Raw genomic sequence first — 50,525 nt, 5'->3', positions numbered from 1 at the left:
TTAAAAACCACTTGATACATGTATCAAGTGGTTTTTAATATGTAGATATAAATTTGATTGAATAAATATAAAAGGATATTAGTAATGTAATCAATTTTGTTTATTTGTTACATTAGTGAATATCCTTATGCTCTTTAATGTCTTGATCAACTTCTTTTGCCAAGTTTTCAAGCGCTCGTTTAGGAGCGGTTCTTTCACCTGTTTCTGGGTCTATAAATTCAACGCGGTCCAAGGTGCTTGTAATTTGACCACGAATGAAGCTTAAGTAGATTTCGTATAGTTCTTTTTTTTCTGCTAACTCTTCTGGCGTTAATTCTTGACCAGATTTTTTCTTTGCAGCTAGTTCATTTATTCGTTTTAAGGTATCGTTAATATTACTCATATGCGCCTCCTGTATTCTATATTAGAATAGTATGTTTTATTATAACATAGAACTTAATGAATACGTATGGTAAGATATAAGTTGTACGCGTCTGTACTTTCACAGGTGAGAAAGGAGAACTGTATGCGTGTAACAAAAGCGATAAAGGCAGCGCAGTTGAAATTGTTACAAGAGCATTATTTTGATGCAAAACCTGCCCTTGAGTATACAAATGAATTTGAATTATTAGTTGCTGTAGTTTTGTCAGCACAATGTACGGATGAACGAGTTAATATTGTTACTAAACGATTATTTCCTGAACTTAATCATCCTGCAAAGATGCTTGAAATTGGAGTTGCTAAGTTAGAGACTCTTATTAAAGATTGTGGCCTTTATAAGTCCAAGGCAAAAAACTTAATTGCTACTTGTCAAATTTTAGTTGACCGATATCATGGAGAGGTGCCTCGTGAGTTTGATCAACTCGTTGAATTGCCTGGTGTGGGGCGTAAAACAGCAAATGTTGTGGTATCCGTTTTATTTGGTACACCAGCCATTGCGGTAGATACACATGTATTTCGCGTGTCTAACCGATTAAAATTAGGTATTGCTAAGACGCCAGAAGAGATGGAACAAAAGTTACAAAAGGCAATTCCAAAAAAGGACTGGGCTGCCGCACACCACTGGTTAATCTATCATGGCCGTAGATTGTGTAAGGCTCGTAAGCCTTTGTGTAATGAATGTTTTTTAAATCATCTATGTCCTTCAGCCGGAAAGGTTTAATATGAAAGTAAATAACGAAGAATTTATTGCCCTTTGTGCTAATCATGGTATTGAGGGAATTGATATTGTAAATGAGTTAATGCGTTTTAAAGTGCTAGATCAATTGATTTCTAGTAATGCTAGCTCCCGTGAGTGGGGTGTAACGGCAGATGATTTATATGCGTTAGCAGAAAAATCCACAGTAGAATCCTTTGGTCCTGTACCATATGATTTGAATACATTCCAAGCTCTTTATGGACCATCCTTTAGAGTGGAATTGTTTGATTTTATTAGTGACACAGGTATTTTAGAAGGTCTAGATGTAGGCACTATTTGGGAAATTCCTGTTCGTGAAAGTATCGAAGCTCATAGTAAAACGGGAGAATTGGTTCTGTATGCTTATGTAGAAGAATATGCAGGCATGGTTGAAGAGATTCTTCAATCTTATGAAGATAAAAAAGTCGTTCTGTATACGGCATCTCCCGTGTGTTATAGCATTTTGACACGTTTATATCCGATGGCTCAAATCATTAATCAATGGCCTCATCGTAGCTATTTTGACCATATCTTTACAGGCACAGTTGGTATGTTCCAATCCTCTGAAGATATTGTAGAAGAGGTCGCTAACGGATTACATAACTTGGTTCCAGAAGGGACTGCTCAATTATTCTTACCTGCTACAATGGCACAAAATCAATTGGGCTTAAATAATATGGCGTTGCAATTTTTCTTGAACCAAAAACGAGTAGAAGTTATACGGGAATGGACTCCATTAGGGGCTTATGAAATCGTATATGGTAAATACGATGTAAAAAAAATGCGTGTTGGTCTTCGTGAACGTGTAGGGGATGAGTGGAAAACAATTAATTATATTCCATTACCTCATGGCGTATTTGCGCAATTGCCAGTATTTACGGTATTAAATTATGGCTTGTCCTTGCGTTCTATTTTGTTGCCCGGCAGTCAAACGGACGTAGCCTTAGGTCAAGATGGTATTTATTGCATTGATAGCCGTGTATCTGAATTAGGTCGCACTGCTCTTATTGAAAGTGGAGCTTATTTTCTTACTTTTAAACGTCATACTGATCATATTGATGTAGATATTACGACAGAAGCGCCTGTAGATGATATGTACTGGATGTTCCCAGATGCTGAATTAGCATATATGTGGTATGCCTATTTCTGCAGCACTACGGGTCAAACATTGATTCAAGAAATCTCCATGCTCGTTCAAACAGATGAATCCTTTGGCTATATGCTTAGTAGCGTACGTCGTCGCGTATTAGATGTAAAGGATGAGACCCAATTAATTGAATCTGTACAGGCTGCTGACGAGGCATATATTAAGGCTGTTACGGAGGCTACAACGAGTTGGAAAGAGACCGTAGATTCATTAGGTGCACAAGTTATGCCACCTACAGCTTCTATTGATATTGAAGATTATAGTGACTATAAAAAAGAATTGTAAATCATATAATTTTGGTTTAAAATATATTGTATCCTAAAAAATATAAACTACTAAATATAGTAGATACGAAACATAGCATATGAATATGTAAGAAAGGAGGATCTATGGCAGTTATTAATTTTGAAATCTTCAAGGTTATTGGTACTTTATCTGAAGATAAAGATGGTTGGAAAAAACAATTAACATGTACTAGTTGGGGAAAATACAATCCTAAGTTTGATCTTCGTGCTTGGGATAGTGAATATACAAGCATGAAAAAAGGTATTACCCTTTCTTTAGAGGAGCTTATTGCATTGCGTGACATCCTCAACGAAAGCGACTTGGAAGCTATTTTAGCTGAGGCTATTGAAGAAAAGCAAGCATCCAAGGAATAGTATTGGTTACTTGCATTTGTGCAGGTGTCATGCTATAATCTATAAGAATAATATTGATTGCTGGAAAGAGGTGTATAGAATGAAACAAGGTATTCATCCAGACTATAAAGAAGCTACAGTAACTTGCGGTTGTGGCAACACATTCAAAACTGGCTCTGTAAAAGAAGACCTTCGTGTAGACGTTTGCTCCAAATGCCATCCGTTCTTCACTGGTCAACAACGTGCGGCTCAAGCTCGTGGTCGTATTGAACAATTTAACAAACGTTACGGCAAATAATTTGTATTGTAATGTAACATGTATTGGCAGGGCTGTTGGCTCTGCCTATATTTGTTTATGAGAGGAGATCTTGTGAACAGAGAACGTATAAAAAAGTTTGTCGGAGGACAGGCTGTGATCGAAGGTGTCATGATGAGAGGCCCTGGCTATACGGCAACTGCCGTACGTGAGCCTGCGGGAACTATTGTAGTTCAAAAAGAGGCTACAAAGTCCATTGCTGACACATATCCAATATTGAAAAAACCATTTCTTCGTGGCTGTGTAGCTCTCTATGAATCTCTAGTGATAGGCATGAAGGCTTTATCCTTCTCTGCTAAGGCTGCTGGCGATGAAGAGGAAGAAATGTCTAATAGTGAAATCGCCATTACCATGGTCATTTCTACACTGTTTGCGATAGCTGTGTTTTTGGCATTGCCTACATTTATCGTAAAATTCATTCCTGGTGTACAGGATAATCATATAGTATTAAATCTCATTGAAGGTGTCATTCGTTTAGTACTTTTCTTACTTTATATTTGGGGGATTGGTCTTACGAAGGATATTCAACGAGTTTTCCAATATCATGGGGCAGAGCATAAAACGATTCATACTTATGAATTAGATTTGCCTTTAACTGTAGAAAACGTTCGCCAACAAAGTCGCTTGCATGCGCGATGTGGTACAAATTTCTTACTTATTGTTATGGTAGTTAGTATCTTTGTATTTGCTTTCTTGGGTTGGCCCAATTTGTTGGAACGTATCGTGAGCCGCGTACTCCTTATGCCTGTAGTAGCTGGTATTGCGTACGAGGTAATTCGTCTTGCTGGACGTAGCGATCATTCTTTTGTGAAAGCTCTTATTAAACCAGGTCTTGCGTTACAATATATGACAACGCGTGAACCAGAAGATGATCAAATTGAAGTTGCTATACGAGCTTTAGAAGAGGTCCGTCCGCCTGAGAGTGACGCATATGAAGAGGAATAAACATGTTAGTTGATAAATTACAAGTTATTGAAGATAAATTTATGGATCTTGAGCAGCGTATTAGTGACCCAGAGGTCATTGCTCGCCAAGATGAATGGCGTAAATTGACCCGTCAACATGCTCAATTATCTGAAACCGTTGAAACGTTCCGTACCTACAAAAAAGTTTTATCTGGTATTGATGAAGCTATGGAAGTTATTGAAGATAAATCCATGGACGAAGAATTCCGAGAAATGGCTCAAGAGGAATTGAAAGACTTAAAACCTCAAAAAGAGGAATTGGAAGAAAAGTTGCAAGTTCTATTATTGCCTAAGGATCCTAATGATGATAAAAATATTATCATCGAAATTCGCGGGGGCGCTGGCGGTGATGAAGCTGCATTATTTGCAGGCGACTTGTTCCGCATGTACACAAAATATGCGGAAAGCCAAGGCTGGCGTTGTGAGATTATCGATGCTAATGAACCAGAGCTTGGTGGCTTTAAAGAGGTTATTTTCTCTGTGGATGGTGAAAATGTATACTCTAAGATGAAATTTGAATCTGGTGTACATCGTGTACAACGTGTACCGGCTACAGAAACACAAGGCCGTGTACATACATCTACCGTTACAGTAGCCGTATTGCCAGAGATGGAAGATGTTGATATTGAAGTTAATGAAAAAGATTTAAAAATTGATACATATCGTGCGAGTGGTGCCGGTGGTCAGCATATCAATAAAACTGAGTCTGCTGTTCGTATTACACACTTACCATCTGGTATCGTTGTAGCGTGTCAAGATCAACGATCTCAATTACAAAACCGTGAAAAAGCTATGCGTGTATTGCGTGCTAAGTTACAGGATCAAGCTGAACAAGAGGCCATTTCTAGTATGGCTGCAGATCGTAAGAGTCAAGTCGGCACAGGTGATCGCAGTGAACGTATTCGCACCTATAATTACCCACAAGGACGCGTCACAGATCATCGTATTAATTTAACATTATATAAATTAGATGCTATTTTAAATGGCGATCTTGATGAAATTATTCAAGCCTTAAATGCTGCAGATCAAGCGGCAAAAATGCAGGAGGCCAATACAAATGCATAAGGAGATTTGGACAATCGGTCGTATTCTCCAGTGGACAGAGCAGTACTTTCAAAGCAAGGAGATGGATACACCTCGACTTGATGGGGAAGTACTGCTTTCTCATGTTTTAGGTAAAGATCGGATTTATCTATATACCCATTATGACCAACCGCTTATTCAAGATGAACTCGATGCCTTTAGACCTCTCGTTCAACAACGAGCTAAGGGACATTGTGTAGCGGCTATCATTGGGGAAAAGGACTTTATGGGGTTGACCTTTAAGGTGAATGATAAGGTATTGATTCCACGACCTGATACGGAAACCTTGATTGAGCATGTACTAGGTACTTATCCAAAAGATAGTAATGTGCGTATTCTTGATGTATGCACAGGCCCTGGTACGATATTGTTAAGTTTACTACACTATTTGCCGAATGCGTGTGGTGTAGGTCTTGAAATATCTACCGATGCTTTGTTAGTGGCTGAGGAGAACGGTGAAAGATTCAACTTAAATGATCGTGTTCAATTTTTAGAGTCCGATATGTTTTCTGCCTTGGCTGGTAACGCTGAAAAGTTTGACCTCATCGTATCGAATCCACCATATATTCGTACGGGAGATGCTAAATTATTGTCTCAAGACGTGTTAAATGAGCCGCATATTGCCTTGTTTGGTGGTGAAGATGGTTTAGAATTCTATCGTATTTTAGCTAAAGAATGTAGAAATTATTTAAACGCTAATGGCCGTGTGGTGTTTGAAGTAGGCTTTGACCAAGCAGAAGAGGTAGGTGCTTTATTGCAAGAAACAGGTCAATATTCGAATATTCAATTTATAGCTGACCTCGGTGGTCATAACCGCGTAGTGACAGCTGTATATGAGGGCTAATATGGATACTAAAATCATTACAAATCCATCAGAACAAGATATAGATACTTTAGCCCGTGCTTTGCGCAATGGTGAATTGGTATCTATACCAACCGAAACTGTATACGGTTTAGGTGCTAATGGTCTAGATCCAGAGGCGATGGATAAAATCTATGCTGCCAAAGGACGGCCTTCTGATAATCCACTTATTTTGCATGTTCCTAATAGTGAAAGCATAAAACCTTTAGTAACAGAAATTTCTGCTACGGCGCAAGCCTTAATGGATGCATTCTGGCCAGGGCCTTTGACGATTACATTGCCTAAATCTGATTTGGTGCCAGATCGTGCTACAGGTGGCTTACCTCGTGTGGCGTTGCGTTGCCCTGATCATAAGGTATGCCGCGCATTATTAGAACGTGCCGGTGTACCTGTAGCGGCTCCTAGTGCCAATATATCTGGACGTCCAAGTCCTACAACAGCACAAGATGTTTACCATGATATGAAGGGCCGTATTTCCTATATTTTAGATGCTGGTCCATGTACGATTGGTGTAGAGTCAACTGTAGTAGAAGTCCATGATGATAAGGTCATTATATTGAGACCTGGTGGAATTACAAAAGCTCAACTTGAAGGTGTTGTGTCTACAGTTGAGTATGATACTGCTCTAGTTAATGCTACCACTAAGCCAAAGGCTCCCGGGATGAAATATACGCATTATGCACCTGATGCACCTATGACAGTTGTTGTAGGTAATCCAGAGGACATAGCATCTATGTTTAAGGCGCTTTCAGAAGGCATAGAAGGTCCCATAGGGTGTTTGGTAAGTCATGAAACGTATAACTTGATTAAAGAGGATGGACGATTTATGTGCCATTGTTTTGGCCATCATGGAGATGCGTTAGCATTGGGGCACGACTTTTATAAAAGTCTATTACATTTTAATGAAAATCATGTTACGCTAATCCTAGCAGAAGGTGTTGATGATGATGGTTTCGGTGTTGCCATTATGAATCGAATGGAAAAAGCATCGAGTCATCATATCATTTATAAGTAAATTTACTAGCATAAAGATGTCCACTGATAATAGAAAAATGTCTTTACATATTGGATAAATTTGCTATAATGTATAAAGTAATCACAAAACGTGATTAAGTAAGGATGTTATTATGAATATTTTATTTGTGTGTACCGGTAATACATGCCGTAGTCCTATGGCTGAAGGTATTACACGGGCCCTTGCAGCGGAGCAACATAAGGACGTTACAACTGTATCAGCTGGTTTATTTGCTGCCTATGGAGCAAAACCAACTGAACAAGCTGTTGTGGCGGTTCAATCCATTGCAGATATTTCTGATCATGAATCGAGACCATTGACAATGGAACTTGTGAATGCTGCAGATCTAATTATTGGTATGACAAAGGATCACAAATCTGTCCTACTTCGCCAATTCCCCTTTGAGGAAGGTAAAATTAAAACAATTTCCGAGTGGGGTGGTCTAGATGGTGATGTTACGGACCCATATGGATCTGACCAAACCGTATATAATCAATGTGCGGAACAAATTTATCACTTAGTAGAGGCTGGTCTTACATCAGTGCCTCAGAAGGCGTAGGAGATGAAATTATGAAAGTTGCAATCGGTTGTGATCATGGCGGATTAAATCTGAAGGAATCTGTTAAAGAAGTATTGAGTGCATTGGGACATGAAGTAGAGGATTTTGGTTGTTATTCAGCTGAGTCTTGCGACTATCCTGATATTGCAGTACCTGTAGCAAATGCAGTTGTATCTGGTCAAGCTGATCGCGGTATTTTGATTTGTGGTACTGGTATCGGTATTGGTATTGCAGCAAATAAGATAGCGGGTATTCGCGCTGCTCTTTGTCATGATACATTTTCCGCTCACGCATGTCGTGAACATAATGATGCGAATATCCTTACTATGGGTGAACGCGTTATTGGACCAGGCCTTGCAAACGATATTGTAACCATTTTTATGGAAACAGAATTTGAAGGTGGACGTCACGCACGCCGTGTAGAGAAAATAAAAGCATTAGAGAAATAATACATCATTACTTTATAGATAGTTGTTCTATATGAGGAGGATACTCATGAGTTTCTTAGAAAAACAAGACCCTAATATTCAAGCTGTTATCAACCAAGAGTTAGCACGCCAACGCGATAAATTAGAAATGATTGCTTCCGAAAACTTTGTTTCTCAAGCTGTAATGGAAGCTCAAGGTAGCGTATTGACTAACAAATATGCAGAAGGGTATCCTGGCAAACGCTATTATGGCGGTTGTGAAAATGTTGATGTTATTGAAACATTGGCTATCGAACGTGCAAAACGCCTGTTCGGTGCAGAACATGCTAATGTACAACCTCACTCTGGTTCTCAAGCAAACTTTGGCGTGTATTTCGCATTATTACAACCAGGTGATACTATTGTGGGTATGAACTTGTCCCACGGCGGTCATTTGACTCATGGTTCTCCAGTTAACGTATCTGGTACATATTTCAATGTAGTACCTTATGGTGTAGATGCTGAAACACAACAAATCGACTACGATGAGTTCCGTAAAATTGTATTAGAAGCAAAACCTAAGTTGATTATCGCTGGTGGTAGTGCTTATAGTCGTCAAATCGACTTTAAGAAAATGGCTGAAGTGGCACACGAAGTAGATGCTATTTTCATGGTAGATATGGCTCACTTTGCTGGACTTGTAGCAGCTGGTTTACATCCAAACCCTGTGGAATATGCAGATATCGTTACTACAACAACTCATAAAACATTGCGTGGCCCTCGTGGTGGTATGATTCTTTGCAAAGAAAAGTATGCTAAAGCAATCGATAAAGCCATCTTCCCTGGCATCCAAGGTGGTCCTTTGATGCATGTTATCGCTGCTAAAGCTGTAGCATTTGGTGAAGCTTTACAACCTGAGTTCAAAGTATATGCACAACAAGTTATCGATAATGCAAAAGCGTTGGCTGCAGCATTACAAGAAAAGGGCTTAACAATTGTTTCTGGCGGTACAGATACTCATGTTATGCTTGTAGATGTTCGTAATACTGGTTTAACTGGTAAAGAAGCTGAACACTTACTCGATGAAGTAGGTATTACATGTAATAAAAATACAATTCCATTTGATCCAGCCAGCCCATTTGTAACAAGTGGTATTCGCCTTGGTACGCCAGCTCTTACAACACGTGGTTTGCAAGTGAAAGATATGGAAGAAATTGCCGATATTATTGCAGTGGTTCTTAAAAATCCTGAGGATAAATCGGTCCATGAAGAAGCTAGTAAACGTGTTGCTGCACTTTGTGAAGCGTATCCATTGTACTAATCGATTGTATTAATATTAAATATATATTTATAGTCCTATAAGTTTATAGGTAGTGTAAAAGGGGTGTGCCATTGGCACATCCCTTTCAATATTTTTATGGCATGATTTTCTAATCTGTGATAGAGTAAATATGATAGTTAATCGCTAGAATGGGATATGTATATTGTTTTATAGGAGGACAGTCATGAAAGTTAATGTTATGACACATCCATTGATTCAACACAAAGTTACATTGATGCGTGACGTACAAACCGGCTCTAAAGATTTCAGAGAACTACTTGATGAAATTACTATGTTGATGGGGTATGAAATTACACGCAACTTACCACTTGAGGATGTGGAGGTAGAAACACCACTAACTAAAATGACTGGCAAACGAATTGCAGGTAAAAAATTGGGTATTATTCCAATTCTTCGCGCCGGTCTAGGTATGGTAAATGGTATGCTTAGTTTAATTCCAACTGCAAAAGTTGGTCATATTGGTTTGTACCGTGATCCTGAAACTTTGAAACCAGTAGAATACTACTGTAAACTACCATCTGACGTAGGGGAACGCGACTTCATCGTAACTGATCCAATGCTTGCTACTGGTGGTAGTGCCGCCGCAGCGATTACATTGCTAAAAGAAAAAGGTGCTAAACATATTAAATTAATGTGCTTAGTGGCTGCTCCTGAAGGGGTAGAAGCAGTAAATAAAGAACATCCTGATGTTCCTATTTATGTAGCGGCCCTCGACGAAAAACTTAATGATCATGGTTACATCTTACCTGGCTTAGGGGATGCTGGTGACCGTATCTTCGGTACAAAATAAAATACAATAAAACGACATATTAGAATATAATAAGGGGACATGACGACATATTATTAGATTTGAAATAATAACAAATTATCTAAGGCGTATGTCGTTTTCTCTTATTTAGGGTTGAATAAAAATTACATAAGGTATACAATACAAGTGTAAAAGTATTTTTTTATTTTAGGTGGGACGGATTTTGTTCACATGGGACGAAAAACGATTCATGTAATCCCAACGGGTAAAGGAGGGACCCGATGAACGAATTTCTAATGATATGTGAACGTATTGTTCCTGAAATTGTTAGCGTATTGAAGGAGCGATACAAAATACTAAACCACCTTGTTTATGAAGAGCCTATAGGCCGTAGAACATTAGCTACAGCAACGGATCTTCCAGAGCGAACCGTACGAAGTCATATTGAGTTAATGCGTGCTAATGGTCTTGTAGACATTTATAAACCAGGGATTTTTCTCACTGATGAGGGACATGCAATTGTTCCGAAGTTACGAAATTTTTTAAATGAGCTAGATCGTATTAACGAGCTAGAACATCGATTGACTGAAGCACTTCATATCGATAGAGTTGTTATTACACCTACAGAAGGAACCTTGATGGTTAAAAAGTTAGGCTTTACAGCGGCAAAGTTATTGCAAGACCTATTGAAACCTAATGCAGTAGTAGCCATCAGTGGCGGTAGCACCATGGCAGCAATAGCTGAAGAAATGCCTATCTTACCTTTCAATCCTACTGTGGTACCAGCCCGTGGTGGCGTTGGTGAAGTAGTGGAATACCAAGCTAATGTAATTGCTTCGGTGCTTGCTGAACGACTAAGTGGTTCCTATAAGATGCTCCATTTACCTGATGGACTTTCACAAGACTCATTACATATGCTCATGACTTGTGAACCACAAATTAAAGAAATTGGAGACCTCATTAGTAGGACTGACGTACTATTATTTGGTATTGGTACTGCAATGCGCATGGCGGATCAGCGCCATATTGCCGATGATGTGCGTAAGCAGTTGGTAGATAATCATGCGGTAGGTGAAGCACTTGGCCAATATTGTGACATTGAGGGTAAGTTAATTTATTCTACTAATAATATTGGTTTATCACTTCCCGATGTAGTAAAGGTTCCCAATGTTATTGCTGTAGCTGGCGGACAAGAAAAAGCGAGCGCTATTATAGGTGTGATGCGAGCTTGCCAGAAAGGTATACTTATTATTGATGAGCAAGCAGCCGAAGGTATGCGTCAATTGTTACAAATTTCTGCCTTATAGGCGAATTAGTAGTTATAAATTTTAGTTTGAATTTGGTTAGAATTTTTGTTATTAGGAGGATCTAACAATGGCAGTAAAAGTTGGTATTAACGGTTTTGGTCGTATCGGTAAATGTGTAGTTCGCGCAGCGATTAATAATCCTGATGTGGATGTAGTGGCAATTAATGCAACTGGTGATAATGAAGGTACTGCATTATTGTTAAAATACGATTCCGTACACGGTACAATTCCTAATGAAGTAACATTTGATGAAGAAAATATCTACGTTGATGGTAAAAAAATCCGTGTATTCCATGACCGCGACGCTTCTAAATTACCTTGGTCTGAAGAAGGCGTAGAAATTGTTATGGAATGTACTGGTAAATACCGTGATGCAGAGGAAGCAAAGGTTCATTTGAATCAACCTACTGTAAAAAAAGTATTAATCTCTGCACCTGGTAAAAACGAAGACTTAACTATGGTTATGGGCGTTAACCAAGATATGTATGATCCTGCAAAACATCACATTATCTCTAATGCATCTTGTACAACAAATTGCTTGGCTCCATTTGCTAAAGTATTATATGATGAATTCGGTATCAAACGCGGTATGATGACTACAATTCATTCCTACACAAATGACCAAAAAATTCTTGATGCACGTCATAAAGATCCTCGCCGTGCTCGTGCTGCAGCAATGTCCATCATTCCTACAACAACTGGGGCAGCGAAAGCTGTTGCTAAAGTATTGCCTCAATTAAAAGGTAAATTAGATGGTTTTGCATTGCGCGTTCCTACTCCAGACGTATCTGCTACAGATCTTGTTTGCGAACTTGAAAAACCGGCTACTAAAGAAGAAATCAACGAAGCATTTCGCAAAGCAGCAGCTGGTGAATTAAAAGGTATTCTTGGTGTATCTGATGTACCATTGGTATCCTGTGATTTCAGCTCTGATTCTCGTAGCTCCATTGTTGATGCTGATTTGACAATGGTTATGGATGGCAACATGGTAAAAGTTGTTTCTTGGTATGACAACGAATGGGGTTACTCCGAACGTCTTATTGACATGGCCGCATTTGTAGCAAGCAAAGGCTTATAATCAGGAGGCTTTGATGAAACAAACAATTGAAGGTTTACAAGTAGCTAATAAAACAGTATTTGTTCGTGTTGATTTTAATGTTCCTATGAAAGACGGTGTCATCACTGATGACACTCGTATTCGTAGTGCATTACCTACTATCAATTACTTAATCGAAAAAGGGGCAAAGGTTATCCTTGCTTCTCACTTTGGTCGTCCTAAGGGAGAACGCAAACCAGAAATGTCTTTGGCACCATGTGCTAAGCATTTATCTGACCTTATCAACAAGCCTGTAGCATTCGTAGATGACTGTATTGGTCCTAAAGTTGAAGAAGCTGTAAAAGCATTACAATCTGGTGATGTATTGATGCTTGAAAATTTGCGTTACCACAATGAAGAAACTAAAAATGACCCTGAGTTTGCTAAGCAATTGGCATCTCTTGCAGATGTTGCTATCAATGATGCGTTTGGTGTATCTCACCGTAATGCGGCATCTGTAGTCGGTATTGCTGATTATATCCCTATGGCAGCAGGTTTCTTGCTCAAAAAAGAAATTGACGCATTAAGTGCAGCTATAGTACATCCAAAAACACCTATGGCAGCTATTATTGGTGGCGCGAAAGTTACAGATAAAATCTCCGTTATTTCTAACTTATTGCCTAAAGTTGATGTAATGATCATCGGCGGTGGTATGGCTAATGCGTTCATTAAAGCGCAAGGTTGCAATATTGGTAGCTCCTTATTTGAAGAAGGTCAAGAAGTTATCGCTACAGACCTTGTTATGGAAGCTCGTGTAGCAGGTGCTAAATTACTAACACCTATTGATGCTGTAGTAGCAGATGCTTTCAGCAACGATGCTAATACTAAAATCGTTGATGTTGATCAAATCGAAGATGGCTGGATGATATTAGATATTGGGCCTAAAACCCGCGAACTTTATGTAGAAGCATTGGCGCCAATGAAGACTATTATTTGGAATGGTCCTATGGGCGTATTTGAAATGGAAAACTTTGCAGCTGGTACAAATGCAGTAGCGAAAGCTGTAGCTGAATCTGATGCGATGACTATCGTTGGTGGTGGCGACTCTGTAGCAGCCATTGAAAAAAGTGGTTTAGCAGATAAAATTAGCCACATCTCCACAGGTGGCGGTGCATCTTTAGAATTCTTAGAAGGCAAAATCCTACCGGGTATTGCTGCATTGTCCGAGGCATAATATGAGAAAACCCATTATTGCAGGGAATTGGAAAATGAATGGCACCATTGCATCTGGATCAATTCTGATCGAAGCGTTTAACAGCGTGTTACAAGATATGGAATTGTCCTGTGATGTAGTTGTATGTCCGCCTTTTACAGCTATCGAACGTGCTGTAGTATTGACGAAAAATACAGCTATTGAAGTAGGTGCACAAACTATGGATTATCATGATGCTGGTGCGTTTACTGGTGAGATTTCACCACTTATGCTTACAGAAGTAGGCGTTAATTATGTAATCATCGGTCACTCTGAGCGCCGTGAATATTATGGCGAAACAGATGAGACCGTTAATGCAAAAATTAAAAGTGCATTTCATCATAATTTGAATCCTATTGTCTGTGTTGGTGAAAGTTTAGAACATCGTGAAACGGGTCATACACTTGATTGGATTACGTCTCAACTAAAAGGGGCTTTGGCTGATATTCCGAAAGAACAAGTCAGTCAATTAATCATTGCGTACGAACCAATTTGGGCTATCGGTACGGGCAAGACAGCAACGGCTGATCAAGCTGAAGAGGTATGCAAAGAAATCCGCAATTACATTCGATCTTTATATGATAATGAAACTGCCGATGCAGTACGCATCCAGTATGGTGGTAGCGTTAAATCAGAAAATGCACTAGAAATCCTTGGAGAGCCTAATATTGACGGTGCTCTCGTAGGTGGTGCATCACTTGTGGTCGATGAATTTATTGATATTATTAAAGCTGCAAACCAAGTAAGCGCTTAATATGAGGTTACAAATGGCTAAATTAGAGGCTCCCGTAATGCTAGTCATCCTAGATGGCTTTGGCTTGGGGGATAAATCAGACACAACCAATGCTGTAGTACAGGCGAAGCCGCTCTGTTTTAATCGATTATGGGATACGTATCCACATACAACATTAGAAGCATCAGGGCTTGCGGTAGGCCTTCCAGAAGGTCAAATGGGAAATTCTGAAGTTGGCCATTTAAATCTTGGCTCTGGTCGCATAGTGTATCAAGATTTGACTCGTATTACTAAAGATGTCGAGTCCGGTGAGTTTTATAATCACCCTGTTATGAAGGAACTATACGAAGTAGCTAAGAAGCAAAGCTTACATCTTATAGGCCTAGTTTCAGATGGCAATGTGCATTGCTCCTTAGATCATATTAAGGCAGTCATCAAGGGGGCTCATGATAATGGAATCGAGCATGTGTATGTCCATGCTTTGCTCGATGGTCGTGATGTAGCTCCACAATGTGCACAAGGCTATTTAAAGGACTTAGAAACGTATATGGCTGATCTCAATTGTGGTAAAATTGCTACAGTTAGTGGTCGCTATTATGCAATGGACCGCGATAATCGTTGGGACCGCGTTGAATTGGCATATAATGCCATCGTACATGGTCAAGGTGAAATAGCTACATCTGCATGTGAAGCGGTGCAACAGTCTTATGATAAAGATGCGGCAGATGAGTTTGTACTTCCTACGGTGATTGATGCTGCAGGGACTATCAAAGATGGAGATGCGGTTATATTCTGTAACTTCCGCCCAGACCGTGGTCGTGAACTTACAAAGGCACTAGTGTTACCTGATTTTGATGGTTTTAAACGGAAGCCACTATCTATATATATGGCAACTATGACAAAATACGAGGATGGTTTGCCCGTACATATTGTGTATGAAAAGGATACATTATCTGAAACATTAGGTGAAGTTCTAAGTGCAGGCGGTTATCGCCAATTGCGCATCGCAGAAACAGAAAAGTATGCTCATGTTACATATTTCTTCAATGGCGGTGAAGAGGAACCCTTTGAAGGGGAGGATCGCATTCTCGTAAAATCCCCTCAAGTGGCGACCTATGATTTACAGCCAGAAATGAGCGCTTATGAAGTGACCGATAAGGTTGTACAAGCGATACAAGATGAAACATATGACATGATCATCTTGAACTTTGCAAATCCAGATATGGTTGGTCATACTGGTAGCTTTGAAGCTGCCGTTAAAGCGGTTCAAGCAGTAGATACTTGTTTAGGTCGTATCGTGGAGGCTATTCGCAGCAAGAAAGGTCATCTGTTAGTTACAGCAGATCATGGTAATGCAGAGCTTATGGTTAACCATGAAACAGGTAAGGTACATACGGCACATACAACGAACTTGGTTCCTTTAATTTTAATGAGCGACAGTTTAAAAACAGCTACATTAGAAGCTGGTAAATTATGTGACATTGCTCCTACATTATTAGATTTAGCTGGGATACAACAACCAAAAGCTATGACAGGTCACAGCTTGGTACATAAAGCATAATATGGAGCTTTCACTATATTAGTAGTTAATTAGAGTTATAAGCCTATAAGGTTTAGCTCAATATATATAATGGCTGTCAGATGGCAGTTATTCCATTAGATTATATGAGGTGAAAAAATGGCAGTAATTGAACAAGTCATTGCAAGAGAGATTTTAGATTCCCGCGGTAATCCAACAGTTGAAGTTGAAGTATGTTTAGAAGATGGTACTATTGCGACAGCAGCAGTTCCATCTGGTGCTTCCACAGGTATGTTTGAAGCCGTAGAATTACGGGATGGAGATAAATCTCGTTACTCCGGTAAAGGTGTTTTAAAAGCTATCGATAATGTAAATGCTAAAATTGGTCCTGCACTTATCGGTTATGACGCTACAGAACAAGTGGCAATCGATAACTTGATGTTGCAACTTGACGGTACAGACAATAAATCTAACCTTGGTGCAAATGCAATTCTTGGCGTATCCATGGCAGTAGCTCGTGCGGCGGCTGAATCTTTGGACTTGCCATTATTTGTATATCTTGGTGGCTTCAATGCTAAAGAGTTGCCAGTTCCTATGATGAATATCTTGAATGGTGGCGCACATGCAGATAACAACGTAGATATTCAAGAATTCATGATCATGCCTGTAGGCGCTAAATCTTTTGCAGAAGCTCTTCGTAGCTGTGCAGAAGTATACCATACTTTGAAATCCGTACTTCACAATAAAGGTCTTAGTACTGCAGTAGGTGATGAAGGTGGTTTCGCACCTAACTTGTCATCTAATGAAGAAGCATTAGAAGTAATTTGTGAAGCTATTAAAGCTGCTGGTTATGAACCAGGAAAAGATTTCAAATTGGCACTTGATTCTGCATCTTCTGAATTCTACGAAGATGGTAAATACGATCTAGCTGGCGAAGGCAAAGTTAAAACAGCTGCTGAAATGGTAGACTTTTACGAATACCTAGTAGGTAAATACCCAATTGTATCCATCGAAGATGGTCTTGCTGAAGAAGATTGGGAAGGCTGGAAATTGTTGACAGACCGCCTTGGTGACCGCGTACAACTTGTTGGTGATGATTTATTTGTGACTAACACAAAACGTTTGGCTCGTGGTATTGAGCTTGGTGTAGGTAATTCTATTCTTGTAAAAGTTAACCAAATCGGTACTCTCACTGAAGCTTTCGATGCTATGGAACTTGCTAAACGTGCTGGTTACACTTGCGTAGTATCTCACCGCTCTGGTGAAACTGAAGATACATTCATTGCTGATATTGCTGTAGCTGTAAATGCTGGTCAAATTAAGACTGGTGCACCGGCTCGTTCTGAACGTGTAGCAAAATATAATCAATTACTTCGCATTGAAGAAATGTTATACGAAACAGCTCAATATAAAGGTAATGACGTTTTTTATAATTTAAAATAAGATACGTTATATCTAATAGTCCAATAAGGGCGCCCTTTGGGGCGCCTTTTTTGTATGTCTAAAAATAGAAAAATTTTCGCTTCGTGGATTTTTAAAAATAAAAGAGGGATTTAGAGGCTGATGTCGAAACCTATAACGCCATACGCTAGTGTGAGGTAAAAACATACCGCAAGGTATTGGAGGTGACCATGTATGTAGACGTAACATTAGACGATATTATCTTGTATGCCTTAGAACACCATGTAAGCGATATCCACTTTGATCCCGTTGAAAGTGGTGCTCATGTTCGGTTGCGACAAGATGGACTGCTGCAACATTACATGACTGTATCATTTGAAGAAGCTGAACTCATTATCAACCGTATTAAGGTTTGTAGCTCTCTAGATATTAGCGAGAAGCGTTTACCACAAGATGGGCGTTGGTCTTGGAGTCATAAAAATAAGTCTGTAACGATGCGTGTATCTACATTGCCCAGCTTATACGGAGAAACCTTAGTATGTCGCCTTATGGGAAATGAAGGGAGTCATAAAGACTTAAAAGAATTAGGCATGCAGCCGGATATCTTTGAGCACATTGAACAATTATTAAAACGTCCTTATGGATTATTACTTATCTGTGGACCTACAGGCAGTGGTAAGACAGCTACTTTATATGCCATGCTTCGCATGTTAAATTTAGACGAAACTAAGCTTATCTGTCTTGAAGATCCTGTAGAAGCCGAAATCAAAGGGGCTATACAAATTGGTATTAATGAAAAGATTGGATTTACCTTTGCCAAAGGTCTTCGCTCTGTATTACGGCAAGATCCAGATACGATTATGATTGGTGAAATTAGGGATAAGGAGACCGCAGAGTTAGCCGTTAAGTCTGCTTTAACGGGGCATCGCGTATTATCTACTATACATACCAATACAGCTATAGGCGTTGTAACGCGACTCATGGATATGGGCGTAGAGCCGTACTTAATACGGGCTACTTTAATGGGGGCTATTGCACAACGGCTAGTACGAAAATTCGATGGTACATCATATCAGGGACGGACTGCTCTATTTGAATACTTAGAAATACCAGCTAATTCAGCTCATTGGGACGAATTAGAAACACATTTATTATTGTCATTAGAAGAGTCTGCTCGTAAGGCCGTATCTCAGCATGTTACATCTATAGAGGAGGTGCATCGTTGTGGACTCATGCTGTAAGAGTGAAAGTTTAGAAACTATTGTAGAAAATGCAATACAACTATCATCAACAGATATTCATCTACAATGTGGTCAGCCTATCTATTTGCGACATGGTGATGGATTAAGGGCTACTTCCTTTATGTGTACTACAGAATTAATCGAGGATATATTGCGTCGTTGCGGTATAGCATCCTATGAGTGGCAGTCTCTTGATGAAGCTTGTTCCTGTTGTGGTGTGCGTATCCGTGTTCATCTATATCGAGCTAATCAGACCATATGTGGTACATTGCGATTACTTTGTCATCAGCAACTTAAGTTAGATGATAATAGTGAAGGTCAGTTATTACAAAAGCTATGTGAAGCACATGATGGTCTATTGCTTGTTTGTGGCCCTACAGGCAGTGGTAAAAGTTTTACCTTAGCTTGTTGTATTGATTATATAAATCAGACTATGGAGCGTCACATTATTACCTTAGAAGACCCTATCGAATTTGAGTTTGTATCTAAAAAGTCTTTAATACATCAACGACAATTAGGTGCTGATATTAATACTATGTCAGATGGTATTCGAGATGCTTTACGAGAGGATCCGGATGTCATTATGGTAGGCGAACTTCGAGATCGTGAAACCCTTGAAGCGGCACTTCATGCGGCAGAGACTGGTCACCTTGTAATGGCGACTATGCATACACAGCGTGCAGTGATGGCGGTTCATCGCATGATTTCTCTATTTCCTGGGGAGCAGCAAGAAGAGATACGTAATCAAATATCTCAAGTGTTACGGGCCGTTATATGTCAGCGTTTACTTCGATGGAACAAAAAGTTCATTACTATTCGTGATATTTTGCTAAATACCCATGCAGTAGCAAATTTGATACGGACCCGTAAGGAACCACAAATCATATCTATTCAAGAAACGCAACTACCGATGAAAACATTAGAAATGGCTGTGCGAGATGTAAAGGCACAATATGGAGCCCAACAACAATTGCATACCTTGCTCGATCAACAATTATCGTAGGTGAATATATGGAGGCTTATGAATATGTCGTAAAAAATAATCAAAATGAAACAGAAAAAGGTTTGATGTGGGGGGATTCAGAACAAGAAATTGCAATACGGTTAAAACGAGATGGTTATAGAATTTATAGGATATCGTTGCAGGATGAAAGAAAGAAACATAAATGGAATCATACTATGGTGGTAGATGTGACTTATCAATTAGGTCTACTCATCGAATCTGGTGTTCCGTTACGGCGAGCCTTACAGTTGCTCTGCCAGGGGAAACGAGGACTACTCTATACAGCTTTATATGAATCCATAGAGCGTGGTCAGACTTTATCACAGGCTTTACGAAGTGAAGGATGTCCTCCTATTGCTTTGGCTTTACTAGAAAGTGGTGAAGCAGCGGGCACCTTGGGTGAGAGTTTACAATATATATCCCGTCACTATGATTGGGAGAGGCAGCTGAAACAAAAGGTTATGAGTGCTATTTCCTACCCTTTATTTCTTCTTTTAATGATGAATATATTTTTTCTAGTTACCATTTTGTTTATTATTCCTTCGTTTGAACAGGTATTTACCACTATGCATATTACATTACCTTTGATGACGCGAGCTCTTTTTGCATTAGGACAAGGGTTAAAATCGCATCCTCTAATGGTAATAGCTATACATTGTGTTGTAATAGGTTCCTTAGCATTTGCTTATAAACAGCATAGTATAAAGTGTAAAGTACATCGTTGGCTTTGGCTGTTGGCTCACCGATACCAATGGAGTACTTGTGTGTATTATACAAGTATTTTAAAAGTTTGGGCTCTCTTACTAGATTCTGGTATTTCTATCATTCAAACCATGAATATTACTCGCCCTTTGTGGGGGAATATATATGGTGTTGAATGTAGTAAACAAGTGGAAGCAAGATTATTATCAGGACACTCACTGGAAGAAAGTTTACGTAGTGGTCAGATAGGAAATGCTTTTATATGGCAAATGGTGTCCATTGGAGAAGAGAGTGGTGAATTAGTAAAAATGTTAAACCACTGTGGCTACTACTATGAATCTATACTTTCAAAATATATTGCTCGTTTAGAACGATTATTGGAACCAATTTTACTAACCATAATGGGAATCGGTGTAGCCGTATTAGTTGTATCTGTTATGTACCCCTTATTTACGTCCATTGCCAACTTAGGAGGGCAATAGACATTGTTATTACTTAACTATTAAAAGGAGAATATTATGAAGTCTGTTATGCATATGATTCATGGAGTGAATCATCGATTAGAAATGTGCGGGCAATGGGTCGTAGATCGACTACATATTTCTCGTGTTCGAGAAGGGTTTAAAAAATCGAGAAAAGGCGGATTTACTCTCGTTGAGTTAATGGTTGTAGTAGCGGTTATCGCTATATTAGCGGCTATTGCGATGCCACAATTCTTATCTGCAGCGGATAAAGCTCGAAACGCTAAAGAAACAGCAGATATTCAAATTATTAAAAATGCCACTCAATTGTATATGATTGATAAGAATGTCGACACACCTCCAACAGTAGAAAATCTATATAAGGAAGGATATCTTACTGAACATGTTAAGACTGCAAAAGGAAAAGAATACACTATTACTTATGAAGTTGTCAGTGGTGGGACTTCAAAATCTGTTGTTGTTAAAGCACCTAATGAGCCTTAATTAACTTGTATAGATTATGAATTATATACGTTAGTTATATGAAAGGACAAGGTATGAAAGGGACTAATTATGTAATAGGACTTTTTGTATATATAGCATCTATATTGTTACCTATTATAGTTTCATCAAAAGCAATATCTTATACTCACATTGCTTTGTATGCTGTGTTTTCACTCATCATCATAGCAGGTGCTACCATCGATATGCATTACTATATATTGCCTGATGAAGGGGCATTGGCTCTTGTAATAGGTGGCATGATATATAGCTATATAAATGATCAATCTATGTTAGTAACCTTATTAAGTGTTATCAGCGTAGGTACTATTACATATGGACTTCGTTTGATTAGCCGTAAAGGCTTTGGTATAGGCGATATTAAATGGTTTTCTGCTATTGCAATATGGCTCACTCCATGGGAAATTATATGTTTCTTTTACGTAACTTTTTGTGTTGGTTCTCTCTATCTCTTACTCACCGGTTATCGTAATCGATATATCCCATTTGGTCCCTTTCTATGCTTTGGCGGATGGTGTGCCTTACATGGTGGTTCCTATATGGAGGTGCTTTATCAATGGTTAAGGTGCAACTTATAAATCGTCAGAGTGGATCTTTATTGGCGGAATGGATTATTACTATTGGTTTAATCTTATTGCTCATCTCCATTGCCTTACCTATTGTGACAACACCTAGTCGTTATACTTTAAATGGTGCTACGCAAGAGGTGGCGTATATGCTCAAGAAAGTTCAATTGTGGTCTATGTTAGGGCATAAATCTAATGGTAAAGGGAGAATGCTTTTTATTTTAAATAAGGACAGTTACACCTTAGAGGAAGATGTTAATCATCATACTGTAAACATATCATTACCGCAAAATATTGAGAACGAACGGTCTATGACAATTATTTCTTTTTCAGCCTTAGGCTTACCTTATGATGGGACAGAAATTATTTTGAAAGATCGTGAAAGTGGTGAGAAAAATCGTATATGGATATCTGTACAAACGGGGCGAATTAGATGGGAAGAAGTGCACTGAAGGATTTATGTATGGTGACGCTTTAATATCAGCCGCTATAATCATGTTCATTTTACCGATTATATTATCTATATTTTGGATGGCTACTCTTACGGTATATAAGGCGTATTATTGGGATCATATATTGCAAGATACCATAACGTATTTAGAAGTGGCTAAAGCTTCTTATTATAAGAATGGAACAATAGAAGCCGGTGTATATAATTCTCAATTTACAATGAGTCCCAGTGAAAAAATTACCTATAAAACACATATAAAGCCTGTAGTGATAGAAGGTGTATCTTTACAACGATTAACAGTAGATGCCATCGACAATCAATCTGTTGTCTATTCTCTATCAGTTGATTTGGAGGGGATACATTGAAGGGCGAGGATATAGAAACGGTAATTGGGAAGAATAAAGAATACAAGCAGAATTCCATAACAGATAGAAATAAAAATAAGAATAAAAATAGAAATGATATGGGTTTTATTTTGTATTCTACGCTTATTAGTATGATGATTTCTATCATAGTCCTTACCTTATTGTTAGGTATCGTATTCTATGCAGTTATGTGGGATGCTAAATTACTTGATAGTGTAGCTATGATGGAGGATGGTCGATATACACGGCGTATGGTTGTGGCTCATATGATATGGAATCCTGTGAAGGTTACTGTAGAAGATCGTAATACAAGTTTATATATTCACGATACGAAGCGCACAACCTTAACTGTACAACGTCATGCATTATACAGAAAATTAACGGATGGTAGCTTGCAACCTGTCAGTGGTAGTCGAATTGTAGGAACTACAGATAAAAGAAATGTGGGCTATACCCAAGAATACCCTTTTAGTGTAGATACTAATGGGACCGTGTATTTACGTTGGTATATTAATAATCGTTTTGTTAATGATAGAAAATACACAAGTGGTTATGGAGGATTATCCATATATGAGGTCTCTATTGGACAGAGTGCTATTTATGATTGGTATACAAGTAAAGAGGAGACAGGTTATGAACGTAGGAGCCCATAACGCGGGCTTTATTACATATATAGCGATACTTACAATGTCCTTTTTATTATTATTAGCTTTTATGGGGCTGCGTATAGGACAAATATGTGAAAGTAATGTGGTAGACGAATTGCATTTGGAAGAGGCTCATTATGCGGCACAGAAAGGTGTTCATTGGTTTGTGGGCTATTGTAAATTAGGAAATGTATGGGACTTTCAAAATAAACTTGTTGTGATAGATGATGAAAATGTAGAGATTACTATTGAAGCAGACCAATCAACAGATAATCCGCGACATATTATGAGTTATGGAAAATTGAAAAATAGTGAAATCGTGAGTCGTGTACATATGTATGTGACCGTAGATAAAGAAAAACATATGCATGTTATAAAGGTAAAACCTTATTGAGGTGATTCTATGAAACGAAAAAAGAGAATACATTCTGGAGTATGTATAACTGACGAACATATTGTATGTGTTACCGCTCATATAGAAAATAAAACAATGGTCATTACTGATGCGTTAGAAATGAAGCGTACAGGACCTATTGATGAAGACGTTACAAAATTTATAGAAACGTATGATTTAGATGAAGGGGCCTATAGTATTGTTGCTAATATTGATACACAAATGCATGTAGCACCTTATGATCCTCATGATTTTGATATGAAGGAGTTTATAAAGTGGAATATAGAGGACTACTTTAGTTTTGAGGGGGATAGTTTCCAAATGGATGCTTGTCGCCGGGAATATCCACGACACAATTATCATATGTTTATGGTGGCTGTAGATCGGCATTCACTAGAGCTTTTGAAGCAAGGTATACGAGATACTTATGCACCTGTTGATGTTATTGATTTTTGGCCTATTCCTATTTGTTATTGCTTGATGCGGCGCAGCGGTACTGTAACAGGTGTTGTGGAAGAAGGCGCCATGCATTTATGGCTTTGGTGGAATGATATATGTATTCAAGAGTGTATTGTACCTATTACTAGTAGCGATGTAGCTGAAGCTATGGATAAGTTAGGAGTGAGATTACAAGACTTTGGTATAGATGAGATACAGGGAATTCGGATGTATGGGTTAGAATCTATAACAAATGAAGAACGGACAGATATGGAAGGTATAATTTCCATGTATGGAGAAACTGAATATATTCCATTATTATTCTTAGGTCGTGGCCGTAATCGTTGCAAGCAAGGGCAATTAGATTGGGACATGGCTATCGGTATGGCGGCAAGGGGGCTTAAATGGATTGGATTGGGCTGGTAAGGACAGATGTATTAATTTAATGCCTCGCTCGTTACGATGGCATAGTTTATGGCATACCTATCGATACCTTCTTTATGGGATAAGTCTTATATACATTATAGTAGGGCTTGTTACTATATATAGTTGTTGGTCAAGCTATCGTAGCTATGAAAATCGAAAGATAGACTTTGTGCGATTGCAAGCAAATGCTCAGTATCAAGAAATACATCAACAATATGGTGAATTAATGGAAATAAGAAATAAAATAATAAAGAATAAAATCCTTAAGAATCAAACAGATATATTACCCAATACAATGGTCGTATATATTCTTGATGCCGCTATGTCAGAACATATTAGTCTACAGCATCTTAGCATTAAGGATGGGCGTATCAGTATAGATGGTATAGGCACGAGTGACGAAATGTGTCGTAAATTTATTGCTATTCTCCAACAAAAATTACTAGGGATGGAGTGTCATGGAACAGTTAAAGCAGATAAAGGTGTTTATACATTCCATATGGACGGATCTAAAAGAGAGCACAACGTATCAGGTCGAGAGAATATTAACGGGCCTAGTGTTGTGGGGGATGCTCATTAGCCTTTCTATGTATGGGCTTATCTATTTCGAAGACAAAAATAATAGCTTAAAAAATCAACAAGAAAATTATAATATACAAATGAATGCTGAGTCAGATTATATAGTGTCTAATGAAGCAAAACTATTAGAATCTTTTACACGGAACAAGACATCTAATACGAGTTCTAATACAAATATTTTTGATTCCTTGCAAGGAGAACCATTAATGATTGTCAGTACTGATGAGCATGAAGGTATACTAGAATTAACAGTATTAGGTAGTACAGAGCGTATGATTAACTGGATAAATACTGTTGAAGAAAAGGATCCTTCACGCCGTATAGAAATAGAAGATATAGAACGTAAAGGTAATGTAGTTTATGTGCATTGTGCAATTAAATCGATTATAAAACCTTAATGAAAATCGGGTGTACTGTATAGAGACAGATTATAGATTTTATGTCTATAGTCTGTCTTTGTTTTTGGACCATTTTATAGTACAATGAAGGATATGTAATGATAAGGGGCACATAATAGATGATAATAAAACGGAATATTATGCTCATCGGTTCTATGGGAAGTGGCAAAAGTCACTTTGGACGGAACCTTGCAGAACGCAAGGGTTGGCAATTTGTAGATACCGATCGCGTATTAGAAAGTCGTTTTGGGTTGCCCATTGCTGAGATTTTTAAAAAGATAGGAGAAAAAGCATTCCGCCGCGCCGAAATGGATGTACTAAAAAAGGTTTGCTTATACCATGAAGCAGTGATTTCTGTGGGGGGGAATTTTCCTATTGAACATCGCACCTTAAAGGTATTAAAAAAATATTCCTATATTATTGGTATCCGAGCTGCACAATTCCGTATTGTCAGTCGCGTGAATCGCCGTGTTGGGAAACGGCCCACCATGGACTATAGTAATGTGAATGCCTTTGTACATGCTATGATACAATCGTGGAAGCCCGTGTATAAGCAGTGCGATTTTGTACTAGATACAACAAATGGCCGGACCTATGATTTTATACAGCGTATTGAGGATGAATTAGATGCCTCAGATGTGCAATTTAAAGCAAGACGTCAACCCAATGATACAAACGATGTAGATGCTAAAGAAGCATCTGAAGATATACAATTTAATAATCACCAAAGTAGGAAAAAAGAGATTTCTGAAGCAGTATCAAAAAGAGCAATGTCTAATAAAATTCGTTATGATAAAAGGTATAAACAAAAGACTTCTAATCAAACGAATAAAAAAGGTAAGGCACATAGTATATCCAAACAACGTACACCACAAGGGGGTAATGGATATGAGAAGAATCGCAATACTAACAAGCGGCGGAGACGCACCTGGAATGAACGCCGCCATAAGAGCGCTAACTAGAAAAGCTATACATGAAGGTTTTGAAGTATTTGGCATTGAACGTGGCTATTTAGGTATTATTGAGGAAAAGATATTTCCCTTATCGAATCGAGACGTTGGTGGCATCATAACACAAGGTGGTACGATGCTGAAAACAGCACGTTTTCCAGAATTTCAAAATGAAGAAATTCAACGCAAAGCTTATAATATTTTGAAAGCTTATGACATTGACCATCTAGTCGTTATCGGTGGTGATGGCTCCATGCGTGGTGCTACAAGTTTATCTAAACTTGGTATGTCTACTATGACCATTCCATGTACGATTGATAATGACATGGGTGGCACACAATATACGATAGGCTATGATACGGCTCTCAATACGGTAGTTGATGCGGTTGGGCGTATTCGTGATACATCAAACTCCCATGAACGTGTAGCTATTGTGGAGGTTATGGGGCGCAAAGCTGGACATATTGCATTAAAGGCAGGCCTAGCTTGTGGGGCAGAAATAGTTTTGGTTCCTGAAAATCCCATGCCTTTACATGCGGTTTGTCGTCATTTAAAGGAAACACAAATTCGGGGTAAAGAATATAGTGTTATCCTCGTTGCAGAAGGTGCCTATAACAGCGGTGAGGTGAAAGCTTTTATCAAGGAGCATACAGAATTTGATCCTAGCCTAACTGTGTTAGGCTACTTACAACGTGGCGGTGGTCCATCGGCATTTGATGCTATTTTAGCGGCTCGCATGAGTGAAGTCTGTATTAATTTATTGATGAGTGGTGTCGCTAACCGATTAGTAGGTTATATAGATGGTCATATCCGTGCACTATCTTATGAAGAGGCAGAACGTCTTGAATTTCCAATTGATGAGAAGGATTATAGATTATTGTCAATATTGAGTAGTTAATGGCCCGTAAGGGCCATTTTTTATATATCATAATTTATTCATTAATGAAATTATATTGCGTAAAAGCAATTGGTGCTGTATAATTTAAAAATACTATATGTGTTGATATAGAATAAATGTCTTTTTAATATATCTTCATCTTAAAAAAGGAGATCATAATGAAAGAATTCTTACAAAAGCATCGTAAACGCATAGTGACTGGTGCTGTTGTTCTTTGTGTTCTTGGTGGCGGCACATATTACTACATGGATAGTCTAAATGCAAATCAAGCACAAACGTTATATACTACTGGCAAGGTTGAAAAGGGTGATGTAAAAACTAGTATCAGTGCCACAGGTACTATTAATCCTGTAAATTATGTAGATGTTTCTACAAATGTTGCTGGTAAACTTGAAAAAGTTTTAGTTAAAGAGAATGATCAAGTTACGGCCGGTCAAGTTATCGCTTATATTGATACACGTCAATTACAAGCATCTGTTGATGATGCTCGTGCAGCGTTAGCCAAAGCAGAACTTGATATGAATCGTTATAAATCCTTGGCGGCTCAAGATGCTATTGCACAACAAACATATGATGATTCTGTAACATCTTATGAACGTGCTAAATCTACTTATGAACGTGCTGCCGCAGATTTAAGTGATGCTACTATTACAGCTCCAATGTCTGGGACTGTTGTTGGTACACCGCTAAAAGCCGGTCAAACTATTAGTACTGGTATTTCCACACAAATGATCATTGCTACCATTGCAGATTTAAAAAATTTAGAGATTTATCTTACTGTAGACGAAACCGATATTGGCAATATCAAACAAGGTGCTAAGGTAGAGTTTACTGTAGATTCTAAGCCAGGTGAAACTTTCACCGGTTACGTTTCTGAAATTGCAAAAGGTACAAAAGGTAATATGGGCACAACAAGTAGTAGCGTTGTGTACTATACTGTTAAGGTTCAAATTCCTGAAAATATTGCAGGTAATTTCTTACCAACTATGACGGCTCGTGCCACAATCTTTGGTGAAGATATTAAAAATACATTGGTAGTTCCTCTTACTGCTGTACGTACGGACAAACAAGGTGAGTATGTATATGTTATAAAAGATGGTCAACCAGTACGAACCGCTGTCTCTACAGGTGTAACTGGGGATACTAATGTTCAAATCTTAAAAGGTTTATCTGAAGGTGATGAAATTATCGTAAGCGGTGATGTGAATGCACCAAAAAATAATGTAGCTGGACCATTCTAAGGGTAGGTGCTTATGAACCAAACAGTAATTGACATACAAGGAATTACAAAAACCTATGTGAATGGCAAATTATCAGTACCTGTTCTGCATGGCATTGATTTAGTTGTCAATAAGGGTGAATTTGTATCCATTATGGGACCATCTGGCTCAGGTAAATCAACCTTTATGAATATTCTCGGATGTTTGGACCGACCTACAACTGGTTCTTATCGACTCAATGGAGACGAGGTTGCTACCTTATCTGATGATGAGCTTGCGTATGTACGTAACAAACAGATCGGTTTTGTATTTCAAAGCTTTAATTTGTTGACAAAATTGACAGCCCTAGAAAATGTAGCGCTTCCTATGATTTATGCCGGTGTAAATAAAAAGATGCGCATTGAACGGGCCACTCAATTATTACAGTCTGTCGGCTTGGGCGAGCGTATGGACCATTTGCCATCCGAGTTGTCTGGTGGGCAACGTCAACGTGTGGCGATTGCTCGTGCATTGGCAAATAATCCTGCTATTATCATGGCTGATGAACCGACAGGGAATCTTGACTCCAAGTCAACCGTTGACGTTATGAACATCTTTCGAGGCCTTCATAATGAAGGCCGTACGATTCTTCTAGTTACACATGAACCGGATATTGCTACGTACGCGAGTCGTAATGTAGTCTTGAAAGATGGGATAATCGTAGAGGATTCGATCAATTCTAATATGACTCCTATAAAGGAGGTGCCTAATGTATAAAGAAAGTTTTCTAATGGCATGGGCTTCCTTGGTTGCAAATAAATTACGATCCCTTTTGACCATGTTAGGTATCATTATCGGTGTAGCAGCTGTTATTGCCTTGGTATCTATCGGTAATGGGGTTAAGCAAGATATTGAGGATTCTATTTCTAGCCTAGGCTCCAATTTACTTGTAGTTATGCCAGGGGCGCCGCGGACGCCAGGTGTTAGACCTTCGCAGGGGTCCATGAAATCGTTGAAAATATCTGACTATGAAGCTATTGCCAAGTTAGAAGGTGTAAAAGCTGCCAGTCCTATGACAAATGGCTCTTATGTGGTGATTTATCAAAATAAAAACTGGACTACATCTGTTGCGGGGGTTAATGCTAACTTTCAGGACGTAAATAATTGGACTATGACATCTGGTCGTTTTTTCTCCGATAAAAATGTTCAGAACCGAGAACGTGTAGCGGTTGTAGGCCAAACGGTAGTAAAAAATTTGTTTGCCGATGAAGATCCTGTAGGCAAGGAAATTCGCGTTAAGAATATACCGTTTCGTGTAATTGGTGTTCTCAAAAGTAAAGGGAACGGAACCATGGGCAATGACCAAGATGATACGGTGTTAATTCCATATACTACATCGATGGAGCGCGTAGAGGGGATTGATTATCTTCGCATGGTCTATGTTGTGGCTAAGGATGATGAGGGCATTGACCGTTTGCAGGCAGATATAGAGAATTTGTTGCGTGTTCGTCATAATATAAAAGATACAAATTTGGATGATTTTAATATTCAAAATATGAAATCTATTATGGAAACAGTGGCTCAGACGACGGGAACATTTACGTTATTCCTAGGGGCTGTAGCTGCGATTTCACTCGTTGTAGGTGGTATTGGTATTATGAACATCATGCTTGTATCTGTAACGGAACGGACTCGAGAAATTGGCGTGCGTAAAGCTTTGGGGGCTACGTATAGCGTAATTGTTACACAATTCTTAATAGAAGCTGTTGTAATAAGTTTGATGGGGGGCTTTATTGGTATTGCTTTCGGTATAGGAGCCTCAAAAGTAATCGGAATGGTATCTGGAATGAGTACAATTGTATCTGTTCCAACAATCATAATGTCCTTTGCCTTTTCCATGGCTATTGGTTTGATTTTTGGTATATACCCAGCCCGTAAAGCGGCTAAGCTCAATCCAATCGATGCATTGCATTATGAATAGTTTTGAATTTATAAATGTGTTTTCTTAAGAACATACCATATAATTAGATAGAGTTATTCGCATATGGTGCGTTGCATGATACAATATGTATGATGTAACGCACCATTTTTATATGTTTGTATTGAATTTTGACATATAACTATAAAGATTTTCATACAGGTAATGTAATAGACTTAGTATTTAGATTAGTTAATCTATGGGTATGTATATAGAATGGAGAACCTTATGGCTACAACATTGTTAGAATATTTCAACGAATTACGAGATCAAAACCCATTTTCTTGGGTGAAAGATTCTGAGATTACAGCAGTGGAACCAGGTCATGCGGAAATGACATTGCAAACAAATGAAACAGATTACTGCAATTTTAGAGGGGATTTGCATGGTGCCGTATGTATTGGCTTAGCAGATAGTGTGATGGGGACTGCTTGTTTTACATTGGGAAAATCTGTTAGCACCATTGATCTTAATGGTAACTATGTGAAAGCTGTTAAAGGCGGTGCTGTATTGCGTGGTGTAGCCAATGTAGAGCACAATGGTAAAACTACTATGGTTGCTACCGCTCGTATTTATAATGAATTAGGTGAACTTGTTCACTTGGCACGGGGTACATTTTTTGTACTAGAAGAGAAGCCATTACCTGATTTACCATGGCGTTTTATTGAAGAAGACAACCCTGATTTGGTATAATATAAGTTAGACTTTTACAAATAGGAGGATGCTTGAATGGAACAAGAATTACAACGTATTAAGGCAGAAGCCCTTGATGCCATCAAAGACGCTGCTGATCAACAAGCGTTGCAAGATATACGTGTTAAATATTTAGGTAAAAAAGGCGAGGTAACGGCTTTACTAAAAGGTCTTGGTAAATTATCTCCAGAAGAACGTCCGAAGGCTGGCGCCCTCGTTAATGCTGTTCGTGAAGCGTTAGAGGCTGAAATTGATACAGTTAAAGCTCGTATGGAAACTGCAGAGTTAAATGCTCGTTTAGAAAAAGAGCGCATCGATATTACATTGCCTGGCCGTGCACAAAAAGCTGGTCATATCCATCCATTAACAAAGGTTAATGAAATGATTGAAGACTTCTTCATGAAAATGGGGTATACCGTTGAAGAAGGTCCAGAAGTAGAGCAAGATTACTATAACTTTGAATGCTTAAACTTGCCTAAAGATCATCCTGCACGTGATATGCAAGATTCCTTCTATATTACAGAAAACTTCTTATTGCGCACGCATACATCTCCAGTACAAGCTCGTACAATGCAACGTCATGAACCTAATAGCCCAATCCGTATGATTGCGCCTGGTAAGGTTTACCGTTGGGACTATGATGCGACTCATTCCCCTGTATTCCATCAAGTGGAAGGCCTCATCATCGATGAGCATATTACATTTGCTGACTTAAAAGGCACATTAGAGTCCTTCTTACGTCACATGTACGGTGATGAAACAAAGGTACGTTTCCGTACAAGCTTCTTCCCATTCACAGAACCATCTGCAGAGGTAGATATTTCCTGTGTAATGTGTGGTGGCGAAGGTTGCCGTGTATGTTCTCATACAGGTTGGCTTGAAATTTTGGGCTGCGGTATGGTTCATCCCGATGTATTGCGTATTAATGGGTACGATCCTGAAAAGGTTAAAGGCTTCGCCTTTGGCATGGGCGTAGAACGTATTGCTATGCTTTTATATGGCATTAACGATTTACGTCTATTCTTTGAAGATGATGTACGATTCTTGGAACAATTTTAGGAGGAACTCATGAAAGCAAGTTTACAGTGGATGAATGAATACGTGCCTGTGGATATGAATCGTCCTGCTCAAGAATTGGCCGATGAATTAACACAAGCTGGTATTCCTGTAGAAGATGTCATTGCTATGGATAATGGCATTAAGAAAATTTATACTGGTAAAATTGTTGAGATTACAAAACATCCAGATGCAGATAAATTACAAGTATGCCAAGTTGAATGCCTTACAGAAGAAGGTGAACCTGTTACAAAACAAATCGTAACGGCTGCTACAAATGTTGCAGTAGGTCAAATCGTGCCTGTAGCGTATCATAAATCTCGCTTAGCAGATGGTACAGAAATTAAAAAAGGTAAATTGCGTGGCGTTGTTTCTGAAGGCATGTTCTGTTCCGTTGCAGAATTTGGTATCTCTAGCGACTTAGTATTGCCAGAAGAAGCTCAAGGAATTTACATTTTCCCTGAAGGAACACCAATTGGTCTTGATGTAAAAGATGTTTTAGGCTTAAATGATACAGTATATGAATTTGAACTCACCGCTAACAGAGCTGATTGCTTCTCAATGGTTGGTTTGTCCCGTGAATTTGGAGTCATGACAAATCAAAAAGCTTTATTCCCTGTTATTATGGTTAACGAGAATGGAGAATCCATTGAAGGCAAAGCATCTGTATCTATCGAAGCTGATGACCTTTGTACGCGTTTTACAGCTCGCGTAGTAACTGATGTTAAGGTTGAGCCATCCCCATTGTGGATGCAAAACCGTTTACGTAATAGCGGCATTCGTCCTATTAATAATGTAGTAGACGTAACAAATTATGTTATGTTAGAACTTGGTCAACCTATGCATGCCTATGATTATGATCATGTAAAAGGTCATAAATTAGTGGCGAGACGTGCTAAAAATGGTGAAGTGCTTGTTACACTTGATGGTTCTGAACGCGAATTGAATGACTCCATGCTTATCATTGCTGATGCTGAACGTCCAGTAGGTGTAGCAGGTATCATGGGTGGCTTTGATAGTGAAGTGACAAACGAAACGACCACAGTTATGTTTGAAGCTGCTGTATTTAATGGTCCATCTATTCGACGCACTGCTAAAGCTCTTGGCATGCGCTCTGAAGCATCTGGCCGTTTTGAACGTGGTGTAAATCATAAATACACCGCCTATGCTATCGACAGAGCGGCGCAATTATTGCAACAAATTTGCCCTACTTGTAAAGTTGATGTAGGCGTTATCGATGTATATAAAAATCCTGTAGAACAACATACAGTTACTTTCACAGCAGCACAAATCAATGATTACTTGGGTACAAACATTGAAAAAGACGAAATGGTTCGTATTTTGACAGCCCTTGAGTTCGTTGTAACCGAAGACGGCGACAAGTTGTCTGCCCTTGTTCCAACATGGCGCGGTGATGTAACAGTGATGCCTGATATCGCTGAAGAAATAGCTCGTATTTACAACTACGATAATATTACTCCGACAATTCCTGTAGCCGTATTGTCCTCTGGTGGTATGACACCTAAGAAAGCTCTTATTAAAGAGGATACACATGCTTTGGCTAAATTGGGTATGACTCAAATCATTACATTTAGCTTCATGCATAAAGATGGTCTTTCCAATATGATGCTTCCTGAAGGGGATAGCCGTTATACAGCCATTCCAATCTTGAACCCTATTTCCGAAGAATTCCCTTATATGCGTACTACATTGGTGCCGGCTGTTATCGAAGCAGCAAAACGCAATATTGCACAACAAAATAAGGATCTTTGGTTATTTGAAACGGCTAATGTGTATGAACCAAAAGATTTACCTTTAACAGAAGTACCTCATGAACGCCCTATGGCTTGTGGTATTTTGATGGGGAAAGCAAACCAAGCTGGTTGGAATCAAGCAGAACGCACTACAGATTTCTATGATGTAAAGGGTATTGTAGATGCGTTGTTAGCTGAACTAGGCGTTACAAGCTATGAAGTTAATCGTGGCACTGAGCCATACTTTCACCCAGGTGTGAGTGCTCAATACGTAGTTGATGGTAAAATGATTGCTCAATATGGTGAATTACATCCACAAGTGAGCAAAAACTTTGACTTACCTGGCAAAGTATATATGTTTGAAATCGATTTGGAAGCCGTATTATCCTTAACGATTCCACCGTTCCGTTATACATCCTTCAGTAAATTCCCAGGCACTAGCCGTGACCTTGCCATCGTTGCACCTGTGTCCGTATCTAGTGGTGAAATTTTATCCATCATTAAAGAACATGGTGGAGAATATTTAGAAAGTGCGTCTATCTTTGATGTTTATGAAGGTGAACATATCGAAGCAGGTTACCGCAGTCTCGCATACAACTTACAATTCCGCTCTATGGAAGGTACGTTGAATGATGAGGATATTGACGGTAATATTCAAGCTATTATTGATGCATTAGCAGAAATTAACTGCAAATTACGTTAATTTTAAGCAGTATATTGAAAGGGTTTACCATATGGTAAACCCTTTTAGTACTATAGTTATGCCTTTAGTTAGGTAGAAAGGACTGTCCATGGAATTATTGGCTCCTGCCGGTACGATGGAAAACTTTATAGCCGCTTTAGAATCTGGAGCAGATGCCATTTATCTTGGTGGCAAAGGTTTTAATGCCCGAGCTCATGCAGCAAACTTTGGAATTGAGGAATTAACCGAGGCTATTCGCTTGGCCCATATTCTAGATGTGTCTGTATATGTAACGGTAAATATCCTCATAGGTGACTCCGAATTATCTGCTCTTGAGGCATATTTAAAGGACTTAGAGCGCATCGGCGTGGATGCTATCATCGTTCAAGATTTAGCAGTGGCTAAATTGGCGCAGCGAGTGGCTCCTAAATTACACTTACATGGCAGTACACAAATGACTGCAGCTACGCTCGATGCGGTTCGTTTTTATGAAAGTCTCGGTTTTACACGTGTCGTTTTAGCTCGTGAATTGAGCCTCGCTGAAATTGAACATATTTGCAAGAACTGTACAGCTGAAATCGAAGTCTTTGTACACGGTGCGTTGTGTGTATGTTATTCTGGTCAATGCTTAATGAGTTCTTTCATCGGTGGTCGCAGTGGTAACCGTGGTGCTTGTGCACAGCCTTGTCGGTTGCCTTATGAGCTATTGGATTCTTTAGGTGCTAGCTTGTTGCCAAAACACGAAGCCTATCTATTAAGTCCAAAGGATCTTAACTATAGTGAATATATGAATGAACTTGTGGCGGCCGGTGTTACGTCCTTTAAGGTAGAAGGGCGTATGAAAAAGGTTTCCTACGTGCGTCAAGTTATTGGAACCTATCGTCATATTTTAGATACGGCTCATATAGATTCTACTGATGCCGATGCATTAGCTTCTGGATTTAATCGTGGATTTTCTACGGATTATTTAACAGACCATGTAGGAAAATCAATGATGACCGTGGTGGCCCCAAATAATCAAGGGAAATTGATTGGCAAAGCAGAGGTCAAAAAGGGTCAAGTTCATTTATTCCTAACAGAACCAATTGAAAAAGGATCACTCTTAAAGGTCATGCAACGTTCTGGTAGTATTACGTACTATCAAATCGATCAGAACTGGTCTCTAGTGGATGAAAAGCATATTGTAGGTAAACCGGATGAAGGCTTTGCTGCGGGGCAAGTATTCCTTGCATCAGGCCCTAAAGCTCAAAAGCAACGGGGACTACAAGACTTTACCGCTAAATTAGAGGTACATGGTTATCTATCTATTAATACTGAACGAGAAATACCTTATACAGAACTAACCTTTGTATTGAATGATGGTCGTACTGTGACTATATCTAACGAGTTTGAACCTGTTTATGCTAACAATAAACCGACTACATTAGAGAAGGTTAGAGATCAAGTAGGTAGATTAGGGAATACATTATTTACACTAGGCTCTATGTCTATTCCTGATGGACCGTACATGTGGCCCGCTAGTGTTTTAAATGCATTGCGTCGCGATGCTGTAGAGGCGCTAGAAAACTTGTTGCTTACAGACCATGAAGCAGCTTGGGCAGAACGTGCTGTAGAACCCCGAAATATGTCATCATTAGTAGCTAAAAGTAAGGTTCAATACACAGAGCCTATGGTGAGTGCTCGCGTTGATGAACTCGATGGTGTAAAAGCAGCAATCGAAGGGGGTGCTAAGAAGATTATCTTTGGTGGTGACCGTTTGCAACGTAAGCCTTATGAAATTAGCATCTACGAGCAGGTAGCCAAACTTTGTAAAGAGCATAATGTGCTTTGTGTATTTGCTACGCCTCGCGTCGTTAAAGATGATGAGGTAGACGCGTACATGAATACGCTTAAGGCCATAGTTGAGTCTAAACCAGATAGCATTTCTATTCATATGCCACAAGCTCTATTATGGCTTCGTGAGTTAGGATATTCAGGTGCTATTGAAGCTGATACAGGTCTTAACATATTCAATGGCTCTGCACTACAAGTATGGCAAGATTTTAATATGAGTAGTATAGCTCCATCCTTAGAGTTGACCTTGGCACAATTAGTAAACTTACAAAAATCTGCTCATTTGCCATTAGAGGTAATGGTACACGGTTATACAGAAATGATGATTTCTGAGTATTGTGCCATCGCTAGTTTTGTGGGCACTGGCAAAAAGGAAAACTGTCCTATGCCATGTGTAACAGAGGACTATGCATTGAAGGACCGTAAAGGGGAAGTGTTCCCATTGCGTACCGATCCTTATTGCCGCATGCACATCATGAATAGTCATGAAATGGATATGCGTGCTTACGTGCCCGAGTTATATCGTAAAGGTCTACATATCTTGCGCATCGATGGGCGTCATATGGATCCACATCGATTGCGTAACATTGTAGCAGATTATGTATCTATTCAAAATGGAACAAAAGAGGCTCCTCCTAAAAGCGTAGGCAAGGATGATACGCCTATTACAAGGGGCCACTATTTTAGAGGTATTTTATAAAAGAGGTAGTACATTGTTTAACGAAGATGTATTAGACTTTCACCATATAAAAGAACAATTACAACAGCATTGTAGTTCTACCATTGCTAAAGAATTGGCTATGAATATTGAGCCAATGATCGATGCAAAACAAATTCAAGAGAATCTTGATGAAACAGCAGAGGCTATGCGTTCACTACAAACAGAGGTAGAACAACCGTTAGGTGGTACACGAGATATTCGTGAATCCTGTAAAAAGAGTCGAAAAGACTTTGTCCTTACTCGTGAAGCATTGTGGGATATTTATTTGACCATTGGTGCTTATAAGCGCATGACAAAGTTCTTTAGAACGAAATATATGGATTATCCATTGCTATCCCTATGGGTACAGGATATGCCGAATACAGATCGCATTGAAAACCGTTTTAAACGCGTCTTTGATGAAAAGGGGGAATTGCTTGATACAGCGTCTCCTAAATTGGCGAGCCTTAGAAATACGATTATTAAAACTCGTGAAAAGATTAAAAATGATATTCAAGCTATCCTGCATGATAAAGATAATCAAAAGTATTTCCAAGAAACCATCATTACGCAGCGTAATAATCGTTACGTAATTCCTGTAAAACAAGAGTATCGCCAATACTTTGATGGCCTTATTCACGACCGTTCTGCAACGGGTCAAACACTTTACATTGAACCGATGCGTTTGGTGAATCTAAATAATGAATTACAAGAGGCTTTGATTGGTGAAGAGCAAGAGGTCTTGCGTATTTACCGCGAGTTATCGGCTCTTGTAAAACAACATAGCAATGATTTGATGGATGCTTGTGAAAAGGTATCCCATATCGAATTTGTATATGGTAAGGCAAGTCTTGCTATTTCTTACAAGGGGGTACCGGCAATCTTAAGTACTGACAGAACCGTTAATCTCATGAGAGCTCGTCACCCATTAATTCCACCAAATATGGTAGTGCCTACAAATATTCAATTAGGTACATCGTACCGTATTTTACTAATTACTGGTTCTAACACAGGTGGTAAAACAGTTTCCCTTAAAACATTGGGCCTGTTGAGCTTGATGAATCAATGTGGCCTATTTATCCCTGCTGATCACGGTTCTATGTTACCAGTATTCCATAATATCTTTGCCGACATTGGAGACGAGCAAAGTATTGAGGCCAGCCTTAGTACGTTCTCTGCTCATATGACACAAGTTATTTCCATCATCAAACATTGTGGTCCTAACGACTTGGTTTTACTGGATGAACTTGGGTCTGGTACTGATCCAGAAGAAGGTAGCGCATTAGCTGTATCTATTCTTGAGTTCTTCCGTAAAAAAGGTGCCCTTATGATGGTAAGTACCCATTATAATGAGCTTAAAAATTATGCTTACCATACGGAAGGTATTGAAAATGGTCACGTAGAGTTTGATGAGCGCACCTTAAAACCTACATATCGGCTCCATATCGGCGTAGCCGGCAGTAGCCATGCGTTAAGCATTGCTGCACGTTTAGGCTTACAAAAGGACATTGTAGAACGCGCAACAGAGTATAAATCTCAATTTGGTAGTCATGAAATGGAAGAAGTTCTTTCCGACTTAAACGAACAACTCCGTAAAGCCTCTGAACGTGAAAGAGCGTTAAAGAAAGAACTTGATGAAACACGTCGTATGCGTGGCCAATTAGAGAAGGAAAAGAAACAGTTTAATGAAAATCGTAAACAAATCTTAGCCAAAGCTCAGGCCGATGCAGAATCCATGAAACGTAGTTTACGCGTTGAAGGGGAAGCGATTATCAAGCAATTGAAAGCGCAATTCTCTGAAACAAATAAGGATAGGCTTCAATCGGCTATTAATGCAGCACGTAAGGGGATTTCTAGTGTTCATGTACCAGAAGCTGCAGTGGATGATGATCGTAAGTCGTTAACCGCAGATGCTATTAAGGTAGGCCAAGCTGTTTATGTTACGTCCTTGCGTTCGTTGGGTACTGTGTTATCTATCAATGGTAACCGTGTAAATGTTGATATTAATGGACTAACAGCTACCGTTAAGGTTAGCGAATTACAATCAACTACACGTGAAGAAGGCAATAAACTAGCACGTGAACAAAAAGCAGCCATGCCTAAGACTAGAAAACGTATGGGTGGCTCCGCCGTACAACGTCAAAAAGAGGTTCGTACTGAAATCAATATTCTTGGCCAAACAGTAGATGAAGCGACCGTTTCTGTAGGTAGATTTATTGACCAAGCTTTGCTTGGTGGTGTTAATCAAGTGCGTATTATTCATGGTAAGGGTACAGGTGCATTACGTGAAGGCGTTCACCAATATTTACGTACCTTGCCTCATGTAGCGCACTTTGAAATAGCCGGTTATGATGAAGGTGGTGCAGGGGCTACAAATGTAGTTCTTAAATAAAAATATAATTTTCAAAATATTGTATATGGAAATAAAAAGGTAGTAAGATCCTAGGGCTTGCTACCTTTTTGTATAGATAATATTTGGATAGTAAATAAGTATAAAAGAAAGGGCGGAACACTGAGTTCCGCCCTTTTAGAAACTACTGTTGAATTAGCGTTCCTTTTTAGACTTTTTATTTTTCGATGAATTTGATTTTTGTTCTGTAACCTCTTCTTTTTGAGGCTTGTCATTACTTTTTATCTTTTCATCTGTTGTTTTGCCTGTATCGTCTTTCTTATCTGCTTTTTCGTCCTTTTTATCTTCTTTTTTAGGTTGTGCCTTTGCAGGATTGACGTAACCTTCAGAGATTGCTGATTGTGCGCTAGCTGGGATAGGGAAGTCAGATGCTGGAGTATTGGCAAGAGCATTGGCCATGAATTGCCCCCACATAACAGCAGGTGTGCTACCACCTGTAATACCGTGTAATGTTTCGGTGCCGTAGTCATCACCAATCCAAACGGCAGCTACTAAATCTGGAGTGTAACCTATGAACCAAGCATCTTTGGAATCATCAGTAGTACCTGTTTTACCTGCTGCAGGACGACCGATGGCTGCATTACCGCCAGTACCGCCATTTATAACAGATTCTAGCATATTAGTTATGATGGCCGCATCTTTTTCATCAATAACGCGTTTTTCTTGGATAGAGTTTTCTTCTACAACTTGGCCGTTGCGATCTACAATTTTAAGGATAGCTGTAGGTTGAACCTTGATACCGCCATTAGCAAGTACACCGTAAGCCTGTACCATATCAAGAGGAGTAACACCATGAGTTAAACCACCAAGTGCTGTCGATAAGTTGTAATCTTGATCAGTTAGAGTAGAGATACCCATTTCTTTAGCAAGATTAATAACTTTAGTCATACCTACTTCATCGGCAACTTTTACAGCTGCTACGTTGCGAGAATGCTGTAATGCGTAGCGATATGTAATATTACCTTCGTAGTCATTTTCATAGTTTTTAGGACTCCAATTACCGAAAGTAACAGGACTGTCCTCAACTATAGAACCAGGAGTTTTACCTGATTGAATAGCTGCTAAGTAAACGAAAGGTTTCATAGTGGAACCAGGTTGACGTTCTGCTTGTGTAGCGCGGTTGAAAGCGTCATCACCGCGACCACCGACCATGGCTACAATGTAACCATTGTGAGGGTTCATAGCTACTATAGCACCTTGTGGTTGAGATAATCCATTTTTATCAGTGTAGTAATTAGGCAAGTTTTGCATTGCTGCAACTGCAGCATTTTGTGCATCCATATCGAGAGTAGTATAGATTTTTAATCCATCTTTATAGATGGCATCATCGCCGTACTTTTCAGAAATTTGAGAAATAACATAGTTAATGAAGTAAGATGCATTAGATTTCTCATGAGCTTGTTCTTGTTTAGCTATCAAACCTAAATCTGCTTGGCGAGCTTCGTCAGCTTGCTCTTGTGTAATATAACCATATTTTACCATTTGGCCCAATACGACGGCTTGACGCTTTTTACTAGCCTCCAAATCATTAAATGGGGAGTAATAGTTAGGGCTTTGTGGTAAACCAGCAATGAGTGCCGCTTGTGCAAGTGTTAACTCACTAGCATCCTTACCAAAATATACATGAGATGCAGATTGTACACCGTAAGCACCTTGACCAAAGTAGATTTGGTTCATATACATTTCAAGGATTTCATCCTTGGTGTAATGTTGTTCAATTTTAAGGGCTAATAAAGCTTCGGAAATTTTACGTTTTAATGTTCTATCTTGAGATAAGAATGCATTACGAGCTAACTGTTGAGTAATTGTGGAACCACCTTCAGATACGCCGCTATGTACAATGTTTACCCATACGGCACGTAAAATACCAATTGGGTCAATACCATGATGCGTATAGAACCGAGAATCTTCTGTAGCTACAAAGGCATTCTGTAAATCTTTTGGTACATCTTTTAGAGGTACTGGTAATCTATTTTCTGTGGAGTGAACCGTAGTAATGAGATTGCCATGCACGTCATAAATCTGAGACGATGCAGAAGGGCGTACATTGGATACATCCGGTAGATTTGATAATGTGGCACTTATGAAACCACAGCCACCACCGGCTACGATGAGTATAAAGAGAAGTGTACAAATCCAAAATAGACGCTTAGGATTTGTTTTCTTCGGTGTAGAACCATTGCCATTTGAGCGGCGATTGGTTCTCGTATTTGAGTTACTACTCATAGAGTCACCTCTTTTTTCTTTTAGTAAATATAACGTAAATTCTATTACGCAGTTATAAATATTATATCATAAATGGTTTAAATCCAATACTATATATAATTGTGAAAGTTTTTAGATAATGGTATACTTAAACAATAGTATTTCTAGGAGGATTATCATGATTAGTGCTCAAGAACAAGTGCGCCAAATTAAACATGGTGTAGCGGATTTAATTAACGAACAAGATCTTGTAAAAAAAATAGAGAAATCCATTAAGGAAAATAAACCACTAGTTGTAAAACTAGGTTTGGATCCAACGGCTCCAGATATTCATTTGGGACATACTGTTCCTCTTCGCAAGCTGCGTTTATTCCAAGAATTTGGTCATCAAGTAGTGATCGTCATCGGTGGCTTCACTGCTCGTATTGGTGATCCTACTGGTAAAAGTGTTACTCGTCCACCATTAACAAAAGAAGAAGTATTGAAAAATGCTGAAACTTATAAGACACAAATCTTCAAGGTATTAGACCCAGAAAAAACAATCGTTCGTGACAATAGTGAATGGTTAGAATCTATGAATTTTGCTGACGTACTTCGTTTGGCTAGCTCTTATACAGTTGCCCGTATGATGGAACGCGATGATTTCAGCAAACGCTTTAAAGAAGGTCGTCCTATTGGCGTGCATGAGTTCATGTACCCATTGATGCAAGGTCACGATTCTGTTGCATTACATGCAGACGTTGAATTTGGTGGCACAGACCAAACTTTTAACCTGTTGATGGGGCGTCATTTACAAGAGTTAGAAGGTCAAGAGCCACAAGTTGTTATTACAATGCCATTGCTTGAAGGCCTTGACGGCATTCAAAAAATGAGTAAATCTTTGGGCAATTACATCGGTATTGATGAAGAACCTAAAGAAATGTATGGTAAAGCAATGTCCATTCCTGATGAATTGATGATGCGTTATTTCATGCTCGTTACAGATATGTCTATTGAAGAGCAAGAGGACATGACAAAGCGTCTTGAATCCGGTGAATTGCATCCGCGTGATGCCAAGATGCAATTAGCACGTACCATTGTTCGCTTGTACCATGGTGAAGAAGCTGCTCTCGAAGCGGAAGAAGAATTTAAACGGGTGTTCCAACAACGCGCCATGCCTACAGATATTCCTGAGTACGCTATGGATGCACCAACAGAACCAATCTTTGTCCCACAATTCTGTACAGATGCTGGTTTAACTGCGTCCAATGGTGAAGCACGTCGATCCATTAAAGCAGGTGCTTTCAAAGTAAACGGTGAAAAATACACGGAAGAAAACCTTAAGCTAGAAGATGGCATGATCATTCAAGTTGGTAAGCGTAAATTTGTAAAAATTAAATTTAACTAATATAAAACTGTGATGAGATAGAAATCTCATCACAGTTTTTTCTGTCTATTTTGTTTATAAGATTATCTATCTACTGAATCTGTTGTTTGTGAAGCAAGAAATTGACTTACAAGTTAATGTATAATGAATATACAAAGACAATATAAAAATAAAATACAAATTTGATACATAAAAGATTTTTACAAATATTGTATAAAATAGATTATAACTTGTGAGAGGACCATTTATGGACAAGAAATTAAGTAACCTTTTATCACAACGAGAACATACTGTTCTTACAGATATTGATGTTATTACGGCGGCAGTAGCCGTGCCTCTATTAGAAATCGATGGAGAAGATCATATGGTGTTTACCGTGCGTAGTAATACATTGCGACGTCAACCCGGTGAAATCAGTTTCCCTGGCGGGCACTGTGAGCCTAATGATAAAAGCGGTGCCCATGCTGCCATGCGTGAATGCTCTGAGGAACTTGGTATAGACTTAGATCAAATTGAACTGCTAGGAAATCTAGACTGTTTAGTATCCGCAATAGGTGTAAAACTATATGCGGTCGCCGTGCGCCTACATACAAGTGATTTAAAACCAAATTCCGATGAAGTAGGTGAGGTATTTACAGTTCCCTTACAATATCTATTAGATATGGAACCGACCGTAGGTCACCTAGACATTGGAACTAAGCCGTTAAAAGATTTTCCATTCCATCTATTAGAAGGATATAATATCGACTGGAAAATTAGACAAAACTATTCCGTCTATTTCTATCCTTATAAACAATACACCATATGGGGACTTACTGGACGAGTGTTGAAGAATTTTTTAGATATATATAGGGATGTTAAATGAAACCTGAATTTGTTCCATGGTTATGGATTATTTATGTGGCTTATGTTTTACATAAGAGATATAAAGAAAATAGTCATTTGGAAAAATATGAAATCATACTTGCTATTATTAGTTTAATATTTGTATGTGGAGGCTATTTTCTTATGATATACTATAATCTTAGTGAAACTGGAATATTTTTTGTCAATTTATTTTTTGTTTTGTTCATGATTTTAATTAAAGTAGTATTTGGAGTGTAAATTTGGAAATATTAAATTGGCTTGGATTTGCTATGCTTCCTATAGGGATAATAATATCAATATTACTGATTTTATTGGGAACAATAAAAGAAGTTAAGTTTGTAAATCCTAGAGTTCCATTAGGACGCTTACTCTTCTTTTTCGGAAGTGGATTTTCTTTTGTAGTAGGAGTTATATCTTTAAAGTATGGCCATAGTGCGTTGTATGCTAATACCTTTAGCGAGGGATTAATATATAATATTCTTGGGTATTCATTTTGTATATATGGTTTTACTTTCTTTTTTATGACAGGTATGAGACGAGCTTCTGATATCGGGATTCCGTATTGGGTATACCCTGTTTTTATAATATTAATTTTATCGAGTAGACTTATAAATAAAGAGATTTCTGAGTTTCTTTTTTTAGGTATGTATATATTTTTACTACAACCAGGAAGAACAAGAGAATAATCATATGTATTTATAACTATATTATTTAATGTAAGATTAAATGTTTGTGGAGTATTATATGTTATAAAAAAGCAATAAAAGCAATATATATTTATTTTATTAGGGTTATTCGTACTTTCCACATTGACCTACTCCATTTATTACAAGATTGATAAAGATAATAAACATGAAACTGCTGAAGCAGTTTTGAATAGATTAGTTGTTGTTTCTAATAGTGAAGATATTAGAATGTCTTATGGTCAGTATAGCCGTGGGGAGTGGGTCCAGTATCTTGATATGAAGGTAAGCCCTGATTATAAAACTGTTATGCCACAAACTCTAGAAACTATTACCTATATTTTTCCTAATAGTAAAGTAGAAAAAATTGAGACTTCAGAGGCTACATTACTATATCGTATTACTTTAGAGGATGGTATTTTATTTGTTAATGGCAGTGATATGAAGCCCGATCAATTAAGATTTATTGTTCATGTGTCAAACTAAAATAGGAGATGATTGTCTATAATTAGGCAATCATTTTTTTGTTGTATATTAATGCCTATATAAATTGACAGATTACAAATTAAGGTATACTATTTATGTGTAAAAGGTTTAATGTGTTGCACTAATTAATCTAGGAGGTTCTCACATGAATCGCGAAACAGCATACGTACTTTGGTTTGATGAATTACAACGTGAAGATGTTAATTTAGTAGGTGGCAAGTCTTCTTCTTTAGGGGAATTGACATCCTCCACTAATGTACCTGTACCTTATGGCTTTGCAACAACTGCTCATGGTTATCGTGAGTTTATGAAAGCTACAGGTTTGGAAGATAAAATCCGGGCTGAGCTTGATGCTTTAGATGATGTAGAAAATTCTGCATTATTGCGCGAAGTGTGTGCTAAGATTCGCCGCATGATTTGTCAGGAAGAAATGCCAAAAGACTTGGCAGATGCTATCCGTCATGCTTATGAAGAACTTGGTAAAAAAGTGAACGAAGAAAATCCGTTTGTAGCTGTTCGTTCTAGTGCAACAGCAGAAGATTTGCCAGATGCAAGCTTCGCAGGCCAACAAGATACGTATTTAAATGTACGCGGTGCTGACGTAATTATCGAAAAAGTAAAAGAATGCTACGCATCTACATTCACAGATCGTGCCACATACTACCGTGTAAAACAAGGTTTTGACCATATGACAGTAGCATTGAGTGCTGCAGTTCAAATGATGGTATTCTCTAAAGCAGCTGGCGTAATGTTTACTGTTGATCTTGTAACAGGCAATGATAACAATATTCTTATTGAAGGCTCTTGGGGTCTTGGTGAATATGTTGTACAAGGTACGGTTACACCAGATAATTTCCGTGTGGATAAAGAAAAGATGGAAATTACGGACCGTATGATTAACGATAAACATGTCCGCCTTGTTCGTAAAGCTGATGGTGACTGCGTTGAAGAAGTGGTTCCAGCCGACGAAGCAAAAAAGCAAGTTATTACAGATGCTCAAGTATTGGAGCTTGCTGAATACGCTAAAGCAATCGAAAAACATTATGGTTGCTACATGGATATGGAATGGGGCGTAGATGAGCGTGACGGTAGAATTTGGATTTTACAAGCTCGTCCAGAAACAGTTTGGTCCCGTAAAGAAAAACCAGAAACAACTGAAAAAGCTAGCACTTTAGATGCGGGCAATCGTGAAATTATTGTAAAAGGTTTACCAGCTTCCCCTGGTAATGCAGCAGGTAAAGCTCACGTAATCATCAACCCTGAGGATATTGACGAGTTTAAAGAAGGGGAAATCCTTGTCACAGCTATGACGGCTCCTGACTGGGTTCCTGCTATGAAAAAGGCAAAAGCTATCGTTACTGATGCTGGCGGTATGACTTGTCATGCGTCTATCGTTAGCCGTGAGCTTGGTATTCCTTGTATCGTAGGTACTAAGAGCCGTAGCCATGAAGCGACTACATCTATTAAAGATGGTCAAATGATTACTGTTGATGCTACAAATGGTATCGTATATGATGGCGTATTAGAAGATATCGTTAAAAAGCCTAAAGCTCAAGTTTCTACAGGGGCAGCAGCTGAATATGTACCTGTAACAGGCACTAAGATTTATATGAATCTAGGCGACCCTGATTTGGCCCAAAAATATGGTGTACTACCATGTGATGGCATCGGCCTCATGCGTGAAGAGTTCATTTGGACAACCTTTATTCATGAACATCCATTGCACCTTATCGAAACAGGGCGCAGTGACTTTGCTGTAAATACATTGGCGGAAGGTATGCGTAAAGTATGCCAAGCATTAGCCCCTCGCCAAGTAGTAGTTCGTTTGAGCGACTTCAAATCTAGTGAATACCGTGACCTTAAAGGTGGCGATAAATATGAACCACATGAATCTAGTGCATTACTTGGCTGGCGTGGCGCATCTCGTTACTATGATCCTAAGTACACACCTGCTTTCAAATTAGAATTAGAAGCAATCAAAAAAGTACGTAACGAATTTGGTTTCAAAAATCTACAAGTTATGATTCCATTCTGCCGTACTGTGGAAGAAGCTGAATTAGTAACTAATTTGATGGCTCAAGAAGGTCTTGCACGTAGCAAAGACTTTAAAGTATGGCTCATGGCTGAGATTCCATCCAATATCATCTTAGCTGATCAATTTAATAAATATGTAGATGGTTATTCTATCGGTTCTAACGATTTGACTATGCTTGTACTCGGTTGTGATCGCGATAACGAAACAGTTCAACATATCTATGATGAACGTAATTTAGCAGTTCGCAGAGCAATTCGTCACCTCATTGAGGTGGCCCATAAAGATGGTAAAACTGTATCCATCTGTGGCCAAGCGCCAAGCGTATACCCTGAACTTTGCGAATTCCTTGTGAAGAGCGGTATCGACTCCATTTCTGTTAACCCAGATGCAGTGGTTAATACTAAGAAAATGGTGGCTCAAATCGAACAACGAATTATGCTCGATGCTATGACTGGTCGTGGTCGTCAAGAATCTGACGAACTAATTTGGTAATAATATAGTTATAGTGAAAGAGGAGGCCTGTGGGTCTCCTCTTTTTCTGAATGGTAACTTAGGATATAATACAAACAGAGATGAAAGGGGGTTACCGTGTGAAACTGTCGAAACGACAAGAACAAATTGCTCAAATCGTTCGCGAAGAAGGTCCTGTAACAGGTAGTGCCATTGCTGAACATTTAGAGGTCACAAGATCTGCGTTGCGCTCAGATTTATCAGTATTGACCATGTTAGGTGTGTTAGATGCACGTCCAAACGTAGGCTATTACTATGTAGGACTTTCAAAGGAAACACAAACGGCTGAGCGATTAAAGTCATTTCTGGTAAGTGATGTATTATCTCAAGCAGTTGTGGTCAATGGGGATACGAGTTTGTATGATACAATTGTCACATTATTTACAGAGGATGTAGGTACCATATTAGTGTGTGATGGCTCATACCTAGTAGGTGTGGTATCTCGAAAAGATTTATTACGCGCCTCTATGGGACAAACAGATTCGCATACCATGCCTATATCTATGATTATGACCCCTGTAAGCAAGGTTATATCGGTGGAGCCTACCGATACTTTGGTAGAGGCTGCACAGAAAATGATAGATTATGAAGTAGATTGTTTACCTGTCGTCGTTCGTGAGGATATAGGTAACAAGAAACGTTTAAAGGTTGTGGGCCGTGTATCAAAAACGACGGTAGCAAAAGTATTTTTAGAATGTAGCATACACTGAGGTTGATAGAATGGCAGAAAAAATTATTTATGCAATATCGGATTCCCTGGGGGAAACTGCTGAGGCTGTAGCGAGAGCTACGGCGAGTCAATATGATAAGGAGCAAATTGAAATTGTCCGTGTTCCCTATATTGATAGTGAAAGCCAAATTGATGAGGTCATAGACGACGCAAAACGTGGGAATCATGTTATTTGCCATACCATTGTGTCTGCGTCTTTACGTAAGTATTTGCATGAGAAGGTGGCTGAATATAATATTCCGGCTGTGGATATCATGGGGCCTGTTCTCGATGCAGTTGGTACTATCGCGACTACTAAACCGCGTATGACAGCAGGTATGGTTCATAAACTCGACCAAGAGTATTTTAAAAAGGTTGAAGCTATTGAGTTTGCCGTGAAATATGACGATGGTAAAAATCCATCTGGTTTTGAAAAGGCCGACATAGTTATTATTGGTGTATCTAGAACTAGTAAGACACCATTGTCCATGTTCTTGGCGTACAAAAAGATTAAAGCCGCAAATTTGCCACTAGTTCCAGAGGTACCGTTGCCAGAGGAATTGTTCAAGATTCCGGCAAAAAAAATCGTGGGCCTTATTATAGATCCATACAAATTAAATAATATTCGTAGTGAACGTTTACGCGCTATCGGTCTTGAAGACGAAGCAAATTATGCATCTATTGAGCGTATTCAATCTGAATTGGATTATGCAAAGGCTATTATGCGTCGTTTGCACTGCCAAGTGTTAGATGTTTCTAATAAATCCATTGAAGAAACGGCTTCCCTTGTTATGCAATTGATTGATAAAAATCGCGCGTCGGAGGGTAAATGAATATACGTGAACAAATAGAGGAGAGGGAGGCTTTGCTTCTGTCTCCCTATGCAGCTAAAAGCCGCGATGCAATCCGTGATATAGAAGAAGAGCCTGATCCACTTAGAACCGCGTTCCAACGCGATCGAGATCGTATCATTCATAGTAAATGTTTTAGACGGTTAAAGCATAAGACACAGGTATATATTGCGCCAGGTGACCATTATCGGACACGCATGACTCATACCCTTGAGGTAGGTCAAATCGGTCGTACTGTAGCTCGTGCATTACGTTTAAATGAGGATCTTGTGGAAGCTATTGCCATGGGTCATGATGTGGGACATACACCATTTGGTCATGTAGGCGAATATGCATTGCGAGATATGGTGGGGCACTTTAATCATAATGAGCAAAGTTTACGCATGGTTGAGGTATTAGAAAGACATGGTGATCATCAAGGACTCAATTTAACCACCGCTGTTCGAGATGGAATCGTAGGTCACACAGGAACTACAATTCCTGTGACCTTGGAAGGTCAAATTATTCGTATTGTAGACCGCATTGCGTATTTATGTCACGATTTTGATGATGCACAGCGAGCAGGTATGTTGACGGCAGAGGCGTTACCTTTTGAAGTGCGCGAACATTTTGGCATGACTCCATCCAGTATGATTACTGCAATGGTAGAGGATATGGTACGGGAATCCTTGGATAAGCCAGCTATATCTATGTCTGCTGATGTGGAAATGACGATGAATCTATTCCGTCAATTTATGTTTAAACATGTATATTTGGCACCAGCTTTAATTCCGGATCGCAAAAAGGCATCCCATGTGGTGAAAAATCTATTTACTCACTTCATGGAACACCCTGATGATATGGAAGGCTGTGAAACAGGTAAAGCGTTTTACTCTACACGTGATGTAGTTGATTATGTAGCAGGCTTAACAGATCAATATGCTATTAAGTTATTTAAGCAATATTATATTCCCAATATTACATTATAAATAACAAAAAAAG

At 38.8% G+C, this 50,525-nt stretch carries 51 protein-coding genes; 49 read left to right on the top strand and 2 right to left on the bottom strand.

Annotation, left to right across the window (positions count from 1 at the left end; translation table 11 throughout):
• Nucleotides 1-112: 112 nt before the first annotated feature.
• The gene (locus HMPREF0873_RS02520; protein ID WP_008714132.1) at nt 113-382 is read right to left on the bottom strand and encodes a DUF896 domain-containing protein; all 270 of its coding nucleotides are present in this window, start codon (nt 380-382) and stop codon (nt 113-115) included.
• 123 nt (nt 383-505) lie between these two features.
• Between HMPREF0873_RS02520 and nth the strand changes: the two genes are divergently transcribed.
• The 40 genes from nth to HMPREF0873_RS02320 all read left to right on the top strand — a co-directional run bounded on the left by nth (nt 506) and on the right by HMPREF0873_RS02320 (nt 39,814).
• Complete coding sequence (gene nth, locus HMPREF0873_RS02515; protein WP_008714129.1) at nt 506-1,141, top strand: endonuclease III; 636 nt, start codon at nt 506-508, stop codon at nt 1,139-1,141.
• Nucleotide 1,142: 1 nt separating this feature from the next.
• Entirely contained in the window at nt 1,143-2,588 is a 1,446-nt protein-coding gene (locus tag HMPREF0873_RS02510; RefSeq protein ID WP_004696189.1) for a hypothetical protein, read from the top strand.
• A gap of 104 nt (nt 2,589-2,692) precedes the next feature.
• Nucleotides 2,693-2,962: a YdbC family protein gene (locus HMPREF0873_RS02505; RefSeq protein WP_004696187.1), complete on the top strand. Its 270-nt coding sequence runs from the start codon at nt 2,693-2,695 to the stop codon at nt 2,960-2,962.
• 79 nt (nt 2,963-3,041) lie between these two features.
• Complete coding sequence (rpmE, locus tag HMPREF0873_RS02500) at nt 3,042-3,239, top strand: 50S ribosomal protein L31 (protein ID WP_004696185.1); 198 nt, start codon at nt 3,042-3,044, stop codon at nt 3,237-3,239.
• A gap of 57 nt (nt 3,240-3,296) precedes the next feature.
• The gene (locus HMPREF0873_RS02495) at nt 3,297-4,202 is read left to right on the top strand and encodes a DUF1385 domain-containing protein (RefSeq protein WP_008601206.1); all 906 of its coding nucleotides are present in this window, start codon (nt 3,297-3,299) and stop codon (nt 4,200-4,202) included.
• Nucleotides 4,203-4,204: 2 nt separating this feature from the next.
• Nucleotides 4,205-5,287, top strand: a complete 1,083-nt coding sequence (gene prfA / locus HMPREF0873_RS02490; RefSeq protein WP_004696177.1) for a peptide chain release factor 1 — start codon at nt 4,205-4,207, stop codon at nt 5,285-5,287.
• Nucleotides 5,280-6,149 (top strand): peptide chain release factor N(5)-glutamine methyltransferase, encoded by an 870-nt coding sequence (prmC, locus tag HMPREF0873_RS02485; protein WP_008714125.1) that lies wholly within the window; start codon nt 5,280-5,282, stop codon nt 6,147-6,149. Before prfA ends, prmC begins: the two co-directional genes overlap by 8 nt.
• A gap of 1 nt (nt 6,150) precedes the next feature.
• On the top strand, nt 6,151-7,182 hold the full coding sequence (locus tag HMPREF0873_RS02480) for an L-threonylcarbamoyladenylate synthase (protein ID WP_038125418.1): 1,032 nt from the start codon (nt 6,151-6,153) through the stop codon (nt 7,180-7,182).
• Nucleotides 7,183-7,294: 112 nt separating this feature from the next.
• Nucleotides 7,295-7,741 (top strand): low molecular weight protein arginine phosphatase, encoded by a 447-nt coding sequence (locus HMPREF0873_RS02475; RefSeq protein WP_038125416.1) that lies wholly within the window; start codon nt 7,295-7,297, stop codon nt 7,739-7,741.
• An 11-nt stretch (nt 7,742-7,752) separates the two neighbouring features.
• Nucleotides 7,753-8,190, top strand: coding sequence for a ribose 5-phosphate isomerase B (gene rpiB, locus HMPREF0873_RS02470; RefSeq protein ID WP_004696955.1), 438 nt, complete (start codon nt 7,753-7,755; stop codon nt 8,188-8,190).
• A 46-nt stretch (nt 8,191-8,236) separates the two neighbouring features.
• Nucleotides 8,237-9,469, top strand: coding sequence for a serine hydroxymethyltransferase (glyA, locus tag HMPREF0873_RS02465; protein ID WP_004697326.1), 1,233 nt, complete (start codon nt 8,237-8,239; stop codon nt 9,467-9,469).
• A gap of 184 nt (nt 9,470-9,653) precedes the next feature.
• The gene (gene upp, locus HMPREF0873_RS02460) at nt 9,654-10,280 is read left to right on the top strand and encodes a uracil phosphoribosyltransferase (protein WP_008601199.1); all 627 of its coding nucleotides are present in this window, start codon (nt 9,654-9,656) and stop codon (nt 10,278-10,280) included.
• Nucleotides 10,281-10,519: 239 nt separating this feature from the next.
• Nucleotides 10,520-11,545, top strand: coding sequence for a sugar-binding transcriptional regulator (locus HMPREF0873_RS02455; RefSeq protein WP_008714121.1), 1,026 nt, complete (start codon nt 10,520-10,522; stop codon nt 11,543-11,545).
• A 67-nt stretch (nt 11,546-11,612) separates the two neighbouring features.
• Entirely contained in the window at nt 11,613-12,623 is a 1,011-nt protein-coding gene (gene gap, locus HMPREF0873_RS02450; protein ID WP_008714119.1) for a type I glyceraldehyde-3-phosphate dehydrogenase, read from the top strand.
• A gap of 13 nt (nt 12,624-12,636) precedes the next feature.
• Nucleotides 12,637-13,815, top strand: a complete 1,179-nt coding sequence (pgk, locus tag HMPREF0873_RS02445) for a phosphoglycerate kinase (RefSeq protein WP_038125415.1) — start codon at nt 12,637-12,639, stop codon at nt 13,813-13,815.
• Between the two features lies 1 nt (nt 13,816).
• Entirely contained in the window at nt 13,817-14,587 is a 771-nt protein-coding gene (gene tpiA / locus HMPREF0873_RS02440; protein WP_024061891.1) for a triose-phosphate isomerase, read from the top strand.
• 13 nt (nt 14,588-14,600) lie between these two features.
• On the top strand, nt 14,601-16,127 hold the full coding sequence (gene gpmI, locus HMPREF0873_RS02435) for a 2,3-bisphosphoglycerate-independent phosphoglycerate mutase (RefSeq protein ID WP_038125414.1): 1,527 nt from the start codon (nt 14,601-14,603) through the stop codon (nt 16,125-16,127).
• Nucleotides 16,128-16,244: 117 nt separating this feature from the next.
• The gene (gene eno / locus HMPREF0873_RS02430; protein WP_008714117.1) at nt 16,245-17,528 is read left to right on the top strand and encodes a phosphopyruvate hydratase; all 1,284 of its coding nucleotides are present in this window, start codon (nt 16,245-16,247) and stop codon (nt 17,526-17,528) included.
• A gap of 188 nt (nt 17,529-17,716) precedes the next feature.
• Complete coding sequence (locus HMPREF0873_RS02425) at nt 17,717-18,727, top strand: GspE/PulE family protein (RefSeq protein WP_004697265.1); 1,011 nt, start codon at nt 17,717-17,719, stop codon at nt 18,725-18,727.
• The gene (locus HMPREF0873_RS02420; protein WP_004697309.1) at nt 18,711-19,730 is read left to right on the top strand and encodes a type IV pilus twitching motility protein PilT; all 1,020 of its coding nucleotides are present in this window, start codon (nt 18,711-18,713) and stop codon (nt 19,728-19,730) included. Before HMPREF0873_RS02425 ends, HMPREF0873_RS02420 begins: the two co-directional genes overlap by 17 nt.
• An 8-nt stretch (nt 19,731-19,738) precedes the next feature.
• A complete protein-coding gene (locus HMPREF0873_RS02415; RefSeq protein ID WP_008714115.1) occupies nt 19,739-20,914 on the top strand; it encodes a type II secretion system F family protein in 1,176 nt (391 codons plus the stop codon).
• Nucleotides 20,915-20,950: 36 nt separating this feature from the next.
• Complete coding sequence (locus HMPREF0873_RS02410; RefSeq protein ID WP_004697182.1) at nt 20,951-21,397, top strand: competence type IV pilus major pilin ComGC; 447 nt, start codon at nt 20,951-20,953, stop codon at nt 21,395-21,397.
• Nucleotides 21,398-21,450: 53 nt separating this feature from the next.
• On the top strand, nt 21,451-21,993 hold the full coding sequence (locus HMPREF0873_RS02405; RefSeq protein ID WP_038125413.1) for an A24 family peptidase: 543 nt from the start codon (nt 21,451-21,453) through the stop codon (nt 21,991-21,993).
• Nucleotides 21,972-22,433 (top strand): hypothetical protein, encoded by a 462-nt coding sequence (locus tag HMPREF0873_RS02400; RefSeq protein WP_024061885.1) that lies wholly within the window; start codon nt 21,972-21,974, stop codon nt 22,431-22,433. The genes HMPREF0873_RS02405 and HMPREF0873_RS02400 overlap by 22 nt, the downstream gene beginning before the upstream one ends.
• A 7-nt stretch (nt 22,434-22,440) precedes the next feature.
• Nucleotides 22,441-22,797, top strand: coding sequence for a hypothetical protein (locus HMPREF0873_RS02395; protein WP_038125412.1), 357 nt, complete (start codon nt 22,441-22,443; stop codon nt 22,795-22,797).
• Nucleotides 22,794-23,450 (top strand): hypothetical protein, encoded by a 657-nt coding sequence (locus tag HMPREF0873_RS02390; RefSeq protein ID WP_008714112.1) that lies wholly within the window; start codon nt 22,794-22,796, stop codon nt 23,448-23,450. Before HMPREF0873_RS02395 ends, HMPREF0873_RS02390 begins: the two co-directional genes overlap by 4 nt.
• The gene (locus HMPREF0873_RS02385; RefSeq protein ID WP_021148255.1) at nt 23,431-23,838 is read left to right on the top strand and encodes a hypothetical protein; all 408 of its coding nucleotides are present in this window, start codon (nt 23,431-23,433) and stop codon (nt 23,836-23,838) included. Before HMPREF0873_RS02390 ends, HMPREF0873_RS02385 begins: the two co-directional genes overlap by 20 nt.
• A 9-nt stretch (nt 23,839-23,847) precedes the next feature.
• Nucleotides 23,848-24,702, top strand: a complete 855-nt coding sequence (locus HMPREF0873_RS02380; protein WP_008714110.1) for a hypothetical protein — start codon at nt 23,848-23,850, stop codon at nt 24,700-24,702.
• A gap of 169 nt (nt 24,703-24,871) precedes the next feature.
• Nucleotides 24,872-25,282, top strand: coding sequence for a fimbrial assembly protein (locus HMPREF0873_RS02375; protein WP_229039577.1), 411 nt, complete (start codon nt 24,872-24,874; stop codon nt 25,280-25,282).
• Nucleotides 25,283-25,487: 205 nt separating this feature from the next.
• Nucleotides 25,488-25,679 (top strand): hypothetical protein, encoded by a 192-nt coding sequence (locus tag HMPREF0873_RS10045; RefSeq protein WP_004696130.1) that lies wholly within the window; start codon nt 25,488-25,490, stop codon nt 25,677-25,679.
• Between the two features lie 119 nt (nt 25,680-25,798).
• The gene (locus HMPREF0873_RS02365) at nt 25,799-26,641 is read left to right on the top strand and encodes a shikimate kinase (protein ID WP_038125409.1); all 843 of its coding nucleotides are present in this window, start codon (nt 25,799-25,801) and stop codon (nt 26,639-26,641) included.
• Nucleotides 26,613-27,527: an ATP-dependent 6-phosphofructokinase gene (locus HMPREF0873_RS02360; RefSeq protein WP_038125407.1), complete on the top strand. Its 915-nt coding sequence runs from the start codon at nt 26,613-26,615 to the stop codon at nt 27,525-27,527. Before HMPREF0873_RS02365 ends, HMPREF0873_RS02360 begins: the two co-directional genes overlap by 29 nt.
• A 158-nt stretch (nt 27,528-27,685) precedes the next feature.
• Nucleotides 27,686-28,768, top strand: a complete 1,083-nt coding sequence (locus HMPREF0873_RS02355; RefSeq protein WP_004696124.1) for an efflux RND transporter periplasmic adaptor subunit — start codon at nt 27,686-27,688, stop codon at nt 28,766-28,768.
• A 12-nt stretch (nt 28,769-28,780) separates the two neighbouring features.
• Entirely contained in the window at nt 28,781-29,503 is a 723-nt protein-coding gene (locus tag HMPREF0873_RS02350) for an ABC transporter ATP-binding protein (protein ID WP_038125404.1), read from the top strand.
• Nucleotides 29,496-30,707: an ABC transporter permease gene (locus HMPREF0873_RS02345; RefSeq protein WP_038125403.1), complete on the top strand. Its 1,212-nt coding sequence runs from the start codon at nt 29,496-29,498 to the stop codon at nt 30,705-30,707. The genes HMPREF0873_RS02350 and HMPREF0873_RS02345 overlap by 8 nt, the downstream gene beginning before the upstream one ends.
• Nucleotides 30,708-30,932: 225 nt before the next feature.
• Nucleotides 30,933-31,397, top strand: a complete 465-nt coding sequence (locus HMPREF0873_RS02340) for a PaaI family thioesterase (protein ID WP_004696117.1) — start codon at nt 30,933-30,935, stop codon at nt 31,395-31,397.
• Between the two features lie 36 nt (nt 31,398-31,433).
• Nucleotides 31,434-32,456: a phenylalanine--tRNA ligase subunit alpha gene (gene pheS / locus HMPREF0873_RS02335; RefSeq protein WP_008714102.1), complete on the top strand. Its 1,023-nt coding sequence runs from the start codon at nt 31,434-31,436 to the stop codon at nt 32,454-32,456.
• A gap of 9 nt (nt 32,457-32,465) precedes the next feature.
• The gene (gene pheT, locus HMPREF0873_RS02330; RefSeq protein WP_008714100.1) at nt 32,466-34,910 is read left to right on the top strand and encodes a phenylalanine--tRNA ligase subunit beta; all 2,445 of its coding nucleotides are present in this window, start codon (nt 32,466-32,468) and stop codon (nt 34,908-34,910) included.
• 88 nt (nt 34,911-34,998) lie between these two features.
• Nucleotides 34,999-37,422, top strand: a complete 2,424-nt coding sequence (locus tag HMPREF0873_RS02325) for a DUF3656 domain-containing protein (RefSeq protein ID WP_008714099.1) — start codon at nt 34,999-35,001, stop codon at nt 37,420-37,422.
• A gap of 13 nt (nt 37,423-37,435) precedes the next feature.
• Entirely contained in the window at nt 37,436-39,814 is a 2,379-nt protein-coding gene (locus HMPREF0873_RS02320) for an endonuclease MutS2 (protein WP_008714096.1), read from the top strand.
• Nucleotides 39,815-39,967: 153 nt separating this feature from the next.
• Here HMPREF0873_RS02320 and HMPREF0873_RS02315 read toward each other — a convergent pair whose 3' ends face one another.
• On the bottom strand, nt 39,968-42,058 hold the full coding sequence (locus HMPREF0873_RS02315) for a transglycosylase domain-containing protein (RefSeq protein WP_008714094.1): 2,091 nt from the start codon (nt 42,056-42,058) through the stop codon (nt 39,968-39,970).
• A gap of 157 nt (nt 42,059-42,215) precedes the next feature.
• On the opposite strand from HMPREF0873_RS02315, the gene tyrS reads away from it, so the two are divergent.
• The 9 genes from tyrS to HMPREF0873_RS02270 all read left to right on the top strand — a co-directional run bounded on the left by tyrS (nt 42,216) and on the right by HMPREF0873_RS02270 (nt 50,512).
• Nucleotides 42,216-43,424 (top strand): tyrosine--tRNA ligase, encoded by a 1,209-nt coding sequence (gene tyrS, locus HMPREF0873_RS02310; protein ID WP_008714092.1) that lies wholly within the window; start codon nt 42,216-42,218, stop codon nt 43,422-43,424.
• Nucleotides 43,425-43,650: 226 nt separating this feature from the next.
• Nucleotides 43,651-44,268 carry a CoA pyrophosphatase gene (locus tag HMPREF0873_RS02305; protein WP_038125402.1) on the top strand — a complete coding sequence of 206 codons (618 nt, stop codon included), beginning with the start codon at nt 43,651-43,653 and terminating at the stop codon, nt 44,266-44,268.
• Nucleotides 44,265-44,507: a hypothetical protein gene (locus HMPREF0873_RS02300; RefSeq protein WP_008714088.1), complete on the top strand. Its 243-nt coding sequence runs from the start codon at nt 44,265-44,267 to the stop codon at nt 44,505-44,507. The genes HMPREF0873_RS02305 and HMPREF0873_RS02300 overlap by 4 nt, the downstream gene beginning before the upstream one ends.
• 2 nt (nt 44,508-44,509) lie before the next feature.
• Nucleotides 44,510-44,956 (top strand): hypothetical protein, encoded by a 447-nt coding sequence (locus HMPREF0873_RS09925; protein WP_155105581.1) that lies wholly within the window; start codon nt 44,510-44,512, stop codon nt 44,954-44,956.
• 186 nt (nt 44,957-45,142) lie between these two features.
• A complete protein-coding gene (locus HMPREF0873_RS02290; protein ID WP_232191991.1) occupies nt 45,143-45,439 on the top strand; it encodes a hypothetical protein in 297 nt (98 codons plus the stop codon).
• A gap of 145 nt (nt 45,440-45,584) precedes the next feature.
• Nucleotides 45,585-47,966 (top strand): phosphoenolpyruvate synthase, encoded by a 2,382-nt coding sequence (ppsA, locus tag HMPREF0873_RS02285; protein ID WP_008714084.1) that lies wholly within the window; start codon nt 45,585-45,587, stop codon nt 47,964-47,966.
• A gap of 98 nt (nt 47,967-48,064) precedes the next feature.
• Nucleotides 48,065-48,694: a helix-turn-helix transcriptional regulator gene (locus HMPREF0873_RS02280; protein ID WP_232191990.1), complete on the top strand. Its 630-nt coding sequence runs from the start codon at nt 48,065-48,067 to the stop codon at nt 48,692-48,694.
• Nucleotides 48,695-48,704: 10 nt separating this feature from the next.
• The gene (locus tag HMPREF0873_RS02275; RefSeq protein WP_008601139.1) at nt 48,705-49,526 is read left to right on the top strand and encodes a pyruvate, water dikinase regulatory protein; all 822 of its coding nucleotides are present in this window, start codon (nt 48,705-48,707) and stop codon (nt 49,524-49,526) included.
• On the top strand, nt 49,523-50,512 hold the full coding sequence (locus HMPREF0873_RS02270) for a deoxyguanosinetriphosphate triphosphohydrolase (protein ID WP_008714080.1): 990 nt from the start codon (nt 49,523-49,525) through the stop codon (nt 50,510-50,512). Before HMPREF0873_RS02275 ends, HMPREF0873_RS02270 begins: the two co-directional genes overlap by 4 nt.
• The last annotated feature ends 13 nt before the right edge of the window (nt 50,513-50,525 follow it).

The sequence above is a fragment of the Veillonella sp. 3_1_44 genome, assembly GCF_000163715.1.
Lineage (GTDB): Bacteria > Bacillota > Negativicutes > Veillonellales > Veillonellaceae > Veillonella > Veillonella parvula_A.
This window is presented reverse-complemented; position numbering and strand designations above follow the sequence as displayed.

Bases quoted from the DNA above. Each gene is read 5' to 3' on its own strand.
- HMPREF0873_RS02480 (WP_038125418.1), top strand. From the start codon at position 6,151: ATGGATACTAAAATCATTACAAATCCATCAGAACAAGATATAGATACT.
- tpiA (WP_024061891.1), top strand. From the start codon at position 13,817: ATGAGAAAACCCATTATTGCAGGGAATTGGAAAATGAATGGCACCATT.
- HMPREF0873_RS02425 (WP_004697265.1), top strand. From the start codon at position 17,717: ATGTATGTAGACGTAACATTAGACGATATTATCTTGTATGCCTTAGAA.
- HMPREF0873_RS02410 (WP_004697182.1), top strand. From the start codon at position 20,951: ATGAAGTCTGTTATGCATATGATTCATGGAGTGAATCATCGATTAGAA.
- HMPREF0873_RS02355 (WP_004696124.1), top strand. From the start codon at position 27,686: ATGAAAGAATTCTTACAAAAGCATCGTAAACGCATAGTGACTGGTGCT.
- prmC (WP_008714125.1), top strand. From the start codon at position 5,280: ATGCATAAGGAGATTTGGACAATCGGTCGTATTCTCCAGTGGACAGAG.
- HMPREF0873_RS02395 (WP_038125412.1), top strand. From the start codon at position 22,441: ATGTATGGTGACGCTTTAATATCAGCCGCTATAATCATGTTCATTTTA.
- pgk (WP_038125415.1), top strand. From the start codon at position 12,637: ATGAAACAAACAATTGAAGGTTTACAAGTAGCTAATAAAACAGTATTT.
- pheS (WP_008714102.1), top strand. From the start codon at position 31,434: ATGGAACAAGAATTACAACGTATTAAGGCAGAAGCCCTTGATGCCATC.
- HMPREF0873_RS02350 (WP_038125404.1), top strand. From the start codon at position 28,781: ATGAACCAAACAGTAATTGACATACAAGGAATTACAAAAACCTATGTG.
- upp (WP_008601199.1), top strand. From the start codon at position 9,654: ATGAAAGTTAATGTTATGACACATCCATTGATTCAACACAAAGTTACA.
- HMPREF0873_RS02400 (WP_024061885.1), top strand. From the start codon at position 21,972: ATGGTTAAGGTGCAACTTATAAATCGTCAGAGTGGATCTTTATTGGCG.
- rpmE (WP_004696185.1), top strand. From the start codon at position 3,042: ATGAAACAAGGTATTCATCCAGACTATAAAGAAGCTACAGTAACTTGC.
- HMPREF0873_RS02475 (WP_038125416.1), top strand. From the start codon at position 7,295: ATGAATATTTTATTTGTGTGTACCGGTAATACATGCCGTAGTCCTATG.
- HMPREF0873_RS02505 (WP_004696187.1), top strand. From the start codon at position 2,693: ATGGCAGTTATTAATTTTGAAATCTTCAAGGTTATTGGTACTTTATCT.
- HMPREF0873_RS02455 (WP_008714121.1), top strand. From the start codon at position 10,520: ATGAACGAATTTCTAATGATATGTGAACGTATTGTTCCTGAAATTGTT.
- tyrS (WP_008714092.1), top strand. From the start codon at position 42,216: ATGATTAGTGCTCAAGAACAAGTGCGCCAAATTAAACATGGTGTAGCG.
- HMPREF0873_RS02385 (WP_021148255.1), top strand. From the start codon at position 23,431: ATGAACGTAGGAGCCCATAACGCGGGCTTTATTACATATATAGCGATA.
- pheT (WP_008714100.1), top strand. From the start codon at position 32,466: ATGAAAGCAAGTTTACAGTGGATGAATGAATACGTGCCTGTGGATATG.
- HMPREF0873_RS02345 (WP_038125403.1), top strand. From the start codon at position 29,496: ATGTATAAAGAAAGTTTTCTAATGGCATGGGCTTCCTTGGTTGCAAAT.
- eno (WP_008714117.1), top strand. From the start codon at position 16,245: ATGGCAGTAATTGAACAAGTCATTGCAAGAGAGATTTTAGATTCCCGC.
- HMPREF0873_RS02305 (WP_038125402.1), top strand. From the start codon at position 43,651: ATGGACAAGAAATTAAGTAACCTTTTATCACAACGAGAACATACTGTT.
- HMPREF0873_RS02325 (WP_008714099.1), top strand. From the start codon at position 34,999: ATGGAATTATTGGCTCCTGCCGGTACGATGGAAAACTTTATAGCCGCT.
- gap (WP_008714119.1), top strand. From the start codon at position 11,613: ATGGCAGTAAAAGTTGGTATTAACGGTTTTGGTCGTATCGGTAAATGT.
- HMPREF0873_RS02405 (WP_038125413.1), top strand. From the start codon at position 21,451: ATGAAAGGGACTAATTATGTAATAGGACTTTTTGTATATATAGCATCT.
- HMPREF0873_RS02315 (WP_008714094.1), bottom strand. From the start codon at position 42,058: ATGAGTAGTAACTCAAATACGAGAACCAATCGCCGCTCAAATGGCAAT.
- HMPREF0873_RS02510 (WP_004696189.1), top strand. From the start codon at position 1,143: ATGAAAGTAAATAACGAAGAATTTATTGCCCTTTGTGCTAATCATGGT.
- HMPREF0873_RS02360 (WP_038125407.1), top strand. From the start codon at position 26,613: ATGAACGCCGCCATAAGAGCGCTAACTAGAAAAGCTATACATGAAGGT.
- nth (WP_008714129.1), top strand. From the start codon at position 506: ATGCGTGTAACAAAAGCGATAAAGGCAGCGCAGTTGAAATTGTTACAA.
- HMPREF0873_RS02300 (WP_008714088.1), top strand. From the start codon at position 44,265: ATGAAACCTGAATTTGTTCCATGGTTATGGATTATTTATGTGGCTTAT.
- prfA (WP_004696177.1), top strand. From the start codon at position 4,205: ATGTTAGTTGATAAATTACAAGTTATTGAAGATAAATTTATGGATCTT.
- HMPREF0873_RS02415 (WP_008714115.1), top strand. From the start codon at position 19,739: ATGGAGGCTTATGAATATGTCGTAAAAAATAATCAAAATGAAACAGAA.
- HMPREF0873_RS02275 (WP_008601139.1), top strand. From the start codon at position 48,705: ATGGCAGAAAAAATTATTTATGCAATATCGGATTCCCTGGGGGAAACT.
- HMPREF0873_RS10045 (WP_004696130.1), top strand. From the start codon at position 25,488: ATGATTGTCAGTACTGATGAGCATGAAGGTATACTAGAATTAACAGTA.
- rpiB (WP_004696955.1), top strand. From the start codon at position 7,753: ATGAAAGTTGCAATCGGTTGTGATCATGGCGGATTAAATCTGAAGGAA.
- HMPREF0873_RS02495 (WP_008601206.1), top strand. From the start codon at position 3,297: ATGAGAGGAGATCTTGTGAACAGAGAACGTATAAAAAAGTTTGTCGGA.
- gpmI (WP_038125414.1), top strand. From the start codon at position 14,601: ATGGCTAAATTAGAGGCTCCCGTAATGCTAGTCATCCTAGATGGCTTT.
- ppsA (WP_008714084.1), top strand. From the start codon at position 45,585: ATGAATCGCGAAACAGCATACGTACTTTGGTTTGATGAATTACAACGT.
- glyA (WP_004697326.1), top strand. From the start codon at position 8,237: ATGAGTTTCTTAGAAAAACAAGACCCTAATATTCAAGCTGTTATCAAC.
- HMPREF0873_RS02270 (WP_008714080.1), top strand. From the start codon at position 49,523: ATGAATATACGTGAACAAATAGAGGAGAGGGAGGCTTTGCTTCTGTCT.
- HMPREF0873_RS02365 (WP_038125409.1), top strand. From the start codon at position 25,799: ATGATAATAAAACGGAATATTATGCTCATCGGTTCTATGGGAAGTGGC.
- HMPREF0873_RS02520 (WP_008714132.1), bottom strand. From the start codon at position 382: ATGAGTAATATTAACGATACCTTAAAACGAATAAATGAACTAGCTGCA.
- HMPREF0873_RS02380 (WP_008714110.1), top strand. From the start codon at position 23,848: ATGAAACGAAAAAAGAGAATACATTCTGGAGTATGTATAACTGACGAA.
- HMPREF0873_RS02340 (WP_004696117.1), top strand. From the start codon at position 30,933: ATGGCTACAACATTGTTAGAATATTTCAACGAATTACGAGATCAAAAC.